The sequence below is a fragment of the Rossellomorea aquimaris genome, assembly GCF_001877785.1.
In the GTDB taxonomy this organism is placed as follows: domain Bacteria; phylum Bacillota; class Bacilli; order Bacillales; family Bacillaceae_B; genus Rossellomorea; species Rossellomorea aquimaris_A.
Genome location: NZ_MINN01000074.1, coordinates 689,974 through 747,644 on the forward strand (window position 1 = coordinate 689,974; position 57,671 = coordinate 747,644).

Annotated in this window: 55 protein-coding genes and 1 other annotated feature (2 of these 56 only partly in view); of the genes, 1 reads left to right on the forward strand and 54 read right to left on the reverse strand. The window is 44.5% G+C overall.

The window, feature by feature from the left end:
* The 21 genes from sdaAA to BHE18_RS07395 form a co-directional block, all read right to left on the reverse strand.
* Positions 1-730 carry the 5' portion of an L-serine ammonia-lyase, iron-sulfur-dependent, subunit alpha gene (gene sdaAA, locus BHE18_RS07295; protein ID WP_071617917.1) on the reverse strand. Its footprint begins 164 nt before the window's first position, so 730 of the gene's 894 nt are visible here — the first part of the coding sequence; the start codon lies at positions 728-730; the stop codon falls past the left edge of the window.
* A gap of 51 nt (positions 731-781) precedes the next feature.
* Positions 782-1,444 carry an L-serine ammonia-lyase, iron-sulfur-dependent subunit beta gene (gene sdaAB / locus BHE18_RS07300; RefSeq protein ID WP_071617918.1) on the reverse strand — a complete coding sequence of 221 codons (663 nt, stop codon included), beginning with the start codon at positions 1,442-1,444 and terminating at the stop codon, positions 782-784.
* A gap of 94 nt (positions 1,445-1,538) precedes the next feature.
* Positions 1,539-3,203 (reverse strand): DAK2 domain-containing protein, encoded by a 1,665-nt coding sequence (locus tag BHE18_RS07305; protein ID WP_071617919.1) that lies wholly within the window; start codon positions 3,201-3,203, stop codon positions 1,539-1,541.
* Positions 3,204-3,218: 15 nt separating this feature from the next.
* Positions 3,219-3,581 (reverse strand): Asp23/Gls24 family envelope stress response protein, encoded by a 363-nt coding sequence (locus BHE18_RS07310; RefSeq protein WP_032088874.1) that lies wholly within the window; start codon positions 3,579-3,581, stop codon positions 3,219-3,221.
* Between the two features lie 197 nt (positions 3,582-3,778).
* Positions 3,779-3,967 carry a 50S ribosomal protein L28 gene (gene rpmB, locus BHE18_RS07315; RefSeq protein ID WP_032088875.1) on the reverse strand — a complete coding sequence of 63 codons (189 nt, stop codon included), beginning with the start codon at positions 3,965-3,967 and terminating at the stop codon, positions 3,779-3,781.
* Between the two features lie 844 nt (positions 3,968-4,811).
* Positions 4,812-4,892: a stage V sporulation protein SpoVM gene (gene spoVM, locus BHE18_RS07320; protein WP_032088878.1), complete on the reverse strand. Its 81-nt coding sequence runs from the start codon at positions 4,890-4,892 to the stop codon at positions 4,812-4,814.
* A 101-nt stretch (positions 4,893-4,993) separates the two neighbouring features.
* On the reverse strand, positions 4,994-5,650 hold the full coding sequence (locus BHE18_RS07325; RefSeq protein WP_071617920.1) for a thiamine diphosphokinase: 657 nt from the start codon (positions 5,648-5,650) through the stop codon (positions 4,994-4,996).
* Positions 5,651-5,712: 62 nt separating this feature from the next.
* Positions 5,713-6,366, reverse strand: coding sequence for a ribulose-phosphate 3-epimerase (rpe, locus tag BHE18_RS07330; protein ID WP_071617921.1), 654 nt, complete (start codon positions 6,364-6,366; stop codon positions 5,713-5,715).
* Between the two features lie 3 nt (positions 6,367-6,369).
* Positions 6,370-7,251, reverse strand: a complete 882-nt coding sequence (gene rsgA, locus BHE18_RS07335) for a ribosome small subunit-dependent GTPase A (protein ID WP_071617922.1) — start codon at positions 7,249-7,251, stop codon at positions 6,370-6,372.
* A 134-nt stretch (positions 7,252-7,385) separates the two neighbouring features.
* Positions 7,386-9,389 (reverse strand): Stk1 family PASTA domain-containing Ser/Thr kinase, encoded by a 2,004-nt coding sequence (pknB, locus tag BHE18_RS07340; RefSeq protein WP_071617923.1) that lies wholly within the window; start codon positions 9,387-9,389, stop codon positions 7,386-7,388.
* A gap of 6 nt (positions 9,390-9,395) precedes the next feature.
* Positions 9,396-10,145, reverse strand: coding sequence for a Stp1/IreP family PP2C-type Ser/Thr phosphatase (locus BHE18_RS07345; protein WP_071617924.1), 750 nt, complete (start codon positions 10,143-10,145; stop codon positions 9,396-9,398).
* 237 nt (positions 10,146-10,382) lie between these two features.
* Complete coding sequence (rsmB, locus tag BHE18_RS07350) at positions 10,383-11,723, reverse strand: 16S rRNA (cytosine(967)-C(5))-methyltransferase RsmB (protein ID WP_071617925.1); 1,341 nt, start codon at positions 11,721-11,723, stop codon at positions 10,383-10,385.
* Position 11,724: 1 nt separating this feature from the next.
* Positions 11,725-12,666 (reverse strand): methionyl-tRNA formyltransferase, encoded by a 942-nt coding sequence (fmt, locus tag BHE18_RS07355; RefSeq protein ID WP_071617926.1) that lies wholly within the window; start codon positions 12,664-12,666, stop codon positions 11,725-11,727.
* On the reverse strand, positions 12,663-13,148 hold the full coding sequence (gene def, locus BHE18_RS07360; protein WP_071617927.1) for a peptide deformylase: 486 nt from the start codon (positions 13,146-13,148) through the stop codon (positions 12,663-12,665). The genes fmt and def overlap by 4 nt, the downstream gene beginning before the upstream one ends.
* Positions 13,149-13,174: 26 nt before the next feature.
* Positions 13,175-15,601, reverse strand: coding sequence for a primosomal protein N' (gene priA / locus BHE18_RS07365; protein ID WP_071617928.1), 2,427 nt, complete (start codon positions 15,599-15,601; stop codon positions 13,175-13,177).
* Positions 15,585-16,808 carry a bifunctional phosphopantothenoylcysteine decarboxylase/phosphopantothenate--cysteine ligase CoaBC gene (gene coaBC / locus BHE18_RS07370; RefSeq protein ID WP_071618274.1) on the reverse strand — a complete coding sequence of 408 codons (1,224 nt, stop codon included), beginning with the start codon at positions 16,806-16,808 and terminating at the stop codon, positions 15,585-15,587. The genes priA and coaBC overlap by 17 nt, the downstream gene beginning before the upstream one ends.
* Before the next feature lie 138 nt (positions 16,809-16,946).
* A complete protein-coding gene (gene rpoZ / locus BHE18_RS07375; RefSeq protein WP_071617929.1) occupies positions 16,947-17,168 on the reverse strand; it encodes a DNA-directed RNA polymerase subunit omega in 222 nt (73 codons plus the stop codon).
* Positions 17,169-17,783: a guanylate kinase gene (gene gmk / locus BHE18_RS07380; protein WP_032088889.1), complete on the reverse strand. Its 615-nt coding sequence runs from the start codon at positions 17,781-17,783 to the stop codon at positions 17,169-17,171. It abuts the gene before it with no gap.
* Positions 17,784-18,056 (reverse strand): extracellular matrix/biofilm regulator RemA, encoded by a 273-nt coding sequence (remA, locus tag BHE18_RS07385; protein WP_032088890.1) that lies wholly within the window; start codon positions 18,054-18,056, stop codon positions 17,784-17,786.
* A 56-nt stretch (positions 18,057-18,112) separates the two neighbouring features.
* Positions 18,113-18,988, reverse strand: a complete 876-nt coding sequence (locus BHE18_RS07390; protein WP_071617930.1) for a YicC/YloC family endoribonuclease — start codon at positions 18,986-18,988, stop codon at positions 18,113-18,115.
* Between the two features lie 166 nt (positions 18,989-19,154).
* Entirely contained in the window at positions 19,155-21,833 is a 2,679-nt protein-coding gene (locus BHE18_RS07395) for a cation-translocating P-type ATPase (protein ID WP_071617931.1), read from the reverse strand.
* Positions 21,834-22,487: 654 nt separating this feature from the next.
* Here BHE18_RS07395 and BHE18_RS07400 point away from each other — a divergent pair.
* Positions 22,488-24,191 carry an Rqc2 family fibronectin-binding protein gene (locus BHE18_RS07400; protein WP_071617932.1) on the forward strand — a complete coding sequence of 568 codons (1,704 nt, stop codon included), beginning with the start codon at positions 22,488-22,490 and terminating at the stop codon, positions 24,189-24,191.
* A gap of 57 nt (positions 24,192-24,248) precedes the next feature.
* Here the strand turns inward: BHE18_RS07400 and pyrE are convergent, their stop codons facing one another.
* From pyrE to mraY, 33 genes are all read right to left on the reverse strand, one after another.
* Complete coding sequence (gene pyrE, locus BHE18_RS07405) at positions 24,249-24,872, reverse strand: orotate phosphoribosyltransferase (RefSeq protein ID WP_071617933.1); 624 nt, start codon at positions 24,870-24,872, stop codon at positions 24,249-24,251.
* Between the two features lies 1 nt (position 24,873).
* Positions 24,874-25,578 (reverse strand): orotidine-5'-phosphate decarboxylase, encoded by a 705-nt coding sequence (gene pyrF, locus BHE18_RS07410; protein WP_071617934.1) that lies wholly within the window; start codon positions 25,576-25,578, stop codon positions 24,874-24,876.
* Complete coding sequence (locus tag BHE18_RS07415) at positions 25,550-26,491, reverse strand: dihydroorotate dehydrogenase (RefSeq protein ID WP_071617935.1); 942 nt, start codon at positions 26,489-26,491, stop codon at positions 25,550-25,552. Before BHE18_RS07415 ends, pyrF begins: the two co-directional genes overlap by 29 nt.
* Entirely contained in the window at positions 26,488-27,264 is a 777-nt protein-coding gene (locus BHE18_RS07420; RefSeq protein WP_071617936.1) for a dihydroorotate dehydrogenase electron transfer subunit, read from the reverse strand. The genes BHE18_RS07415 and BHE18_RS07420 overlap by 4 nt, the downstream gene beginning before the upstream one ends.
* The gene (carB, locus tag BHE18_RS07425) at positions 27,261-30,473 is read right to left on the reverse strand and encodes a carbamoyl-phosphate synthase large subunit (protein ID WP_071617937.1); all 3,213 of its coding nucleotides are present in this window, start codon (positions 30,471-30,473) and stop codon (positions 27,261-27,263) included. The genes BHE18_RS07420 and carB overlap by 4 nt, the downstream gene beginning before the upstream one ends.
* Positions 30,466-31,557: a carbamoyl phosphate synthase small subunit gene (locus tag BHE18_RS07430; RefSeq protein ID WP_141771822.1), complete on the reverse strand. Its 1,092-nt coding sequence runs from the start codon at positions 31,555-31,557 to the stop codon at positions 30,466-30,468. Before BHE18_RS07430 ends, carB begins: the two co-directional genes overlap by 8 nt.
* Entirely contained in the window at positions 31,554-32,840 is a 1,287-nt protein-coding gene (locus BHE18_RS07435; RefSeq protein ID WP_071617938.1) for a dihydroorotase, read from the reverse strand. The genes BHE18_RS07430 and BHE18_RS07435 overlap by 4 nt, the downstream gene beginning before the upstream one ends.
* A gap of 15 nt (positions 32,841-32,855) precedes the next feature.
* Positions 32,856-33,734, reverse strand: a complete 879-nt coding sequence (locus BHE18_RS07440) for an aspartate carbamoyltransferase catalytic subunit (RefSeq protein ID WP_071617939.1) — start codon at positions 33,732-33,734, stop codon at positions 32,856-32,858.
* A gap of 145 nt (positions 33,735-33,879) precedes the next feature.
* Complete coding sequence (locus BHE18_RS07445) at positions 33,880-35,211, reverse strand: uracil-xanthine permease family protein (protein ID WP_071618275.1); 1,332 nt, start codon at positions 35,209-35,211, stop codon at positions 33,880-33,882.
* A 146-nt stretch (positions 35,212-35,357) separates the two neighbouring features.
* Positions 35,358-35,903 (reverse strand): bifunctional pyr operon transcriptional regulator/uracil phosphoribosyltransferase PyrR, encoded by a 546-nt coding sequence (pyrR, locus tag BHE18_RS07450; RefSeq protein WP_071617940.1) that lies wholly within the window; start codon positions 35,901-35,903, stop codon positions 35,358-35,360.
* A gap of 193 nt (positions 35,904-36,096) precedes the next feature.
* Entirely contained in the window at positions 36,097-37,008 is a 912-nt protein-coding gene (locus BHE18_RS07455; protein ID WP_071617941.1) for an RluA family pseudouridine synthase, read from the reverse strand.
* A complete protein-coding gene (lspA, locus tag BHE18_RS07460; RefSeq protein WP_071617942.1) occupies positions 36,974-37,474 on the reverse strand; it encodes a signal peptidase II in 501 nt (166 codons plus the stop codon). Before lspA ends, BHE18_RS07455 begins: the two co-directional genes overlap by 35 nt.
* Positions 37,475-37,565: 91 nt before the next feature.
* On the reverse strand, positions 37,566-37,847 hold the full coding sequence (locus BHE18_RS07465; protein ID WP_071617943.1) for a hypothetical protein: 282 nt from the start codon (positions 37,845-37,847) through the stop codon (positions 37,566-37,568).
* 427 nt (positions 37,848-38,274) lie between these two features.
* Positions 38,275-41,046 carry an isoleucine--tRNA ligase gene (gene ileS / locus BHE18_RS07470; RefSeq protein WP_071617944.1) on the reverse strand — a complete coding sequence of 924 codons (2,772 nt, stop codon included), beginning with the start codon at positions 41,044-41,046 and terminating at the stop codon, positions 38,275-38,277.
* A 99-nt stretch (positions 41,047-41,145) separates the two neighbouring features.
* Positions 41,146-41,389, reverse strand: a binding site (T-box leader).
* Positions 41,390-41,439: 50 nt separating this feature from the next.
* Entirely contained in the window at positions 41,440-41,955 is a 516-nt protein-coding gene (locus tag BHE18_RS07475) for a DivIVA domain-containing protein (protein ID WP_032088916.1), read from the reverse strand.
* A gap of 91 nt (positions 41,956-42,046) precedes the next feature.
* Positions 42,047-42,817 (reverse strand): RNA-binding protein, encoded by a 771-nt coding sequence (locus BHE18_RS07480; protein ID WP_171910671.1) that lies wholly within the window; start codon positions 42,815-42,817, stop codon positions 42,047-42,049.
* Positions 42,818-42,915: 98 nt separating this feature from the next.
* The gene (locus BHE18_RS07485) at positions 42,916-43,179 is read right to left on the reverse strand and encodes a YggT family protein (RefSeq protein WP_071617945.1); all 264 of its coding nucleotides are present in this window, start codon (positions 43,177-43,179) and stop codon (positions 42,916-42,918) included.
* Positions 43,180-43,187: 8 nt separating this feature from the next.
* Positions 43,188-43,637, reverse strand: a complete 450-nt coding sequence (locus tag BHE18_RS07490) for a cell division protein SepF (protein ID WP_071617946.1) — start codon at positions 43,635-43,637, stop codon at positions 43,188-43,190.
* Positions 43,638-43,653: 16 nt separating this feature from the next.
* On the reverse strand, positions 43,654-44,328 hold the full coding sequence (locus BHE18_RS07495; RefSeq protein WP_071617947.1) for a YggS family pyridoxal phosphate-dependent enzyme: 675 nt from the start codon (positions 44,326-44,328) through the stop codon (positions 43,654-43,656).
* A 4-nt stretch (positions 44,329-44,332) separates the two neighbouring features.
* On the reverse strand, positions 44,333-45,151 hold the full coding sequence (gene pgeF, locus BHE18_RS07500; RefSeq protein ID WP_083573658.1) for a peptidoglycan editing factor PgeF: 819 nt from the start codon (positions 45,149-45,151) through the stop codon (positions 44,333-44,335).
* A 58-nt stretch (positions 45,152-45,209) separates the two neighbouring features.
* On the reverse strand, positions 45,210-45,491 hold the full coding sequence (locus tag BHE18_RS07505; protein WP_071617948.1) for a YlmC/YmxH family sporulation protein: 282 nt from the start codon (positions 45,489-45,491) through the stop codon (positions 45,210-45,212).
* A gap of 159 nt (positions 45,492-45,650) precedes the next feature.
* Entirely contained in the window at positions 45,651-46,427 is a 777-nt protein-coding gene (sigG, locus tag BHE18_RS07510; protein WP_071617949.1) for an RNA polymerase sporulation sigma factor SigG, read from the reverse strand.
* A 191-nt stretch (positions 46,428-46,618) separates the two neighbouring features.
* The gene (gene sigE, locus BHE18_RS07515; protein WP_071617950.1) at positions 46,619-47,338 is read right to left on the reverse strand and encodes an RNA polymerase sporulation sigma factor SigE; all 720 of its coding nucleotides are present in this window, start codon (positions 47,336-47,338) and stop codon (positions 46,619-46,621) included.
* Between the two features lie 53 nt (positions 47,339-47,391).
* The gene (spoIIGA, locus tag BHE18_RS07520) at positions 47,392-48,315 is read right to left on the reverse strand and encodes a sigma-E processing peptidase SpoIIGA (protein ID WP_071617951.1); all 924 of its coding nucleotides are present in this window, start codon (positions 48,313-48,315) and stop codon (positions 47,392-47,394) included.
* A 269-nt stretch (positions 48,316-48,584) separates the two neighbouring features.
* Positions 48,585-49,745: a cell division protein FtsZ gene (gene ftsZ / locus BHE18_RS07525; protein WP_071617952.1), complete on the reverse strand. Its 1,161-nt coding sequence runs from the start codon at positions 49,743-49,745 to the stop codon at positions 48,585-48,587.
* 39 nt (positions 49,746-49,784) lie between these two features.
* Entirely contained in the window at positions 49,785-51,086 is a 1,302-nt protein-coding gene (gene ftsA, locus BHE18_RS07530) for a cell division protein FtsA (protein WP_071617953.1), read from the reverse strand.
* Between the two features lie 108 nt (positions 51,087-51,194).
* Positions 51,195-51,566: a small basic family protein gene (locus BHE18_RS07535; RefSeq protein WP_071617954.1), complete on the reverse strand. Its 372-nt coding sequence runs from the start codon at positions 51,564-51,566 to the stop codon at positions 51,195-51,197.
* Between the two features lies 1 nt (position 51,567).
* Positions 51,568-52,296 (reverse strand): DUF881 domain-containing protein, encoded by a 729-nt coding sequence (locus BHE18_RS07540; protein WP_071617955.1) that lies wholly within the window; start codon positions 52,294-52,296, stop codon positions 51,568-51,570.
* Between the two features lie 58 nt (positions 52,297-52,354).
* A complete protein-coding gene (locus BHE18_RS07545; protein ID WP_440480385.1) occupies positions 52,355-53,065 on the reverse strand; it encodes a DUF881 domain-containing protein in 711 nt (236 codons plus the stop codon).
* Positions 53,040-53,867: a cell division protein FtsQ/DivIB gene (locus BHE18_RS07550; protein WP_071617956.1), complete on the reverse strand. Its 828-nt coding sequence runs from the start codon at positions 53,865-53,867 to the stop codon at positions 53,040-53,042. The genes BHE18_RS07545 and BHE18_RS07550 overlap by 26 nt, the downstream gene beginning before the upstream one ends.
* Before the next feature lie 534 nt (positions 53,868-54,401).
* Complete coding sequence (gene spoVE / locus BHE18_RS07555; RefSeq protein ID WP_071617957.1) at positions 54,402-55,502, reverse strand: stage V sporulation protein E; 1,101 nt, start codon at positions 55,500-55,502, stop codon at positions 54,402-54,404.
* Between the two features lie 114 nt (positions 55,503-55,616).
* A complete protein-coding gene (murD, locus tag BHE18_RS07560; RefSeq protein ID WP_071617958.1) occupies positions 55,617-56,966 on the reverse strand; it encodes a UDP-N-acetylmuramoyl-L-alanine--D-glutamate ligase in 1,350 nt (449 codons plus the stop codon).
* Positions 56,967-57,671, reverse strand: partial view of a phospho-N-acetylmuramoyl-pentapeptide-transferase gene (gene mraY, locus BHE18_RS07565; protein WP_071617959.1) — the 3' portion only. It continues 270 nt past the right edge of the window; only the last 705 of its 975 coding nucleotides appear in the window; the start codon falls outside the window, past its right edge; its stop codon occupies positions 56,967-56,969.

Consider the following 57,671-nt stretch of genomic DNA (forward strand, 5'->3'; position numbering starts at 1 on the left):
GGCTGGTTATGCCTGCAAGTGCCATATCCGCTGCAACCATTGCGTTGGCGGCCCCCATGGCGTTCCGTTTTACACAAGGGACTTCCACTAATCCTGCTACCGGATCACAAACCAGCCCAAGCATATTCTTTAATGTAATGGCCATCGCTTCTGCAGATTGACTTGGAGTACCGCCTGCCATTTCAACAATCGCCGCGGCAGCCATTCCGCTTGCCGACCCCACTTCAGCCTGACAGCCTCCAGCAGCACCTGATATTGATGCATTATTTGCAACAACGAATCCAAATGCCCCGGAAGTAAATAGAAATCTCACCATTTCATCCTTGGATGGATTTAGTTTATTTTTCACTGCAAACAACGTGCCCGGAACAACCCCGGCTGAGCCCGCAGTGGGAGTCGCGCAAATTGTCCCCATCGCTGCATTCACTTCATTTGTGGCAACTGCTTTACTGACAGCATCCAAAATCGTGTCTCCAGATAACGACTTCCCTTTTTCAATATATTTCTGAAGGAGGACAGCATCTCCGCCTGTAAGTCCTGAATGTGATTTCACACCCTCCAGTCCGCGTGCCACTGCCTGCTCCATGACCTCCAGGTTCTTTTCCATTTGCGCGTAGATCTCATCAAATGATTTACCCGTGAATTCTTTCTCTTGTTCAATCATGATATCCGATATTTTTTTATTTTGACTTTCTGCCAGTTCGATTAACTCGGCAACATTTCTAAACATATAGAAACCCCCTTACAAAGCTGTTGTAAACGTTCTCATAAAAATAGTGATTTAATCTGAGATCCTTGTTACCTGAGTGATATTGGAGAGTGATGTAATCTCTTCGATTACAGCTTCATCTATCGGTTGATCCACTTCGATGGTCATCAGTGCCATTTTCCCTTTCTCTTTTCTGGAAACATCCATATGGCCGATGTTCAATTGATGTTTAGCAAGAATATTGGACACGGACGCAATCGCCCCGAAACGATCATCATGAACGACCAGGATGGCTGGATGATGACCGGACAGCTTTAGTTCAAAACCATTCAATTCAATGATTTCCACCTTCCCGCCTCCTATGGAGATGCCGACAAGTTCCATTTCATCCTGATCATCGCCCATTTGGATACGTGCTGTATTCGGATGATCCGTTACGGCATCCTCTTCTTGAAATTTGACTCTGATCCCTTTTTTCCTTGCCTGATCGATTGAATGGATAATGCGTTCATCGAATGTATCGTAATCCAGGATTCCCCCGATGATTGCTACGTCAGTTCCATGACCTTTGTACGTTTTCGCAAAAGAACCGTAAAATGAAATCTTGACCCACTTTGGTTCCCGGCGGAAGAGGTTGCGTGCAATCCTTCCGATCCGTGCAGCCCCTGCAGTGTGGGAGCTTGATGGCCCAATCATAACAGGACCGATAATATCGAATACACTTTTGTACTTCATCGTAGATTTCCCCCCGTCTAAACAAGCAAACTACTTCTATTTTAACATAATATAAGGGGACAGGCGCATGTTTGGCACTGTCCCCTTTATCCATTTATTCAACTGAAAAAATATAGGAGTAAAGTGGCTGTTTTCCGTTATGAATTTCCACTTCCACATCTTCATAATGTTCTTCTACATATTCCTGTATTGAATTTACATCCTCTTCAGACACATCTTCACCGTAGAGAATCGTAAGAATTTCAGAATCTTCATCAAGCATCTCATCTAATAGACTTTTTGCCGTCTGTTGACGATCCTTCTCGGCGATCACGATTTTGCCTTCAGCGATCCCCATGAAGTCATCCTTGGAGATTGCCATGCCGTCAATATTCGTATCTCTTACCGCATAAGTGATCTGACCTGTCTTAACATGCTGTGAAGCTTCACTCATCGCTTTTTTATTATCTTCTACAGAAGCGGATGGGTTGAAAGCGAGCAAGGCAGCCATTCCTTGCGGGACAGTCTTCGTCGGTACGACAGCAACTTCTGATCCCAACACTTCCGCCGCCTGTTCCGCTGCCATGATAATATTCTTATTATTAGGCATGATGATGACTTTCTTGGCATTCACTTCTTCCACGGCCTTTACGATATCTTCCGTGCTCGGATTCATCGTCTGTCCGCCTTCGATTACCGCAGTGGCACCGATACTCTTGAAAAGCTCAGAAATCCCTTCACCCATTGCAACTGTCACAATGGCAAAGTCCACTTCCTTTTTAACAGGCGGGGCCTCAGGCTTTGCCGTGTGGGAGCCGCCAACGATGCTGCTGTGCTGCTGTCTCATATTTTCAATCTTTATATTGATGAGACTGCCGTATTTATGTCCATAGCTTAATACATTCCCGGGCTGTTCTGAGTGGATATGCACTTTTGCCAGCTCATCGTCGCTGATCACAAGCAGTGAATCACCGAAATCGCTTAGGTCATTACGGAAATCTTCTTCATTGAATGCCTTCTTATCTTCCTCGAATTTCACCATGAACTCTGTACAATAACCGAATTCAATATCCTCGGTACTCATGAAATCCTGGGCAGCCTTATGGTGTTCTGCACTCACAAGATCGTTCATGGACGGCAATGAGACCTGATCAGATACTTTTTCACCCTTCAATTCAGCCAGGAACCCCTCATAGACGAACAATAACCCTTGTCCTCCGCTGTCGACAACCCCTACTTCCTTCAATACAGGAAGTAGGTCGGGAGTACGATCTAGGGAAGCCTTCGCTTCATTGACAATATCCTGCATCACCTTCACAAAGTCGCTTTCTTTTTGTGCTGAATCCACACCTTTTTTGGCTGCATCTTTTGCAACAGTCAAAATGGTTCCTTCGACCGGTTTCATGACAGCCTTGTAGGCCGTTTCCACACCTGACTGCAGAGCATCCGCGAATTCCTTGCTTGTCAAAGAGCTTTTACCTTCAATGGCCTTGCCAAATCCTCTAAATAACTGGGAAAGGATAACACCTGAGTTACCCCTTGCCCCCATCAATAACCCTTTAGAAAGTGCAGAAGCAACGTTTCCAATATGTTCTTGGGTGTTTTGTTTAACTTCTTTTGCACCTGAAGTCATTGATAAATTCATGTTTGTTCCAGTATCACCATCAGGAACAGGAAATACGTTCAGCGCATCAACCAGCTGCGCATTGGCAGAAAGCTTTGCAGCCCCCTGGATGACCATTTCGGCAAAACGCTTTCCTTCCAAAGATGTAATCGACACAAATCTTCCTCCTCACTACGGGTTCGTCACTCGAACCCCCTGCACAAAAATATTTACTGAATCTACCGCCAAGCCGACGGTCTTATCAAGGGTATATTTAACCTTGGATTGTACGTTATGAGCAATCTCAGAAATTTTTGTACCATAGCTCACAATAATATACATATCAATATGTACTTCCTCTTGATCTTGACGAACAATCACTCCGCGAGTGAAATTTTCTTTACGTAGGATATCTGTAAAACCGTCTTTTATTTGATTCTTTGAAGCCATTCCAACAATTCCGTAGCAATCCACCGCTGCACCTCCAGCAATCATTGCAATGACATCATTCGTAATATCAATTTGTCCGTACTGCGTTTTCAATTCGATGGACATGGAATGTTCTCCCCCTTTAAATACATGCTTGGCTAAAAACATTTTACTATAACTATGCACTTTTTGAAAGCTAAAGTATACTCCAGGCACTATTTCTGAACTCAGTATCTCTCATTTTTTCCATTTTTCGGCGCTTTACTCTTATAAATAGAAAAAAGACGCCCTTCTAGAAAGACGTCTCCTCATTTGTTTAAGTATTATACACGCTCAACTTTACCTGATTTCAACGCTCTTGCAGAAACCCAAACCTTTTTAGGCTTACCGTCTACAAGAATACGAACTTTTTGCAGGTTAGCACCCCAAGTACGCTTGTTCGCATTCATAGCGTGAGAGCGAGCGTTACCAGCGCTAGCTTTACGGCCTGTTACTACGCATTTCTTTGCCATAATCTATTCCCTCCTCACTAACAAGAAGCTGAAGTTACATTTCAGTTCTACATTTCACTTTTATCATAAAGATACTTTAATAATTTATCACACAAGCTCCCATAATGCAACAGTTCAATTAAAAGCTTTCAAGAAAAAATACTTTACAGCTAGAAAAGCGGAAGAGCTTTGCTGAGAGGCGGGTGGCATAAGACGAACCGGACGGGAAGGCGTCCTTTGCCTTCATGGCCGGTTTGGCTTATGACATGTGCCTCTAAGCTCTGGAGCTGGACAGCTAGAAAAGCGGAGGCGGCTCGCTCAGAGACGACAAGCATAAGACGAGCTTGCTCTAAAAGCGCTTTTTGCCTTTTGGGCAAGATTGGCTTATGTCTCGAGTCTCTAGCCGCCGGAGCTGGACAGCTAGAAAAGAGGAAGGGCTTCGTACAGAGGCGGGTGGCATAACGGGGGTTCTTTCGGAAGGAATAAGCAGGGGTGTGGCGCCTACCAGCTATGAACCCCCCTCCAGCTTAAAGTTTTTTCGACAAGTGGATCGTATTTTGGTGAAAGTGGATCGTATGTTCGAAATCTGGCCTGTAAATCTGAAAAGTGGCATGTATTTTTCAAAAGTGGCTCGTAAATCTTGAAAACCGGAACATAAACACCTGCATGGGTATAACACCAACTGCCAATTAATCTTAAAAACCCCTGTATACACTTGGAATCGGCTTACTTTTTTCATTTTTTATAAAAAAACCATTGATTTCATCCAAAAAACCTCTTTTCAAAAACAAAACAATCACTCAACACAGAATTGCACTGTAAATCAAAAAAAGAAGACAGCCCCATGCTGCCTTCAATCCCATCATTATTCCTTTTTGAATGTCCCTAACATCGCTCGAACAAGCCCGCCCAAGAACTTTGGTAATTTGATTGTATAAAATCGCATCTTAGTCCCTCCCCGCAATCTAAAGAACATAATGTTTCGCTTGACATCGTTTCAGTCTATTCAAGCCGTTGCATGTAAGTACGTCTTCTTTTTGAATTGGGTCAAGAAGCGCTGTCGCTGCTTCTTACCACCATTAATATGCCATTTGTAAAAGAAAAAGTACCAGATGATTGTATAAGTTCATTACTAATACATAGTGTTGATCCGCGGAAAATATTCCGGTTTTTTAGAGGGTATTTGAAGCCGGTGAGGGTCAGATTTTCTACGGATCCAGTCATAGGGACAAACGAAATATATTGATGTGAAGGGAGTTCAGCGACTTCATGTTTTCCTGCCTTGGCGACCCATAGATGGTTTTGTACATCGATCAGTTCGCTCTTTATTCCTGACTCCAAAAGGGTCGGCTGCATCAATAATTGGACATTCCCCATGAAATGATCGAGACGCCCTCCTGTGGCGCCGAAAATTTTGATGGAGCCCGGCATTTGGCTGAGCACCCAGTTCAAGGCAAGCTCTAAATCGGTTTCATCTTTTTCCGGTTTGTAGGTGTTTACTTTTTCTACTCGATCAGTGATCAATGACCATTCATCTGCACTCACTGAATCAAAATCACCAAACGCACCCTCTGCTTCCAGGCCGTTTTCCAAAAGGGTGAATACTCCCCGGTCCACCCCTACCCATTTCACATTTTCATTATGGTATTTTTTCAAATCGGGCAAATATCTTTCCGGCCCCCCGGCTACGATACAAAAATCCATTTCCGTTCACCTCTCCTATATAAAATAGACTGATCCAAATATTACTGGATCAGTCCGTTACATTAGTTGGACAGCGATTTTCTTAATTCTTGGATCGCAGCCCTTCTGTCACTTTTATTATAAATGGCTGAACCGGCAACAAATACATCAGCTCCGGCTTCCGCACAGACTGCTGCTGTTTCCGTGTTGATACCGCCGTCCACTTCGATCTCAAGATTCGGATTGACTTCATCTGCCCAGCTGCGGATCTGCTTTATTTTTGGTACGACAGATGGGATGAATGACTGGCCGCCAAAGCCGGGGTTAACCGTCATTAAAAGGACCATATCGATATCTTGCAGGATCGGTTGCACCCATTCTGCAGGGGTGGCCGGGTTTAAGACGACTCCGGCTTTTACACCTTTGCTTTTGATCAGCTGGATGGTTCTATGAAGGTGGGCGGCCGCCTCGACGTGTACGGTGATATAGTCCGCGCCGGCATCGGCAAACGCCTCGATATATTGATCCGGATCCTCGATCATCAGATGTACATCCAGCGGCAGGTCAGTTAGCGGGCGTACCGCTTTGACAACCATTGGCCCCATTGTGATGTTGGGAACGAAATGACCGTCCATCACATCGATATGGATGTAATCGGCTCCCCCATTTTCGACGTCCTTGATTTCTTTCCCCAGTTCTGCAAAATTTGCAGAAAGTATTGATGGTGCTATCTTCATTTCTTAATACCTCGGCTTTCTGTCTTTTATTTCCTGATGGAATGTCAGGTAGTGATCATACCGGTAGCCTGGTATGTCCCCTGTTTCTACTGCTTTTTTTACTGCGCATTTCGGCTCGTTGATGTGAAGACATCCCCTAAATTTACATTGCTCGGATGCTTCCACCATTTCCGGAAAACAGAGCGGCAGGTCTTCTACTTCGAGGTCCGTGAACTCCAAGGAACTGAAGCCTGGTGTGTCAGCCACCAAGCCATCTCCAATATGGATCAGTTCCACATGGCGGGTCGTATGCTTCCCCCTCCCCAAATGGGATGAGATCATCGCTGTTTTCAATTCGAGCTCAGGTCTTATCACATTCAATAAGCTTGATTTGCCTACTCCCGACTGCCCTGCAAATACAGAGGTCTTATCTTTCATATAAGGAGCAAGTTCTTCAATTCCCTGTTCAGTCTTCGATGAGGTGACCACCACTTCATATCCGAAAGAACGGTATTGCTCTGCATACTTTTCTATATCTTGAATTTCATTTGATTTAAGCAAGTCCATTTTCGTGATGCAGATAAGCGGGTCGATTTCCTTGCTTTCAACCAAAACAAGGAAACGGTCCAGTAAACCTGTGCTGAAATCCGGTTCCCGGGCGGAAAAAACCAAAATGGCCTGATCCACGTTCGCGATCGGAGGGCGCACCAGCTCATTTTTACGTTCAAACACCTTTAAAATATAGCCCTCGGTTTCATTCTCTGCCTGGAATTCCACATAATCCCCTACAAGCGGGGTCACTTTATTTTTCCGAAACACCCCTCTGCCGCGGCATTGAGTAATTTCCCCGTCCGAAAGAACATAGTAAAACCCGCTTAATGCTTTGATAATTTTCCCTTCTGCCATTCGGGACCTCCTTTTAAATCTTTAAACTTCATGTATGTATACCTTCATTTTATATCATAATTCCATCATAAAGGAAAATAAGAGGACTGTCCCCTAAGGTCAACATTAACCCGGGGTACAGTCCCGCCTTCTTATTATTCGTCTTTAGGATACTCAACGGTTCCAGATTTATACTCTTTATCGTCTACAAGTATCTTATATTTCCCCTGCTTACCATCTTCCAGTAAGAAGTTCAGTGTGAATGTGGTTTCTTCCGTAATACCTGTTTTTTCCTCACTGTCTTCATACGTACTGTCCTTGTCTTCGATGAAAATTTCAACAAACTGCGGTTTTGTTCCGTCTCCCTCATAAGGGACAGTGATTTCAAGTGGTACTTCTTTATCTTTATTCGGCTCTGGTCCCTTGGACATCACTACAAAGACTTCGTCTCCTGGAAATGTAGGAGTACCAGGCTTTGTACTTTGAGAAATAACATGTCCTTCAGCTATCTCATCTGAGTACTGTTCTTCAGACGTTACAATAGAAATACCTCTGGAATCTGCATAATCATCCAGTACTTTTTGACTCATGTCTCTCAAATCAAGCAATTCAAATGAAGAAGGCCCTGTACTTACTGTAAGCGTAATCGTCGTTTCACTTGCAACAACTTCATCTCCAGGGGAAGGATCCTGATCTAAGATTGTACCCTCCTCTTCCTCATTTGATGGTTCTTCTTCTTTCTTTACAGTAAAGCCCTGTTCTTCAAGATCAGATACAACCTCGTCATAGCTTTTTCCTTTTAAATCCTGTACCTCAACCTTTTCTTTGCCAGTGCTTACGTAAATATCTATTGAAGAACCCTCATTTGCCATACGGCCTTCCTTAGGGTTTGTTCTGATCACTAACCCTTCTTCAACCTCTTCACTGGATACCTTTTTAGTATCCCCGACCACGAATCCTGCTGATACAATTATTGAAACAGCCTCGGTTGGTTCTTTCCCTTCAACTTTCGGAACCTCTATCTCCTTAGGTCCCAGCAGTTTTGGAACAAATGTCACCGCAGCAACACCCAGCAAAATAAGCAAAAAGAACAAGCTGATAATCAGCACCGGCCACTTTCTCTTCTTTTTCTCTTTAGGCTTTTTCTTCTTTTTCCCTTTAGCTTGTTTGTCGTCCTTGTCAGCTTTGACAGGTACTGCCGGCTTGGTATCGGGACTTGACTGTGTATGAATGATCGTATCGTCCAGATTCGAAGAACCTTGATCATCTGTTATGACCGGGATTGCCTTAGTGGCTTCATCATCCATCGGAACAGAAAATTTGGGTTCGTTCATTCTGTCAGGGTCAAGGGCCGTTAACAGATCTTCGTCCATCTCTTCCAGGCTTTCATATCTCCTGAAGGGATCCTTCGCTGTAGCTTTAAGGACTATATTTTCCACACTTTGCGGGATGTCTGGATTCCATCTTCTCAGGGAAGGGGTTTCCGACTGCAAGTGCTTCAATGCGATTGAAACGGCTGACTCCCCTGAAAATGGGAGACGGCCGGTCAATAGTTCGAACATGACGATCCCTAGCGAATAAATGTCCGACTTTTTCGTTGCCATCCCGCCTCGCGCCTGCTCAGGCGACAGATAATGCACAGAGCCGAGCACTGAATTTGTCTGGGTGATGGACGTGGCGCTCAGTGCCATCGCAATACCGAAATCAGTGATCTTTACCGTGCCTTCATCATCGATCAATATGTTATGAGGCTTGATATCCCGGTGGACGATATGGTTCTGATGGGCATGTGAAATAGCCAGGGTCAGCTGTTTCATAATATCCAGAGCCTTATCGATGCCGACAGGTGAATGCTGCTGTATGTACTGTTTCAAGGTCATGCCTTGTACATATTCCATTACTATATAATAAAGATCATCTTCTTCCCCGACATCATAGATGCTTACGATATTCGGGTGAACAAGGCTCGTTGCCGATTGTGCCTCGCGTTGAAACCGTTTGATAAATTCCTCTTCATTGGCAAAATCCATTCGAAGCATCTTGATGGCCACTTCACGATCAAGGATCATGTCATGCGCAAGATATACATTGGCCATCCCTCCGCCGCCGATCAGTTTAATGATCCTGTATCGGCCGCTGATGCGCTTTCCATTCATCATGTACTATCACCCGCTTTCCGTTTCAGCGGCATACTCGACAATCAGGACGGTGATATTATCTTCCCCGCCGTAATCGTTTGCCAAATGAACGAGCTTCTCGCCTTTTTTCTCGAGAGAGTCATCATTTGATAAGATCTCTTTCATTTCTTGTTCTGAAACTTTATTCGATAAACCATCTGAGCATAAAAGCAAAACATCATCATCTTCAAACATGATCGTCTTAATATCCATCGTGATTGAGGTTTCAGTCCCGATCGCTCTCAAGATCACATTTTTCCTTGGATGGTGCTCGGCATCTTCCTTGGAGATTTCACCGCTTCTGACCAGTTCATTCACTAAAGTATGGTCCTCTGTCAGTTGATGAAATCCGTTTTCATTTAAAATATAACCCCTGCTGTCACCTATGTTGACAATGGTTGCAAACAGGGAAGTGCAGATCGCACCAACCAGCGTCGTTCCCATCCCTTCACATTCACTATGGGATTGAGAATAACTATAAACTTCTTTATTTACTTCGTTAATAGTCGTTTTTAACCAATTTTCAGCCTGGTCTGCAGTCTCGAATTTCTCCGTATTTTTCCACATGTCCTTCAAGCTTGTAATAGCCAATTGACTTGCCACATCTCCTGCACGATGTCCGCCCATACCATCCGCTACAACTGCGAGATAGTCTCCATGTGAATTTTTGAATACATCGACACTGTCTTCGTTATGTTGACGCACTTTCCCTTTATCCGTATAAAAAACAGTTTTCACTAGGTCACCTCTTCTCTTCTTTCCGCTCCCCTATGCAGAAGCTCCATCATCTTTTCCCGCCGTCCTGTTCATTACAAGGACCAAAAGACCCTCACGATGGGAAATGAAAAAATGGAACATAACATTATTACAATTTTCCCATAAAGTTATGCCGTACTTCTAGTAAATGTACGACTAATATCTGACGTTTTCCTGCTTGTAAAATACAAAATCTTTCAAAATACGATCGTTTTCGTTTTAAGAACCCGTTTTGATGAAGCTGGAAATGTAAAAACCGTCGCCTCCAAAATCCTGCGGAAATATTTGAAGTTCATTGCCTTCTGTAAAAGCTTGTACTGCCTCAGGAAGATTTTTAAGAGGATATGCTTCGAATTCAGGATGGTCACTCAAGAAAGAGCGGATTGTCCCCTCATTTTCATTCTTGTCTACTGTGCATGTACTGTATACCAAAACCCCGCCGTCTTTCAGCAGGGGGGCAACCGCTGATAATATGTCGAGTTGAATTTTTTGAAGAGAAAGCAGATCTGCTTCTTTCTTTGCATATTTGATATCAGGTTTTCGTCGAAGCACCCCGAGACCGGAACAAGGAGCATCAACCAAGATCCGGTCGAAGCTTCCCTCCTTGAACTTCTCACCGGCTTTTCTGCTGTCCAGCGTATCCGTGAAAACATTTGCAAGTCCGAGCCGTGATGCGTTCTCATCAATCAGCTTGACTTTATGCTTGTGCAAGTCAAGGGCCTGAACTTCTCCGGTCCCTCCAAGAAGTTCAGCGATATGAGTCGTTTTACCGCCAGGTGCGGCGCATGCATCCAAGACCTTCATGTCCTTCTTTACATCAAGGGCATGTGCCACCAGCATGGAGCTCTCATCCTGGATGGTCAGCTCTCCGTTCCGGTAAGCTTCCGTCTTCACCAGATTTCCTCGCACTGTTTGAACAGCTTCTCCAGCGACTGGACTCGGCTTCACTTCTATGCCTTCTCCACTTAAGTTATGTATAAGTTCATTCCTGGACAACTTTGTTACATTGACACGTGCTGTCTGTTTTGGAGCAACCAAATTCATTTCGCACATTTCCCTTGTCTTTTCCAATCCAAATTGATCCGTCCAGCGTTTCACCAGCCAGAAGGGATGACTTGTTTCTATAGAAACCCTTTCGATCGGATCTTTAATCTCTTCCAGGGAAGGAACCCCTTTTCTTTGAATCGAACGCAGGACGCCGTTCACCAATCCAGAAATCCCTTTATGTCCCCTTTTCTTTGCAATTTCGACTGCTTCATGCAGCACCGCTCTATCAGGGATGCGGTCAAGATAGACAATCTGGTAAAGTGATAACCTTAATAAATGGCGGACCCAGTCATCAAGCTTTCCCTTTATGAAGGGGGCAAGAAAATAATCCAATGTCAGTTTTCTCTGTATCGTTCCGTATGTCAGTTCCGTCAAGAGGCCGATATCTTTTTGGGGAAGCTCATTCTTTTCAATCACAGAGTTCAATAACAGATTGCTGTATGATTGATTCTTCTCGACTGCCTCAATGACGTCCAGTGCAGCTTCCCTCACACTTTTCTTTTTTTTACTCATCTTATTCTCCTAACTTCATTCCTTCTTCTAAATGAGCACCTGCTCCACGGAGGTAGTCGACAGCACTCATCCTTTTCTTTCCTGAAGGCTGCAGGTCTGTTATTTTTATCGCTGTTTCATTCCCGGTCGAAACGATGAAGCCGTCCTTTTCAATCCCGGTGATTTCCCCAGGCCTTGAAGAATGACTGCTGACTTTTTCACCCCACCATATCTTCAGGACCGTGCCGTCCATTGTGGTATAGGCAACCGGCCAAGGATGCATCCCCCTGATATGGTTATAGATTTCTTCTCCTGATGCCGACCAGTCGATCTTTTCTTGTTCTCTCTTGATATTGCGGGCAAAGGTCGCCTTTGAATCATCCTGTTTCACCGGGGTCAGCTTTCCTGCCAATAGGTCAGGCAGGGTCTCGATCAGAAGCTTGGAACCGGCAGCACTCAGTTTATCATGCAGAGTGCCAACATGATCTTTTTCTTCAATTTCAACTTCAACCTGACTGATCATGTCACCCGCATCCAGCTTCTCAACCATATACATGATCGTGACACCTGTTTTTTCCTTGCCCTGAATAATGGAGTAGTGAATCGGCGCTCCGCCTCTCAGCTCTGGGAGCAGGGAGGCATGGACATTGATACAACCGTATTCTGGTGCTTCCAGCAGTTCCTTGGGAAGGATCTGGCCGAATGCAGCGGTTACGATCAGGTCTGGGTTCAATGCAAGTATTTCATCCAAATCCTCTTGATTCCTGATTTTCTCAGGTTGATAAACCGGGATACCGTGCTTCATTGCCTCTGCTTTAACAGGCGGGGGTGTCAATACACGCTTCCTTCCGACCGGTCTGTCCGGCTGCGTGACCACTGCTGTAACTTCATAATTTTCCTCGAGCAATGCCTGTAAGACCGGTACTGAAAAATCAGGTGTTCCCATAAAAACAATCTTTGTCATTCCGCTTCATACCTTTCCAGTTCTTCTTCACTAATATATTTTTCTATTTTCGTTGTGAAAAGGACCCCATGCAGATGATCGATTTCGTGCTGTATGGCGCGTGCCAGGAAATCTTTTGCATAAAATTCCACAAGCTTACCTTTTCGGTTATACGTACGCACTTTGATCGATGAAGGACGTGAAACCTCTCCATACAGACCTGGAAAACTGAGGCAGCCTTCGAGATCGGTCTGTGTCCCATCAGTCTCTGCGATCTCGGGATTGATTAACTCGATCGTTCCGGTGTCATCACCGATATCGACAATGGCAACCTGCAGATCGACACCTACCTGCGGGGCTGCGAGCCCGACGCCGTCTGCTTCGATCATTGTGTCATACATATTATTGAGTAGTTTTTTTAGTTTCTTATCGAATGCAGTTACCTTCTCACATTCTTTTTCCAAAATCGGATCAGGATGCATTACAATCGGTAGTATAGCCATGGATATCCTCGACTTTCTATAGTACTTTACATCATCATATAAGGGTTCACATCAATGGAGATCGTTAACCCTCCGGATGCAAATTGCTGCTGAAATTGATCCAGCACTGTTTTAAGTGTGGGAGTGAGATTCGGTTCCCGCTTGTATTTTATCAAACATTGGTAACGATATCTATTTTTTATCCGGGGGATCGGAGAAGCTGCAGGACCAAGGATGATCGTGGAATCGGACAGGCGAGCCCGGACATAAGCGGATAATCTTTCCGCGATTCCAACGACTTTCATCAAATCTTCGTGACTCAATGTAATCATGGTGATGTAATAGAAAGGCGGATATGCTCCCATTTTCCTCATTGCCATCTCTTGCAAATAAAACCGGTCAAAATCGTGCTCTGCCGCCAATTCGATTGAATAGTGCTCGGGAGTATATGTTTGAACCACCACTTCCCCCGGCAGTGTGTGCCTGCCGGCTCGTCCGCTTACCTGGGTCAGGAGCTGAAAGGTCTTTTCTGCTGCACGGAAATCAGGTAAATGAAGCATTGTATCTGCACTCAGGACACCGACCAAAGTGATATTCGGAAAATCAAGACCTTTGGCGATCATTTGAGTGCCAAGAAGGATATCTGCCTTTCCTTCCCCGAATGCGGTAAGCAGCTTCTCGTGCGATCCCTTCCTGCTGGTTGTATCGACATCCATCCGGATGATCCTTGCCCCCGGAAGAAGTTTAGTAAGCTCCTCTTCCACCTTTTGTGTCCCGGTTCCGAAATAGCGGATATGTTCACTGGTGCATTCCGGACAAGTATTCGGCACACCTTCTTCATAACCGCAATAGTGGCATTTCATCCCATTTGAAAAGCGATGGTACGTCAGTGAAATATCACAATTCGGGCATTGGACGACAAAACCGCAGTCCCTGCACATAATAAATGATGAATGGCCTCTTCTGTTTAAGAAAAGTACAGTTTGTTCCCCTTTTTCGAGGCGAGTCTGAAGCTTATCAAACAGTTCCTGCGAGAACATTGAACGATTTCCGTTCCTTAATTCCTCCCTCATATCCACGACCGATACTTTAGGGAGATCCCCGTCATTCATCCGCTTATTTAGCGTCAACAATTGATAGACCCCTTTTGATGCACGGGCAAATGACTCCAGAGAAGGAGTCGCGCTCCCCAGGATGACGGGGCATTTATGGGTCTCCGCCCTCTGCACCGCTACATCCCTTGCATGGTAGCGGGGGTTTTCTTCCTGCTTGTAGCTTGTCTCGTGTTCTTCATCGATGATGATGATTCCGATGTTTTCAAATGGGGCAAATATAGCCGACCTTGCCCCCACCACGACTTTCACTTCTTTCCTCTGGATCTTTCTCCATTCATCATATTTCTCCCCTACCGATAAGCCGCTGTGAAGGACGGCAACATCATCACCGAACCTCCCTTTGAAGCGATGGACCATTTGCGGGGTAAGGGAAATCTCGGGCACCAGCACAATCGCTTCTTTTCCTTCTTCCAATACCCGCTGGATGGATTGAAGATAAATTTCTGTTTTACCGCTTCCTGTCACCCCATAAAGAAGAAACGTCCGATGAAGGTTTTGATCGATCACGTCCAGGACCGGTTTGATTGCCTGGGACTGCTGCTCCGTCAGAGGCAGGGGAGAAGTCTGTTCAAATAACCGGTCTTCAAATGGATCACGGTATACTTCTTCCTCTTTTTCGACCAGCAGATCTTTTTTCACAAGCGTTTTGATTGTGGACGCTGTCGTCCCGGCACTTTCAATGATTTGATTAACGAGCAAAGGTGTACCGTCACTTGACGCATTGGAAATATAGCGCAGGACTTCTTTTTGTTTGCTGGCTTGGGGTGGCAGGCTTTCAAGAATCCCTTCAAGCTGATCCCTTTCAAAAGAAGGAAGTATTTTCCTTACGGTTTTTTTCTTTCCTCTGGCTTTGACTTTATAAACGACATCAACTTTCCCTTGTTTTACCTGTTTTTGGATGAGTGGAAGAAACCCCGCCTCATGGGCGGTCTTCCAGGAGGCTTCCCTGCTTTTCCTAAATAAACCGGATAAGGGGGCAGGCAGTTCTTCCAAGCTTGTCATGTCTTCCAACCTGAAAAACTTCTCATATTTTGCTTTCATGGCCGCAGGGAGCATCGCTTGAAACGCAGATATTTTAAAGCATAAGGTTCTTTCAGTGAGCCAGTTCCCCAATAATAGAAGCTCTTCGTTCAGCACAGGTACTAGATCCATTGGTTCAGAGATTGCTTTCAGCTTTGAAACCTCACTTTTTTCTTTAAGTTCCATCACGAATCCCTGAATTTTCCTAGGACCAAATGGGACCACGACTCTCATTCCCGGTAAAATGCTTCCCATCCATTCTTCAGGTACAAGGTAATCGTAAGTGCGGTCTGTCTGCATGGCTGGAACATCTACTATGACACTAGCTACGTTCTTCATGCTGACCCCTCATTTGCTGAACGGCTGCCTTGAAGATTTCCTTTGAAGCTTCCTGTTTTGAAAGCAGCGGCAAGTGACGGACTGAATCCGCCGTGATAATGGATACCTTATTCGTATCTGTTCCAAAGCCCGAACCGGCTTCTTTCACATTATTCGCAATGATCATATCCGCATTTTTCTTATGCAGCTTCGCTTGCGCATATTCTTCTACATTCGTTGTTTCCGCTGCAAACCCGATTAAAAATTGTCCATCTTTACGTTCGCCAAGACTTTTAAGAATATCCCTGGTCCGTTCAAATTCCAGCACCAGACTGCCTTCCTTCTTCTTTAATTTTTGATCGAGGATTTCTTTAGGCCTATAATCTGCTACCGCCGCACTCTTGACCACGATATCTGCTTGATTGAATACGGAATGGACGGCCTCATACATTTCCTCCGCAGAATTCACTTGTATAAAATGGGCTCCTCTTGGCGGGGATAAATCAGTGGGACCGGAAATCAATGTCACTTCCCCTCCGAGCTGCAAAGCGGCCTCTGCCAATGCATAGCCCATCTTTCCCGTTGACCGGTTGGAGAAGAAGCGGACAGGATCCACCATTTCCCTTGTCGGGCCGGCAGTAATCACAATGCGTTTCCCTTCAAGCAGCCTTTGTTCCGTCATCTTTTCCGTGAAGTGGTCATGGATGAGTTCAACGATCCTTTCGGGTTCCTCAAGTCTTCCTTTCCCGACATACCCGCAGGCTAAATAACCTTCGCCGGGTTCTATAAAGCGGCACCCGTCATCATACAGCCTCTGGATATTCCGCTGTACTGCAGGATGGTCATACATATGTACGTTCATTGCCGGGGCAACCCACACAGGTGCAGTCGTGGCCAGGAGGGTGGTCGAAATCATATCATCCGCAATGCCATTCGACAGCTTTCCAATAATATTCGCAGTCGCCGGGGCAACCAGGACGAGGTCCGGCCAATCGGCCAAATCGATATGTGCTATTTTAGAAGAATCCTTTTCATCAAACGTATCCCAGTAAACATCCTGTCTTGAAAGGGCCTGAAACGTAAGAGGTGTTACAAATTTCTGCGCGGACTCCGTCATGATGATTTTAACCTCCGCACCGCTTTGCACGAGCTTACTTGTCAGAGCCGCGGCTTTATAAACGGCGATCCCACCGGTTACACATAATAGAATCTTTTTCCCCTGATTCATCGAACGTCCCCCCAGTTCTTTATTCTTTCTTATATTATGAAGGATTTTGAGTAAAAAAGAAAATAGGGCTGTCCCGGAAAGATTCATAAAATCTTCCGGGTCAACCCTCGGATTGTTCATAAAGTCGAATTGTCTTTTTTACTCATCAGAGTAAACAGCTTTTTCGTCTCTTTCTTTCATGGATAGTTGACCTGCATGTATCTCTTCAAGCGCTTTTCCTACAAATTTTTGTGAAGAATACTTATCGAGGCGGAAATCACCGGTATCCTGCAGATTTCTGGCACGCTTAGCCGCGACACTTACTAAAGAATATTTGGAATCGATTTTTTTCATTAATGAGTCAATGGATGGATATAACATCTATTCAACCTCCAGCATTTTAATATATCGTTGTTGAACTCTTTCCCGCTTGCAGTGCTCCGCCTGCACGATCGAGTTTATTTTTTCAACGGCGTTTTCAATCTTGTCATTTTCCACAATATAATCATATAAATTCATCATTTCAATTTCTTTCCTGGCAGTGTTCAATCTTCCCTGGATGACTTCATTAGTTTCGGTCCCTCTTGTCACAAGGCGGTTCTGAAGTTCGGAAAGGCTTGGCGGGGCAAGGAAAATGAACAGTCCTTCCGGAAATTTATCCCGTACCTGCTGTGCTCCCTGCACTTCGATTTCAAGGAATACATCCCTGCCGTTATTGATCGTTTCACGTACATAGTCAACAGGCGTGCCGTAATAATTCCCTACAAATTCTGCGTATTCAAGAAGCTTTCCCTGTTCGATCAGCGCCTCAAACTCTTCCCTGGATTTGAAGAAATAATCAATCCCGTCAACTTCACCTTCCCGCGGCTTGCGGGTCGTCATTGAAATGGAATATTCAAATTTCGTATCTTCCTGGGAAAAAATCGCTTTACGCACTGTCCCTTTGCCGACTCCGGATGGTCCGGAAAGTACGATCAGCAATCCTTTTTCATTCATTTATTTACCCTGCCCTTCTTCTTGCAAATCATCTTTATCTGTTAAGCGGTGAGCAACGGTTTCCGGTTGGACAGCCGACAGAATCACGTGATCGCTGTCTGTGATGATGACTGCCCTCGTTCTCCTTCCATATGTAGCATCCACTAAAGTACCCCGGTCCCTTGCATCTTGAATCAGACGCTTGATCGGCGCAGATTCAGGACTTACAATCGAAATGATCCGGTTAGCTGATACAATATTGCCAAATCCTATATTGATGAGCTTAATAGACATGACGCTCCTCCTAATCAATAGCTTAGTTTCTCCGTATGGTGGATAAACTAAACTTGTTATTCAACATTTTGTACTTGTTCCCGAAGCTTTTCTAGCGTTGACTTCAACTCTACCACCAATGCCGTGATGCTGGAATCATTCGACTTGGAACCAATGGTGTTCACTTCCCTGTTCATCTCCTGTATCAAGAAATCCAGTTTTCGGCCAATGGGTTCACCGAGAACCAAAGTAGAACGGAAATAAAGGATGTGGCTTTTCAAGCGGGTCAATTCTTCCGTGATATCCGACTTGTCCGCCATGATGGCCACTTCATTCATCAAACGGGCTTCATCAATCGCACCTTCACTGTATTCCGTCATTTTCTTTTTGAGTCGGTCCCTGTATTCAATGATGACACGCGGAGAAATACCGCTGAGTTCGGAAACTTTTTGTTCGAATTGATTCAAGTGAAGGTGGAAGTCCTCTTCAAGGGCCTCCCCTTCTTTCAGCCTCATTTCCTTTAATTCCTTTGCTGCCATGAGCACAGCATTCAATACCATTTGTTCAAGTTCTTCGTTTTCTTCTTCCATCTCTTCAATCGTAATGAACTCTTCCCGTGATAATAACTGATCTAGTTCCACTTCACCCTTCAAGGAGAAGCGGTGTTTGACTTCATGTACTAACTGATAATAATCTTGAATGAGTTTCCAGTCAATATGCAGATTCCTATGTACAAGACCCTCACCGGAAATGGTGATGAAAATATCCACCTTCCCTCTCTTGATAAATCCTGAAATCTGTTTCTTGATTTTTTCTTCAAGCTTCATCAGCTGCCTCGGCAGCCTTATCGTACATTCATGAAATCGGTGATTCACCGATTTCATTTCGACTGTTACAGTATGTAGTCCAGAATCCAGATTGCTTCTTCCAAAGCCTGTCATGCTGACAACCATTACGCTCACTTCCAATCCCTGTGTATTAGTGTATGTAATGTTGTTCGATATGTATAAAAACTCCCGGCTTACTTTCTTGGCGGGAATCAAAATGAACAGTCGGAAAATATGAAAAAAGGTAATAGAGGACAAAACTCTATTACCTTTTGGATTATACCACATTCCACTATTTTTTTCTTGCAAAAAATGACCCCGCCAGCAAAAACGTAGGTACCGAGCTTAAACCGATGATAAGCATCCAGTCCTTCAGTTCGATCGGGACGGTATGGAAAATCGGCTGCAGGGACGGGATGTAAATGACCAGCAGCATCAATACAAGCGATGAAAGGACGGCCCAGACAAGATACATATTGCCGAAAGGATTCCTGGAAAATACCGATACTTCACTGCGGCAGTCGAATACATGAATCAATTGAGCCATTACCAACGTTGCAAAAGCCACTGTTTGGGCATATGCAAGATGATCTGGATGAGCCTTGTAAGCGAGTATGAATGCGAAGAGGGTGACAAGACCGATCAGGAACCCCCTTGAAACCACCTTCCATCCTAGGCCTCTAGCAAATACTCCTTCATTCATGTTCCGCGGTCTTCTCTTCATTACATCATCTTCCGGTTTATCAAGCCCAAGGGCCATTGCCGGGAGTCCGTCAGTGACAAGATTGACCCATAATATCTGAATAGGTACAAGCGGAAGCGGAAGTGCCAGCAGCATGGCAAAGAGCATGACCAGGATTTCCCCTACATTGGATGCGAGGAGGTACCTGATGAACTTCCTGATATTTTCATATATGTTGCGCCCTTCCTGAATGGCAGATTTTATCGTTGCAAAATTATCATCGAGAAGTACAAGTGAAGATGATTCCTTTGCCACGTCCGTTCCGGTAATCCCCATAGCCACTCCGATATCAGCTGATTTTATCGCCGGGGCATCATTCACGCCATCCCCTGTCATGGCAACCACATGCCCCCGGTTCTGTAATGCCTTGACAATTTTTAATTTATGCTCGGGGGAGACACGGGCAAATACAGAGACATCTTCTACTACTTCCTGCAGTTCTTCCACGTCCATTTCATTCAGGGCTTTACCATCGAGCACTTTATCATTCTTTTTCAAAATACCTAACTGGGCGGCGATGGCTTTTGCGGTCAAGACATGGTCTCCCGTTATCATTACCGTTTTAATCCCTGCAGCCTTACATTCCCCGACTGCCTGCTTCACTTCCGGCCTTGGCGGATCGATCATGCCTTGCAGCCCGATGAAAGTAAATCCTTCTTCCACGTCTTTTTCATTTAAAGTTTCAGCTTTTATACCGTTTAACGGTTTATAAGCAATCGCGATATTTCTAAGGGCATTTGATGACATTTCACCGATTGCCGACTCTACCTCTTTAAACAAATCAACCGTTTTCATTTGAAGCCTGTCATCCCAGAGGATGGACTCACTTTTGGCAGCAAGCACATCAGGGGCTCCTTTTGTTACCGAAAATTGTTTTCCATTTTGATCGATTACGATGACGCTCATCATCTTCCTAGTAGAATCAAAGGGAAACTCTTTTATGACTTTAAATTTTTGAAGCAGGGTTTCCCTGTTTAATCCAGCTTTTAATCCGGCGACCAGCAGGGCCCCTTCAGTAGGGTCGCCATCCACTGCAAAGCTATTATCCCTGGTGACTATTTCAGCGTGATTACAGAGCATCCCGAATGTCAGCAACTGATTGAGAGCTTTCTGGTTATTCGGCGAAACCTTTTCCTCACCGCTGTAAAACTGCCCATCCGGTTCGTAACCTGTACCGGTTACAGACCAGGTCCTTCCTCCGCTCCACAGATGTGTGACGGTCATCTTATTCTGAGTAAGGGTCCCTGTCTTATCTGAACAGATAACTGAAGCACAGCCCAGGGTTTCCACAGCAGGAAGCTTTCTGACGATCGCTTTCTTTTTAATCATTCTCTGTACACCCAGTGACAGGGCTACCGTCACGATCGCAGGAAGGCCTTCCGGTATGGCTGCCACAGCCAGCGACACACCCGCCAGGAACATTGTATAAATATCATGGCCCTGGATCACTCCGACTCCTACAACGAGGGCAGTAAGGATCAAAGCGACGGTAATGAGGATCTTTCCTAATTCTTCAAGTCTCCGCTGCAAAGGCGTGACCATAGATTCCGCTTTTTGAAGCATATCCGCAATCTGGCCCATCGCCGTTTTCATTCCGATTGCCGTTACGACACCTGCACCGTTCCCCCTGGTAACCATGGTTCCCATGAAAGCCATATTCTCCAGATCCCCAAGACTGGCATGATCCCCTGTGACTGGGTTAGTGGACTTCGCAACAGGAACTGATTCACCCGTTAAAGCAGATTCTTCAATTTCAAGGTTATTGGCATTGATGAGGCGGACATCCGCCCCTATACGGTCTCCGCTCCCAAAGCGGATAATGTCCCCTACGGTCACTTCCCTGGAAAGGATTTTAACCCAGCTTCCATCACGCAGGACGTTCACCTGGGGGGCCGACAGCTCTTTAAGTGCCTGCAGCGATTTTTCAGCTTTGCGTTCCTGAAAGAACCCGAGGAATCCGTTGATAAGCACTATTGCAATGATGGCTACCGCATCAATATATTCTCCCAACAGACCTGAAATAAGGGTGGCCGCCAATAAAACAAGTACCATGAAATCTTTAAATTGGCTGAAGAACAATAATAAATTTGATTGTCTTTCCGCTTCTTCAAGTTGGTTATAGCCGAATTGTTTCCGTCTTTGGGATACATCTTCTTCTGATAATCCATTGGTATAATTAGTGTTCAATGACTTTTCTATATCTTCCTGTCTCATCTCATGATATTTCATTCAACCAATTCACTCTCCTCCTACGATAACGAAAAGTTGTTCTTCTCTTAGCATTCTTATTCAGACTCGTCCTAAAAAATGATATGATTTAATTATGAATTTTAGGCTTGGCAGAATTAATCGCCATTGTTTCTTAGGAAGTCATCGGTGCTGATCACCGCTGTTGGTTTCCGTGCGAGACTTCGCTTTCCGCGGGTGACCCGTGAGCCTCCTCGGCTTCGCCTGCGGGGTCTCACTTTGGCCACTTCTCCCGCAGGAGTCTTCGTCTCGCACTCCAACCAACAGCTGGAGACGGTAGGATATTTAGCACGAGATTAACTTAGCGCAAGCTGGTAAGTATTAAAGATTTAGAAGCAATAATTAGACAAACAGCAACGAAAATTATTTTTTTTTGATATTCTAACTAAGAAAAATGATAAGGTTGATTCTATATTGATTAATAGAGAGTGGATTGGAGCGGAAGGCACTTGACTCCGACGGGAATTAGAGGAAAGATCGAGACCCCGCAGGCGGAACGCCGAGGAGGCTCGACTTCCTCCCCGCGGAAAGCAAGTGCCTGGAGCGCAAAGAAACGGTCAATGATAAAAAATCAGTAAATATAAAGATTTTCAAGAGATTATATAAAAATACGTTATTTTGAAGAGGATGTTGGTTATGTCATTTGATGGATTGTTTACGAGAGCTATGACGAAGGAATTGAAGGATGGGGTGATGAACGGGAGGATCAATAAGATTCATCAGCCTTATAAGAATGAGATCATCATGATCGTGCGGGCGAACGGTAAGAACCATAAGCTTCTCTTATCCGCCCACCCGAGTTATTCAAGGGTTCAGATTACTCAAGAAGATTATGAGAACCCGTCAGTCCCTCCTATGTTCTGCATGCTTCTCCGCAAGCATCTGGAAGGGTATTTCATTGAAGATATCAAACAATCGGGACTCGACCGGATGATTGTTTTTGAAGTAAAAGGACGAAATGAAATCGGGGATGTATCCTATAAACAGCTGATTATTGAAATAATGGGAAGGCACAGCAATATCATATTAGTCGATAAAGGAAGAAATATGATCCTGGACAGCATCAAGCATATTTCTCCGAGCATGAATACGCACCGGACCGTATTACCTGGACATGAGTATGTCATGCCGCCGAAGCAGGACAAACGAAACCCGCTGGAAGCAACAAGTGAAGACGTGCTGAGGGCCCTCGACTTCAACGCCGGGAAGCTGGATAAACAAATCGTTCATTCATTCGCGGGTATCTCTCCGTTGTTTGCAAAAGAAGTGACTTACCATGCCGGGCTTGGCAAACAGTCTGAAATTGCCCAGTCCTTCCTTGATTTAGTTAGGAAATCCAAAGAAAATCAAGTTTCCCCCACTCTTATCATGGGGGAGAAAGAAATATTCTATTGGACGTCCCTTGAACATGTGGAAGGTGAAAAGCTTGCCTTTTCTTCATTAAGTGAATTGCTGGATCGTTTCTTCTATCAAAAAGCGGCAAGGGATCGCGTAAAACAGCAAGGAAACGACCTGGAGCGGTTTATCCGGAATGAACGGGATAAAAACGTAAATAAAATCGAAAAGCTGAAGCAAACGTTGAAAGATGCCGAACAGGCTGACCGCTTTCAGTTATTAGGCGAACTTCTCACTTCAAATCTATATGCAGTGGAAAGAGGAATGACTGAAGTCAGTGTCGCGAATTACTATGACGAGGACGGGGGGAGCATCACCATCCCTCTTAATCCCCAGAAATCTCCTTCTGAAAATGCTCAGCTTTATTTCTCCCGTTATCAAAAAGCGAAAAATGCGATTGATATTGTGAATGAGCAAATTGAAAAGGCAGAAGAAGAAATCATTTATTTAGAGAGGCTGCTTCAGCAGCTTGAATCAGCCTCCACAAAGGACGTAGAGGAAATACGGGAAGAGTTAGAGGAAGAAGGTTACCTGAGGGCGCGTAAGCAGACGAAAAAGAAGAAATCTAATGGTAAGCCTGTACTTGAAAGCTACACTTCAAGTGACGGAATTCAAATCTTAGTAGGAAAAAACAACAAGCAGAATGATTATTTAACAAATAAATCCGCTGGCCGGGATGAGATTTGGCTGCACACCAAGGATATACCGGGGTCTCATGTGGTGATTAAAAGTAACGACCCTTCCGAACAAACAATCAAAGAAGCAGCCAATATCGCTGCATATTTCAGCAAAGCAAGGGAATCAAGTTCGGTTCCAGTGGATTTCACCACTGTCAGACAGGTCAAGAAGCCAAAGGGAGCAAAGCCCGGGTTTGTCATTTATGAAGGGCAGCAGACAGTTTATGTTACTCCTGATATGGACCTTGTACGTTCATTAAAAGATTGATAAAGGTTGTAAAGAAAAAGCACTATTACCAATTCCCCGGTAATAGTGCTTTTTGGATTAATTTCCCCATGCTTCGGGATTTTCTTTCCAATCATTCAATTTTTCCAACTCTTCTTCCCTGATGATTGAACGCTTGAGTGCCACTTTAAGTAAACTGGAATAATCTGATAATGCATGAGCGTTGATGTTATGTTCTTCGAGCATTGCTTTGCCTTTTTCAAGTTCGTAAGTGAAGATGGCGGCAACCCCCAACACCTCACACCCTGCATCCCTTAATGCTTCAACTGCAGTAATGCAGCTGCCGCCTGTTGATATCAAATCCTCTACTACCACTACTTTTTGGCCTGCAGTGACTTTACCTTCGATTTGATTTCCTTTTCCATGTGCCTTCGCTTTGGATCGGACATAACACATCGGAAGGTTCAGGTTTTCACTTACCCAGGCTGCATGCGGAATCCCTGCTGTTGCAGTACCGGCTATCACTTCAGCTTCGGGAAAGTTTTCTTTTATCATCTCTGAAAGGCCGCTTGAAATCTCTTTTCTCACCGAGGGATGGGACATTGTCAATCTATTATCACAATAGATCGGCGACTTTATCCCGGATGACCATGTAAAAGGCTCTGCAGGATTTAAAAAGACTGCTTCGATGTCTAATAGTTTATTAGCAATTTCTTTTTTCATTTCAAGCCCCCCATTCTTTTACAACTTGTTCATAAGCGAGTTGTGGATTTTCTGCTTTGGTGATGCTTCTTCCGACTACGATTAACGAAGCTCCCATTTCCCTGGCTTTTTCAGGGGTTGTAATTCTTTGCTGATCTCCCTTTTCATCGTCAGATAGTCTGATGCCCGGGGTAACCCTCAAAAAATCCTCCCCGCAATGTTCCTTGATCAGCATGGCTTCGTGAGGTGAACATACCACTCCATCGAGCCCTGACTGTTTTGCGAGACTCGCATAATGCAAGACTGAATCATTGATTGATCGAGCAATCAGCTGTTCATCCCTCATCTGCTTTTCCGAGGTGGATGTTAATTGTGTCACCGCTATCAGTTTTGTACAATTATGATTTGCTGGTCTCCCAGCATCAAGACCTTCCAAAGCCTTTTCCATCATTGCCTTGCCCCCCGCCGCATGGACATTGAGCAGTTCCAGATCATATTGGGCAAGACCCTTCATCGCCCCATACACTGTGTTGGGGATATCGTGGAGTTTCAAATCAAGGAATATACGGTGGTTTTTATTCAATATGTTTTCGATAATGACAGGACCGTTCTGAAGATATAGTTCCATGCCAACTTTTACATTCAAACTCTCATCGAATAATTCCAGAAATGAAGAAGTATCTTTCCACGTCGGAAAATCAAGAGCTATAAATGGTTTTTGATTCATTCTTTCCCCAGCTCCTTCCGGTAAGATCGGAAATATGATTCACTCCAAGTTCATCAAGTAATGCAGGAAGTTCGTTAATGATCCGCTGACATACAAAAGGATCGACGAAATTAGCTGTCCCGACGGCAATCGCACTCGCACCTGCATAAAAATATTCAATGACATCTTCGGCTGTCTGAATGCCGCCCATCCCTATAATCGGAAGGTCTACTGCCTGGCTTACTTCATAGATCATCCTGATTGCAACCGGCTTGATCGCAGGTCCGGATAAACCGCCTGTTTTATTGGCCAATACGGGCTTTGCCGTTTTGATATCCAGTCTCATTCCCAGGAGAGTATTGATCATCGTCAAACCGTCCGCTCCGCCTGCCTCAACTGCCTTGGCCATTTCAACAATGTTGGAGACATTCGGTGAAAGCTTTACATAAAGCGGGACCTCCGACACCTCTTTAACTCTTTCCGTAAGTTCCTTTGCCACTCCCGGAATGGTCCCGAATGCGATTCCGCCCGTTTTAACATTCGGGCATGAAATATTCAGTTCCAGTGCTTTTACATTGGAAGCTGTTGAAATTTCTTTTGCCACTTCAACATAATCTTCCATTTTTGAACCTGCCACATTGGCAATGATTGGGACATCAAATTGGGATAGCCATGGAAGTTCATTGTCCATAACCCCTTTGAGCCCCGGATTTTGAAGCCCGATGGCATTTAACATCCCCCCATTTGTTTCCGCTACACGAGGAGTGGGGTTCCCGAAGCGCGGTTCTTCCGTGGCTGCCTTTATCATGATTGCGCCAAGTTCACTTAAGTCATAGAATTGACTGTACTCGCGTCCAAACCCGAAACACCCTGAAGCCGGCATGACGGGGTTTTTCAGCGATAATCCTGGTAATTCAATTTCCAACCTGCTCATAATTGCACCACCCCTGCCGGAAATACCGGTCCATCACTGCATACTTTCACATAACTGTACCCGGCGGGATCGTCCTGTTTGTGACATACGCATGCAAAACATGCCCCGATTCCGCACCCCATTCTCTCCTCAAGGGAAATGAAGCCGCTTTTCATCTCTAAATTGGATTGCAATGCTTTTAGCATCGGTGTCGGCCCGCATGAAAAATACTCATCAAAATCGGGTGCTTCCTTTTGAATGACATCGGTGACAAACCCTTTTATCCCGAGCGATCCATCCACTGTGGCAATATACGTTTCACCCAGTTCCGCAAATCGCTCTTTATAAAAGCTGACAGACCGGTCTTGAAAACCCAGGATGTGTTTTACTTCCCAACCTTTAGAGGTCAAACTTTTGGAAAGACCGTAGAGGGGAGGAACACCGATTCCCCCGCCTACCAATAATGCGGTCTTATTTTCTCCATCTTCCACCGGGAACCCATTCCCAAGCGGTCCCAGAATGTCGACTGTTCCCCCGATCTCAGCGAGGGATAGAAGCTTTGTCCCCCTGCCTTCCGCACGGTAAATCAATGTCATGCTTTGATCTTCTTGGTTGTGTGCTGCAATGGAGATAGGCCTCCTTAACAGAGGGTCGATCCCCGTCCCGACTTTCACATGGACAAATTGTCCTGGGGCCTTTATTTGATTCACCATTTTCCCTTGAAGGACCAATTCAAAAATATTCTTTGCAATCTGTTCATGGGAAGCCACCTTCATCTGGTCGTTTACGATCATTGATGAACCGCCTTTCTTTTCTCCGGCGACGCCGGCAGTGCCTCTGCCGAGAAGGTCATGGACTCGATGACCCGCAAGATCGCTTCTGCCGTATCTAAAGAAGTTAGACATGGCACTCCATTTTCCACTGATTCTCTCCGGATCCTGAAGCCGTCCCTGGCCGGCTGCTTCCCTTTAGTAAGGGTGTTGATGACAAGCTGTGTCTCTCCGCTTTGAATGATGTCAAGCAGTGTGGGACCCTCAGAACCGATCTTATCTACTTCCTTAACACCAATCCCTGCATTCATCAAGTGTTGAGCGGTTCCCTTCGTTGCTAGGATCTGATAACCGATATTCACGAAGCGTTTCGCTAATAATACCGCTTCTTCCTTGTCTTTATCCGCCACTGTCATCAAGACGGATCCGTGCTCCTTCATTTCCATCCCTGCAGCGACCATGCCTTTGTACAGTGCTTTCTCCAAAGTGGAGTCTTTCCCCATGACTTCCCCTGTGGATTTCATTTCAGGACCCAATGTGATATCCACTCTTCTCAGTTTTGCAAATGAGAATACCGGGACTTTCACATATACTCCCTGCTTTTCAGGGATTAAACCGGACTCATACCCCTGCTCTTTAAGGGAGATGCCAAGGATTGCTTTTGTTGCCATATTCGCCATCGGCACATTTGTGATCTTACTGATGAACGGCACGGTCCTGCTCGAACGCGGGTTCACTTCCAGAACAAAAACCTCACCTTTTGAGATGACGTATTGGATGTTGAGCAGACCGACGATATTCAATCCTTTTGCCAGACGCGCCGTGTAGTCCACCAATGTTTCTTTCTGTTCCTGCGTCAGCTGCTGAGGAGGATACACTGCTATTGAATCCCCGGAGTGTACGCCCGCGCGTTCGATATGCTCCATGATCCCTGGCACCACTACATCGACCCCGTCCGAAATCGCATCCACTTCGATTTCTTTACCGATCAGGTACCTGTCGATCAGTACCGGATGCTGAGGATTGACCTTAACTGCGTTTTCCATGTAGTGAAGAAGTTCTTCTTTTCTGTATACAATCTCCATTGCTCTTCCGCCAAGGACATATGAAGGCCTTACCAGTACTGGATACCCGATTGATTCAGCAATTTCAAGCGCTCCCTCTACAGATACCGCCGTTTTCCCATCCGGCTGCGGTATCCCCAGCTCATTTAGCGTGTGCTCGAATTTGTCGCGGTTTTCGGCACGATCCAGATCTTCGAGGGAAGTACCGAGAATCGTGACTCCCCTTTTCACCAATTCCTCCGCCAGGTTGATCGCAGTTTGTCCTCCGAATTGGACCACTACCCCTTTTGGCTTCTCCAAATCTATGATGTGCATGACATCCTCCACTATCAGAGGTTCGAAATATAACTTATCCGAGATACTGAAGTCCGTGGATACAGTTTCCGGATTGTTGTTTACGATGATCGCCTCATACCCCGCTTCTTTAATTGCCCATACGGAATGGACTGTCGCATAGTCGAATTCCACTCCCTGCCCGATGCGGATGGGACCTGACCCCAGTACAATGACACTTTCTCTTTCAGTGACCCTGGATTCATTCTCTTCCTCGAATGTCCCGTAGAAATATGGTGTCTCTGATTCAAATTCCGCTGCACAAGTATCGACCATTTTGTATACCGGGAGAAGACTGTTTTCCCTTCTCCACTGATAGATTTCATTTTCTGTGCTGTTCCACAGTTTCGCGATCGTAATATCAGCGAAGCCCATACGCTTCGCTTTTTGAGCGATTTCAGGATGAAATGGAGACTCCATCAATTCTTTTTCAAATTCTATAATTCTATTCATTTTATAGAGGAAGAACAGATCGATTTTACTCCACTCATGGATGGTCTCGATCCCGACTCCTCTTCTTATTGCTTCCCCTACATAAAAGAGCCGTTCATCTCCCGCCTTGCGGATCCTCTTTTCAATCCATTGATCCGTCATCTTATCAGCGTCGCTTAACTCAAGATGATAAGTATTGCTCTCAAGCGAGCGGACCGCTTTCAGCAGTGATTCCTCGAATGTCCTGCCGATCGCCATCACTTCACCGGTTGCTTTCATCTGCGTGCCCAGGTTACGTTTGGCTGCTTCAAATTTATCGAAAGGCCAGCGCGGTATTTTTGTCACAACATAATCAAGGGCAGGTTCAAAGGCGGCATACGTTTTACCGGTAACCGGGTTCATCATTTCATCCAGTGTGAGACCGACTGCGATTTTTGCGGCAAGCTTGGCAATCGGATATCCGGTCGCTTTTGATGCAAGTGCGGATGAACGGCTCACCCTCGGATTCACCTCGATGATGTAATACTGAAAACTGTCTGGATCAAGTGCCAGCTGAACATTACAGCCTCCTTCGATCCCAAGCGCACGGATGATTTTCAGGGAGGTGTTCCGCAGCATCTGATATTCCCTGTCGCTCAATGTCTGACTCGGTGCCACAACGATGGAGTCGCCGGTATGAATACCGACAGGATCGATGTTTTCCATGTTACATACGACGATTGCGTTATCGGCACCATCTCTCATCACTTCGTACTCTATTTCTTTAAATCCGGCTATGCTCTTTTCAAGAAGACATTGAGTCACAGGGCTGTATTTTAACCCGGAGCTGACGATTTCGATCAATTCTTCTTCATTGTGGCAGATTCCGCCCCCCGTACCGCCAAGAGTGTAAGCAGGTCTGACGATGACCGGGAATCCCACTCCATCGACAAAATGAAAGGCTTCCTCCACACTGCGTATGATCTCGCTTTCCGGTACCGGCTCATGTAGTTCGTTCATCAGACTCCTGAACAAATCACGGTCTTCGGCTTTCTCGATGGCAGATAGTTTCGTCCCGAGTATTTCAACTCCGCATTCTTCCAGGACTCCTGATTTTGAAAGCTCAACAGCCAGATTCAAGCCAGTCTGTCCACCGAGCGTCGGCAGGACGGCATCCGGGCGTTCTTTACGGATGATCCTGCTGACGAATTCGAGTGTCAAAGGCTCAATATAGACTTTGTCAGCCATTTCAGCGTCGGTCATGATCGTTGCCGGATTGGAGTTGACCAAAATGACCCGGTATCCTTCTTCTTTAAGGGCGATACAGGCCTGGGTCCCCGCATAGTCGAATTCCGCCGCCTGTCCTATGATGATCGGTCCGCTTCCAATTACTAAAATGCTCTTAATGTCTGTACGTTTAGGCATGTTGAAGCTCCTTTCTTTTTTCCTCTTCCATTAATTTCATGAAGTCATCGAATAGATAGTTAGAATCCTCCGGCCCCGGGGAGGCTTCCGGATGATATTGTACAGTGAATGCTGGATAGTCAAGGTGTTTCAATCCTTCAACCGTGTCGTCATTAATTGCGATATGAGTAACTTCGAGCCTTGTTCCTGCAAGGGACTTTTCTTCCACTGCATATCCGTGGTTTTGTGAAGTCAGTGCCACTTTCCCTGTTTTCAAGTCTTTCACCGGATGATTGCCTCCGCGGTGCCCGAACTTCATCTTGAAAGAATCCCCTCCGCAAGCAAGCGCGAATAACTGATGCCCGAGGCAGATTCCAAAGAGAGGAATCTCCCCAATCAGCGATTTGATTGTCTCTATCGCCTGAGGGACGTCTTTCGGATCCCCCGGTCCATTTGACAGCATGATTCCGTCAGGCTGCAGCCTGCGAATTTCTTCTGCTGACGTATTGTAAGGAACGACAATGACGTCGCAATCCCGTTTGTTCAGTTCCCTGAGGATTCCGTGTTTCATTCCAAAGTCCATGAGGACGACCCTGAATCCTCTTCCCGGGCTGGCATAAGCCGTTTTCGTAGAAACCTGCTCTACTTGATCCCTTCTTAGAGAAGACCGCTGAAGTTTCTCAAGCATCTCGTCTGTGTCCATTTCCGCAGAACACAGAATCCCTTTCATGGCACCGTGCTTTCTGATGATGCGCGTCAGCTTCCTTGTATCGATTCCCACAAGCCCCGGGATCCCTTTCACTTTCAGCAGCTCATCGAGCGTCGATTCGTTTCTCCAGTTCGAAGCAAAATCAGCCACTTCCCTCACGATGAATGCTTTGATGGCGGGAGTGATCGATTCAAAGTCGTCCCTGTTGATTCCGTAGTTCCCCACCAGTGGATACGTCAATGTAACAAGCTGTCCGCAATAGGATGGATCCGAAAGAATCTCCTGATAGCCAGTCATACTTGTGTTGAATACAACCTCACCGATCGTTTCTTCATTCGCCCCGAAACCTTCCCCGATGAATACTGTCCCGTCGTCCAATATGAGTTGTCTTTTCATTCTTCATTTCCTCCTTTTCCCCATACAAGGGATCCTTGATAAAATGTGGCTGCAGGCCAGCCTTTGCACTCCCAGCCTTTAAATGGTGTATTTTTCCCCTTGGATACGAATTGACCGGGATCCACCGTTTTCTTCTCTGATAAGTTAACGAGGGTGAAATCAGCTTCCCCTCCGACTTCCAGGCGTCCGAATGGGAGGTTGAAAGCCTTGCTTGGTTTGATCGTCATCCAATCGACTAATTGCTTCAGTGTAAAAATCCCTTTATCAACGAAGTTTGTATAAAGAAGCGGAAATGCTGTTTCAAGTCCTGTAATCCCAAATGGCGCCAGCTGCATTCCCTCTGATTTTTCAGCTTCAGTGTGGGGGGCGTGATCAGTAGCAATGAAATCAATCGTGCCATCCAATAATCCTTCAATCAAAGCTTCCCGATCTTCTTTGCTTCGAAGCGGGGGATTCATCTTGAAATTTGGATCAAGTCCCGGTATATCATCTTCACAAAGAAGGAGGTGATGAGGTGTTACTTCAGCCGTGACATTGATACCGGCCCGTTTTGCGTCCCTTACCACCCTTACCGATTCCTTCGTTGAGATATGACACACATGGTAGTGAACGCCGGCTGCTTCTGCCAGCAGCACATCCCGCGCGATATGTACGGCTTCACACACAGATGGGATCCCGGGGATTTCATGTTTTCTTGAAAATTCACCTTCGTGAACCGCTCCTTTGTTGATGAGTGTGTTCTCTTCACAATGTGCGACAATTGATGCCCCGATGCTTGCTGCCTGTTTCATCGCTTCAAGCATCATCCCTGCAGACTGGACTCCCACACCGTCATCTGTAAAGGCAAATCCTCCATTTTCCTTCAATGCTTTAAAGTCATTCAGCTTCCTGCCCGTCTGTCTTTCAGTGATCGCAGTGTATGGAAGGACGCGTATGCTGGCTTTTTCTGAAATCTTTTCATTCAATGCTTTAAGCGTTTCTTCCGAGTCAGGTACAGGTCTCGTATTAGGCATGGCCGCGATGGTTGTGAAACCACCTTTTGCAGCAGCTTCCGTTCCTGTCTTGATTGTTTCTTTATGTTCTCCTCCCGGCTCCCTCAAATGAACATGGAGGTCGACAAATCCAGGGGATATCAGTAACCCTTCTGCTTCGAATTCCTGATGATCGCCGCTTGTGAGTTCAGCACCCATCGCGGTGATTTTATTTCCTTGGACCTTGATATCAATTTTCTCTGTATCTCCGTTTTCATTTAATATACTTGCGTTCCGAATGATCCAGCTCATCTGATATTCCCCCTATTAGTTGTTTTCCAGCGCTCTTTTTAAGACTGCCATCCTTATAAAAACTCCATTTTCCATTTGCTTGAAGATTCTTGATTGATCACATTCCACCAGAGAATCTGCTATCTCGACCCCTCGGTTGACAGGTGCGGGATGCAGGATGATCCCTTTTTCTTTCATTCTTTCTTTTCTGCTGACAGTCAGACCGAAGCTTTCATGATATTCTTCCCTGGTAAGAAGGGAAGTGCTGCTGTGACGCTCATGCTGAATCCGCAGAAGCATCACTGCATCTGACGCAGCGATACTTTCATCGACTGTCATATAACTGTCTTGATATTCAGGCGGGAACCATTCCCGCGGTCCCGAAAAAACGACTTTCGCTCCCAATTTTGTCAGTGCCTCTGCATTGGAGCGCGCTACCCGGCTGTGTGCAATATCACCAATGATTGCCACTTGCAGATTTTCAAATCCACCGAATTCCTGACGTATCGTCAGGAGATCCAAAAGGCACTGAGTAGGATGGTTCCCACATCCGTCGCCACCGTTAATCACCTTGGTTTTCAAGCCTCCAAGTTCGTCAAAGTAGCGCTCCAGGTCGTGCCTGATGACGACTGCTTCCACCCCGATTGCTTCAAGGGTCCGAACTGTGTCATATAAGGATTCACCTTTTTGGACACTTGATGTTTGAGCTTCGAAAGGAATGACTTCAAGCCCCAGCTTTCTTTCTGCCATTTCAAAACTGCATTTGGTCCTTGTACTTGCTTCAAAGAAAAGGTTCGCCACATATTTAGACGTTCCTTGATTCCAGGACTCTCCATCTTTAAATCTTTCCGCCTGGTCAAGGATGTTCATGATTTCTTCTGGTGCCAATTCATTCATTGTCAATAAATCCTTCACAATGGACCCTCCTAAAAAAACCACCCTGTCAAGGTTAGACAGGGTGGTTTTGAACATACGTACATGGTGACCTGGGGGTACACTGCTCCCCTGTCCCGTTCAATTTCACCCTTGTAGACTCTCTGGACTAATTTAAAAGGTGGTTCTATGCAACTTCACTTTTTGAAGATTGTTCTTCTTTGAATAAATCTTGATTTCCTTCACTTTCTTCTCTTCCCGGTAAGACCAGGTTCAATACTACTCCGACAATCGCAGCCAGTGCCATTCCCGATAGTGAAACTTCATCGTTCACTTTTACGAATGCTCCTCCTACACCGATGACAAGGATGACAGAAGAGATCACCAGGTTGCGCTTGTTCCCAAGGTCCACTTTATTGTCGATCAGCATGCGAAGACCGCTGGATGCGATGATTCCGAACAGCAGGATCGAGACACCACCCATTACCGCTGAAGGAATCGAACCGATCAGTGCCGTGATTTTTCCGATGAACCCGAATGCGATTGCAAGCACCGCGGCACCGGCTATGACGAATACGCTGAATACCCGTGTGATGGCGAGGACTCCGATATTTTCACCGTAAGTCGTATTTGGCGGTCCTCCGAGCATGGATGCAATCACAGTTGCAACCCCGTCTCCGAGAATCGAGCGGTGAAGTCCCGGCTTTTCAATGAAGTTCCTGCCTACCACTTTGCTCAATACCATCTGGTCACCCGTATGCTCTGCGAGTGTGACGAGCGCTACCGGCACCATGATCGAGACGATTTCCCAAGAGAAGCTTGGCGTATAGTCTGCAAACGGGATGAAGAAGTCCGGCATCTGAAAGAATGGTGCGTCGATGACTTTCTGGAAGTCAACCAGTCCTGCGAATACCGCAATGATGTATCCTCCCACGATCCCTGCAAGTATCGGGACCATTCCCAGGAAGCCTTTGAAGTAAATCGAGCAGATTACCGTGATCGCGAGTGTTGCCAGTGCTACCATGAAATGCGTGTTGCTGTAAACCAGATTCTCTGCACCCGGGTTCTCATACATCGCCATGTTGACTGCAGTACCTGCAAGACCAAGACCGATGACCATGATGACAGGGCCGACCACAATCGGCGGCAGAATTCGGGTTAGCCATTTTAACCCCAGTTTTGAAATAAGCAGTGCCACTATTCCGTAGACAATCCCTGCCAGGAAGCTTCCCATCATGGCAGCCTGTGGCCCGCCCAGACTTTTCGCTGCAAGGATCGGTGCGATGAAGGCAAAGGATGACCCGAGGTAGGCCGGAATCCTGCCTTTTGTGATGAGCAGGTATGCCAACGTTCCCAATCCGCTTGATATCAGGGCAACGCCCGGGCTTAACCCTACCAGGAAAGGAACCAATACCGTTGCTCCGAACATGGCAAAAAGATGCTGTATGCTAAGCGTAAGCCATTTCCCCGGATTCGGTCTTTCTTCTACATCAAGAACTATTTTTTGATTTTCATTCATTGCTTGTTCCTCCCTTGAATCTCTTTTTCCCATAAAAAAACCCTCTTTGTCCTGTAAGAGGGCACAAAGAGGGTATAAGAAGGCCTTCAGCACTTCATTCCCATCCTTTGTCTGCCTCTCTGGACCGATTTTAAAAGGATTATCCTTTATTCTTTTTCATGTATGGTGACCTGTTCTTCCCCGTCTACTTCCGAAAGTGAAACCATGATTTTTTCAGAGCCTGAAGTCGGGATGTTCTTTCCGACAAAGTCCGCCCTGATCGGAAGCTCACGGTGACCCCTGTCTACCAGGACAGCGAGCTGGATCTGGCTTGGCCTTCCGAGGTCCATCAGAGCATCAAGGCCTGCACGAACCGTTCTCCCTGTGAAAAGTACGTCATCAATCAGGATGACTTTTTTATTAGTGATATCCACCGGGAGATCCGATCCCTTCACTTCCGGCTCATTATCTTCCGTCTTTTTGCTGAGATCATCCCTGTAAAGTGTAATGTCGATTTCACCGACAGGAATCTCCTCTCCTTCTATATCATGAATGCGTTCTGCCAGGCGTTTTGCAATGTAGATCCCCCTGGTCTTGATGCCGACGAGGACACAGTTCTCGATTCCTTTATTCCGTTCGATGATTTCATGGGCGATACGCGTCAATGCCCTCCTGATTGCGGGCTGATCCAATACCGTAGCTTTTTTAGTCATGACTGCACCTCTTTTCACCTGATTTTTATATCCATAAAAAATCCCTCTCACCGTTTGGATGAGAGGGCACACTTATCGTTTCATAATCACTGCACGCCAGTAATTTGTCGTACATTGCTCCTTCTCAGCCTCACGGGACCGTATTAAAGGTGTTATTCAATTAACTAAATGGTACAGGCTGCCGCCGCGTTTGTCAATGGTTATTTTTCAACTGCGTCAACAACAGCATGAATTCCTTTGGCAGCTCTGCCTGGAATTCCATATATTCATCCGTCCTTGGATGGTTGAAGCCGAGAACGCCGGCATGAAGTGCCTGTCCGTCTATATTCAGCGTTTTCCGGGGTCCGTATTTAGGGTCTCCTGCCAGTGGATAACCGATATACTTCATATGGACGCGTATTTGATGGGTCCTGCCTGTTTCGAGTTCACACTGTACCAACGTGAAGTCCTTGAATCGTTCCAGTACTTTAAAGTGAGTGACGGCATTCTTACCGTTATCCACGACTGTCATACTCTGGCGGTCTTTTGGATCCCGGCCGATCGGAGCATCAATCGTCCCGTATTCATGAGGGATCGTTCCATGGACGATGGCTGTGTATTTTCTCGTTACCGTCTTTGCCACGAGCTGATTGACAAGATGTTCATGTGCAAGGTCATTCTTTGCAACCATCAATAAACCGGATGTATCTTTATCGATTCGATGTACGATGCCCGGTCTTAATACACCATTGATGCCTGAAAGATCTTTACAATGATACATCAGTCCATTCACCATCGTACCGGAATAATGGCCGGGTGCTGGATGGACAACCATCCCCTTTGGCTTATTGACTACAATGACATCCGAATCTTCATATGTGATGTCCAGATGAAGATTCTCCGGTTCGACATCTAGTCCTTCGGGTTCGGGGATCGTAACTGTAATTGTTGATTCAGCCGGACATTTGAAGTTTGGCTTGACCTTTTCTTCATCCACTTTAATATGGCCGTCTTTGATCCACTGCTGGACCTGTGACCGGGACCATTCTTTATTCAATCCGCTGACAATCTTATCGATACGTTCACCCTGCTCATTCTGTTGTATGATATGTTGAATTACTTCCATTCTGTTTCTCCTTCTTTGCTTTTCGTTCGTCCAGATACATGTATATGATTAATAGTGCCACTCCAATTGTCAATGCTGCATCGGCAATATTGAATATCGGGAAATCATAGGAAAAAATATATGTATTCAAAAAATCGACTACTTCTTTTCGGAAGATACGGTCAATAAAGTTTCCAATCGCCCCTCCAAGCATAAATGCGAGGCTTATACTGAATAAAGCCCTGCCTTTTGCATGGACCTGCATATAATACACAATACCTACAATAACTATTAACGTAATAATGTAAAAAAACCACATTTGCCCCTGGAGTATTCCCCATGCAGCACCTTGATTCCGATGAGAGGTCAAGTAGAAAACGTTTTGGATGATTTCTATACTTTCCCCTTCTGTCATCTTTTTCACAACCAACCACTTCGTCAGCTGATCCAATCCAATTACAACCAAAGCCACTAAATAATAAAACACAAAGGCAACCTCCACATCGTAAGAAATGATTACCTTTGCATTTTAGCATAAACAATAAAATAAAGACACTTAATACTAGAGAAAAGATTGTTTACCTTCCCAAATGTATTTTCCCGTATTGCCTCCAGTCATGAACCTCTCTCAATGAAGTAACAGTCGGGTTCATTTTGATCAGATCAAAGGGAATTTCTTCGCCGCTCATCTCACAGAGTCCGAAACGATCCTGAGATGCAAGATGAAGCGCATGCTTGACATCTGAAATTTCCTCATTGATAAAATGTTGGATTAGCGGGTGTTGAGATCGACTTGCCTCCAGCTCTTTTAAAGACGCTGTCAATTCCTGTATGATGGATGTGTATCGGTCATATGTCATCTTGATCCCTCCATTAATAGTATGGAGGAAAGCAAAATAAAGTTGTCTTGCAAGATATAGTAATTATGGAAGTGGGCCGTTCAATGACATAACCGCGCCATTTTGAGAAATTTGTCAATGATTTCATTATTAAAAAAGCCAAAACATAATTGGTTCTGTTACAATTCCGCTAATGATTTCCGTGCAAGACTTCGCTTTCCGCGGGTAGCCCGTGAGCCTCCTCAGAGCTTGCGCTCCTGCGGGGTCTCACATTAGCTACTCTTCCCGCAGGAGTCTTCGTCTTGCACTCCAATCAATCGCTGGAAAGGGCTAACATTTAACTGTACATTTAAACAAAAAAACCCTAACTATTTTGCTTACCTGAGGCAAATTAGTTAGGGTTTTGCTAAGACCAAGACAATTTATGTCCCAATCACTAACATATATTTTATGCTAAATGAGAATAGTTTTCTTTAACTACGGAAGCACATCGCGTGCATAGTTCCGGGTGATCTTTGTCTTCTCCGACTGTGGTAGTGACAACCCAGCAGCGATCACATGTTTCGCCTTTGGCTTTTTCAACGACAATGTTGTTTTGACCGACTGTTAAAGCGTGTTCCGGCGCATCACTTGCTCCACCGCCGATTTCAATAGCTGAAACGATGAACAATTGCTTCAGGTCTTCTGAAATTGAATTCAGTAAGGATTTTGTTTCATCATCAACGTAAAGAGTCACTTTTGCCGTTAATGATTTACCAATCACTTTTTGGTTTCGTGCTTCTTCGAGAGCTTTCAATACATCGTCACGCAGTTCCAGGAATGCATTCCATTTTTTCTTAAGCTCTTCGGCATTAGACAATTCCTTCAATTCCGGCATATCCGTTAATTGTACACTATCTCCCTCTGCTCCTGGGACATGGGCCCAAACTTCGTCTGCGGTATGAGAAAGGATAGGTGACATCAATTTCGCAAGAACAACCAAAGCCTCATGCAATACAGTCTGCATCGCCCGACGCTCATAATTGTCCTTGGCTTCGATATATAATACATCTTTTGCAAAATCAAGATAGAATGAGCTCAAGTCTAATGTACAGAAGTTATTGACCGCATGGTAAATGCTTGCAAATTCGTAGTTGTCATATGATTTTTTAACATTTTTAACCAGATCATTCAGTTTGACCATCATAAACTGATCTACTTCACGAAGATTATCATAAGATACTGAATCGGCTTTTGGATCAAAATCAGCCAGGTTCCCAAGAAGGAATCGATACGTGTTACGGATTTTTCTGTATACTTCAGCCACTTGTTTCAAAATCGGATCAGATACGCGGACATCTGATTGATAATCGACTGAAGCCACCCATAGGCGCAGGATATCTGCTCCGAGTTGTTTCATGACTTTTTCCGGCACAACCACGTTTCCAAGTGATTTACTCATCTTTCTGCCTTCTCCATCCAGTGCAAATCCATGACTCAGAACACCTTTATAAGGTGCTTTTCCTGTTACTGCCACACCTGTCGTAAGGGATGAATTGAACCAGCCGCGATACTGATCGGAACCTTCAAGGTAGAGGTCTGCAGGGCGCTGCAGGTCATCACGTGCTTCCAGCACTGCCTGATGGGAAGACCCGGAGTCAAACCAGACATCCATGATATCCTGTTCTTTAGTGAAAACTCCATTCGGGCTTCCTTCATGGGTAAATCCTTCTGGAAGAAGGTCTTTCGCTTCTTTTTCAAACCAGATATTTGAACCATGTTCTCTGAATAATGCAGATACGTGATCAATCGTTTCATCCGTGATGATTTCTTCGCCATTTTCAGCGTAGAAGACCGGGATCGGAACACCCCAGGCACGCTGTCTTGAAATACACCAGTCTCCGCGGTCCCTTACCATATTGAAGAGGCGTGTCTCCCCCCAATTTGGCACCCATTTTGTATCCTTAACAGCCTGCAGGAGCTCATCACGGAACTTATCGATGGAAGCGAACCATTGAGCTGTAGCTCTGAAAATAACCGGCTTCTTCGTACGCCAATCATGGGGATATGAGTGCGTGATGAAGTTCAACTTCAATAATGCCCCGGCTTCCTCAAGCTTTTCAGTAATAGGTTTATTTGCTTTGTCATAGAATAGACCTTCGAATCCGGGTGCTTCAGAAGTCATTACACCCTTATCATCAACAGGGCACAATACGTCCAATCCGTACTTTTTACCGACAAGGAAGTCATCTTCCCCGTGACCGGGAGCCGTGTGTACACACCCTGTACCTGAGTCAGTTGTAACGTGATCACCAAGGATTACAAGTGATTCACGGTCATAAATCGGATGTTTCGCTTTCATGCGCTCAAGCTCTGCGCCTTTGACATTTTTCGTTACGTTGTAATCTGCCCATTCAAGGTTTTCTGCAACATCTTCGAGCAGATCTTCCGCAACGACATAGGTGTGGTCATTGACGGATACAACAGCGTATGTGAGATCCTGGTGGACCGCGATCCCAAGATTCGCCGGAATCGTCCATGGAGTTGTCGTCCAGATGATGAATTGAGTGCCGGTTTCCAGGATGCCTTTTCCATCGGTCACGCTGAACCCAACATAAATGGATGGTGAACGCTTATCCTGATATTCGATTTCTGCTTCAGCAAGAGCAGATTCACTTGAAGGGGACCAATAGACAGGTTTTTTCCCTTTATAGATATACCCTTTCTTCGCCATATCACCGAACACTTTGATTTGTTGTGCTTCGTATTCTGGTTTTAATGTGATATAAGGATTTTCCCAGTCTCCGCGCACGCCCAGCTGTTTAAATTGAGTGCGCTGGATATCAACTTGCTCATATGCGTATTCCTCACATAACTTACGGAATTCTGCAACGGTCATTTCTTTTCTTTTTACACCTTTATTTGTAAGTGCCTGCTCGATCGGAAGACCGTGAGTATCCCAGCCCGGCACATATGGTGCGTGGAACCCGTTCATCGATTTGTATCGTACGATGAAGTCCTTCAAGATCTTATTCAGGGCATGCCCCATGTGGAGGTTCCCATTTGCATAGGGAGGTCCGTCATGAAGGACAAACAGTGGACGGCCCTGTGTCCGTTCCTGTACCTTCTTGTAAATATCCATCTCTTCCCACTTCTGTTGTGTTTCAGGTTCTCTTTTAGGCAGGTTCCCTCTCATCGGGAACTCTGTTTTCGGCATCAATAAAGTATCTTTGTACTCCATAGCTAAATCCTCCTTCAGCATGATCGTTATTGCCATCTTTTCTACTTTCTTAGGTGTTTAATCATATCAGTACAACAAAAAAAAGCTTTCTCATCCCTGAAAAGGGACGAGAAAGCTTTCCCGCGGTACCACCCTCATAAAAATATCCAGCAGGATATTTTCACTCGTTTCATTCGTAACGTGAATAAACGCCAAACACTAGTCATCCCAATTGCATTGGGGATTTCATGCATGGAGCTCAAGGGTGATTTTCCGCAACTATCTCCTTACCGGGCTTCCACCATCCCCGGCTCGCTATATAGGAATGAAAGTAGAAACGTACTGTCCCTATCACAGCTTTTGTAATGGCAAATAAGATTGTTTTTTAATTATATGAAAAGAACGCAGCTTTCGTCAAGACAGTGTCTCTTCTTCTTTCAATGTTTTTAATTCAGTGGCATCCAAATCGAATTCCATCAGCTTATCCCAATCATCTGTACCCAGAAGATCCAGCTGAGCTTCGATCAGCATCTTGAAGCGTGTACGGAATACTTTTGACTGTTTTTTAAGTTCTTCAATTTCAATTGCAATCTTTCTGGCTTTTGACAATGATTCATTAACAATCCTGTCAGCATTTTTTTCTGCTTCTTTTATGATCAATTTTGCTTCCTTAGTAGCATTCCGTTTTACTTCTTCCCCTGCTTCCTGAGCGATGACGATGGATTTGTTGAGGGTTTCCTCAATGGTTGTAAAGTGACCTAAACGTTCATTCAACGCATTCAGCCGTTCCTCAGTTTCTTTCTTTTCACGGATAAGGATCTCATAATCTTTGATGATCTGGTCTAAAAATTCATTGACCTCATCCTCATCGTAGCCGCGAAAACCACGGCTGAATTCTTTGTTATGTATGTCTAACGGCGTTAAAGGCATGGGAGCCACCTCCAGTACTTGTTGAATTACATTTTTTATTATAACTAAAATTTCGACAACTTGTGGGTAAATTCCTTTATTTTTCTTTAAATTATTTCAAAATCCCCAAAGAAATGCGCCATTTTTCGCGTTTTGTCCTTCCTTCTATCGAAATCAGCTTACTTCTGCCGAAACCTCTTACTGATAGAACATCGCCTGCTTCGACTTCGAGGGAGGCATTTTCGGTAATCTTCCAATTCAATTTCACAAGATTGCTTTTGATATAGGTCTGAGCTTTTTGCCGTGAGATATTATAAATTGCAGACATAACTGCATCAAGCCTCAGGGAACTCACGGTGGTCACCTTCTCATGCCATTCTTCCTTTGTTTCAATCACTTCATTCATAGAGACTTCCTGTAATGCCACCTTTGTTTTTCCAATATGAGTTAATTCCATCCTGACATACTCTGATATTTCTTCAGCCAGTAACAGCTGGATCTTATCGTCGCCTGTAAGGATATCCCCGAATTTCTCACGCTTCAACCCCAGTGACATTATGCTTCCCAACACATGCTTGTGTTCTATTGTAACAAACTTGCCCGGGTACTCAATCTCAAATAACCGTATACCATAATCTTCTTCCACAGGGTGGAAATAGGAGGGATACAAAAGCGCCCTTTTTCTTTCTGTACTTTCAGGATAAAAAGAGAGCTTCACCTCGTCGTTCTGGCCGATGATCGATTGCAGGACATGCTGCTGCCTGGGGTCAAGAAAGTCCGTCCGCTTTGGTGCGTATTGGTTTTCCACCTGTTCTCTCCATGCAAGGACCCCATCGACAAATTCTTTTTCTTCCTGCCTGAAATGTTGATGAATGGACATCATTTCACCTCTTTGTACCTTTTTGAGTGCACTAACTGAAAAATGAAAGAGCTGAAACTGGTTTTTATGTTTCAGCTCTTTCATTTTTACAACTCACAGATCTAGATGAACCATAAGAATAGTTGGCGAAGGCCCATCTGAGCCAAATTCAACACAATGAATGCAACGATTGGCGAAATATCGATCATTCCAAGCGGAGGCACGAACCTTCTGAATGGTTCGAGATAAGGTTCACAGATCCTCGCAAGAAATTGACCAATGGATGATTCCTTGGCGTTCGGGAACCATGACATTAATATATAAATAATTAATGCCCATGAATAAAGCTGAATGAGTGTAGATAAAACGTCAAAAACAAATGCCATAATTTACATTACCACCTTGAATCAGATATGTCTTCTTCTTTCAGGAACTCAGAAATGTTCCCGCTCACTTCCACATTATCCGGTGTACAGAGGAAAATATCCATGCCTACACGCTGGATGTCCCCTCCTATTGCATAAACGGTACCGCTCAGGAAATCAACGATACGCTTTGCTTGATCATGCTGGATTCTTTGGAGGTTCACAAGGACGGACCTTCTATTTTTCAGATGATCGGCAATCTCTTGGGCCTCTGCATAAACCCTTGGTTCCAAAAGTATCACTTTGGAGGATTTTTGGACGCTCTGAAGACTGACTACATTCTGTTTTGTTTGTGCGGAAGGTTGGGTTTTCATTTTCTTTTTCTCCTCGAATTCTTCTTCGTATCTCTCATCTTCTTCATAATCATATTCTTCCTCATCCAGTAAAAAGAACGTTTTCAATTTAGATTTTATGCCCATTTGCGTACATCCCCTCTCAGTCATTTCCAACTAACGCTGATCCAATACGGATAAAAGTGGCTCCTTCTTCTATTGCAATCTTATAATCATTACTCATCCCCATTGATAGCTCTGTACATGGTGCATATGGTAAATCCAAGGAATGAATGTTCTCCTGAAGCTCCCTTAACGAGCGAAAGCATTTTCGCAGGAAATGCTCATCATCGGTATGAGGCGCCATTGTCATCAAGCCGACCACCTTAACAGCAGGATAATCCTTGAGGCTCCTGATGAATCCTTCTACTTCCTGCGGTTCCATGCCGTGTTTCGAATCCTCGCCGGATACATTCACCTGAACGAAACAAGATATGGGCTTGTCTGCCCTTTTGTCGATTTCCTTGGCAAGGGAAAGCCTGTCCAAAGAATGTATGTATGAAACTTTATCAATAATATTCTTGACCTTCCTCGATTGCAGTGTTCCGATGAAATGCCACCGCGGCCGGCCTTTTAATACTTCCCATTTTTCTAAAAGTCCCGAGTCCCTGTTTTCACCCAAATGAATCAAGCCTGCCTGAATGGCCTCTTCGGCTCTTTCTGTTGAAACATATTTCGTTACAGCAACAATATTGATTTCATCAGGGTTCCTTCCAATTTCCGAACAAGTTTCTTTTATTTGATTTTCTATCAATTCCAGTTTTTCTGCTACTTTCATTTCATTACTCCTTCCAGCCGATAAAACTCATCATTCTTCCTGTATTCCCTTCATCTCTCCGAAAAGAATAAAAATCATCGCTGCAGGAAGAACAATAACCAGAAGTATGGATTTGTTCCTCATCCAGACCGTATTGAAGAAGCAAAAGCCTGTTCACTTCCTTCAAATCCAGATGATACTGTCCCTCTTCCTTTAAATTATAGGGTAAGTCGCCCCCATCTTCTAGTACTTTTTTTACTCCATCCATCACTCTGTCATCGACAACATAGCAATTTCGGCATATGGAGGGGCCGATGACGGCTTCAATATCACTCACCCTTGACCCTGTCTCCAGGAATCTCGTGATTACGGCCGGCCCGATTTTCCCTACTGTACCCTTCCAGCCGGCATGCGCAGCCCCGATCTTACCGGTATGCTTATCAAGGAAATAGAGAGGCACACAATCTGCATAACACATCGTCAATAGAATACCTTTGTGACTTGTAACAAAACCATCCGTATCCTTAATACTAGTGGAATAATTCGTACTTCCCCTTCCACGCTCTAAAGGATCCACTGTATGGACATTGTTTCCATGGGTCTGTTCGGCAGCTGTCCATTTGTCCAAAGGAAAGTGAAGGGATTGAGCAATCTTTCCCTTGTTCTTTACAACATCATAGCTTTCGTCACCGACATGAAGTCCCATATTCAATGACGCATAGCAGCCTTTGCTTTCCCCTCCATTTCTGGTGGTTATGCCCGCTTTCAGCCCCGGGAAATCATCAGTCCAGGCCTTAATGGTATATATGGATTCCGTCTCTTTATAAAAAGGATCTTTAGACACGAGTTGATCTCCTTCTTTTTTTATAAGTGTACCACAGATACTGAATATTCGTCATTTTTCAAGGAGATTCTTTAGGTTCCTCAAGCTGTCCTTGTATATAGTGACTCTCTTTATGTCGAACAAGGATGACATCTTCACCAATCTTCACGATACTTTTCCAAGGGATGACAACATCTTCTTCCTTTCCAAAGAACCCCAATAATTTGCCGCCGGTTCCGATTACGATGGCTTCAATCCTACCTGTATCCAGGTTGATTTCAATATCCCCTATATTCCCCAGTTTCTTTCCATCCGATATATTCACAACATCTTTGATTTGGAATTCAGAAATTCGTACCAAGCGATTCCCCTCCTGCATGCTTTTGAATGTCACCCGGCGCAAACATCATTCACCGTATTATATTGTATGCAGGAAAAAGAAAGGCAGACCCCGGAATTAAGGATCTGCCTTTTCTCGATTTGTCCAGGAGAGGTTCCGTTTATCTCATGGATTTCTCTCTTATTGGATATTCTTATTCATTTGTTTGATTGCTGCTTTCTCCAAACGGGATACTTGAGCTTGTGAAATCCCGATTTCGTCAGCAACTTCCATTTGGGTTTTTCCTTGGAAAAAGCGTTTACTGATGATCAGCTTTTCCCTGTCATTCAATCTCCGCATACCTTCCTGTAATGCGATTTCCTCAATCCAATGAAAGTCACGGTTCCGTTCATCGCTAAGCTGGTCCATTACAAAGATAGGATCTCCCCCATCATTATATATGGGCTCGAATAAGGAAACCGGATCCTGGATGGCGTCCAGGGCAAAGACAATTTCTTCATGCGGGACATCAAGAACCTTGGCAATTTCTTCGGCTGTCGGTTCTTTGGACGTTTCACTCATAAGCCTTTCCCTTACTTGCAGGGCCTTGTAAGCTATGTCACGCAGAGAGCGCGAGACGCGTATGGGATTATTGTCGCGCAGGTAGCGGCGAATCTCCCCAATGATCATTGGTACTGCATAGGTGGAGAACCGTACATTTTGACCTAAATCAAAGTTATCGATTGATTTCATCAAACCAATACATCCGACTTGAAACAAGTCATCCACATACTCACCACGGTTGTTAAAGCGTTGAATTACACTTAAGACGAGACGTAAATTACCATTAACAAGCTTCTCTCTTGCTGATATGTCACCAGCTTGCATTTGTTTGAACAGCACTCTCATTTCTTCATTCTTCAATACTGGTAATTTTGAAGTATCTACACCGCAAATCTCAACTTTATTTCGTGTCATTCTTTCCCCTCCTTGCAGGAGCTGTTGTACAAAATTCAGTATTTCCTTGAAGAGGAAAAATATGCATTTCATTTTGCCGGTGTAATGCTCAATTCCTCCAAACCCCTTACAAATACTAGAAAAAAATACGCGAAATATTTTTATTGAACGAACAAAAAGGCTGATCTTTTTAAAAGATCAGCCTTGAATTATCAAACCATTTTATTAAATTCTTTTTTCAGCCTCTTGATGATCCTTTTTTCCAGTCTGGATATATACGATTGGGATATCCCCAGCATATCAGCTACATCTTTCTGGGTCTTCTCTTCTTCCCCCATGAGGCCGAATCTAAGTTCCATTATTTGTTTTTCACGATCTGACAGCTGATGCAGAGCGTTAAACAACAGCTTTTTATCCACCGTCGCTTCCAGGTCTTTCGTAATAATGTCTTCGTCTGTCCCAAGAACATCTGACAGCAGTAATTCATTGCCGTCCCAATCTATATTCAGGGGCTCATCAAAGGAAACTTCCGATCTGATCTTATTGTTTCGTCTAAGATACATAAGAATTTCATTTTCTATGCACCTTGAGGCATAAGTAGCAAGTTTGATCTTTTTTTCGGGGTTGAAGGTATTGACTGCTTTAATCAGGCCTATTGTCCCAATGCTGATCAAGTCTTCAATGTTGATCCCTGTATTTTCAAATTTCCTGGCAATGTACACGACTAATCTAAGGTTACGTTCAATAAGGAGCGATCGTGCCGCTTTATCGCCATTGGGCAATTTATTAAGAAGAACTTCTTCTTCCTCTTTGCTAAGAGGGGGAGGCAGGGCCTCACTGCCTCCTATGTAGTAAATTTCGTCCGTCTTTATTCCAAGCTTGATTAATAATTTGTACCAAACATATAAAAATTTGATTTTTAATTTTTTCATCGTTGCTCCCCCTTCTATTTCTTTAGAATGTGAGTATAGTAATAGTATTCGAACTACGAAACATTCTGTACCGGCTTACCGGCAGCCATTTTTGGATGGACGATCGCCCCAAAGCTTTCATCTGCAGAAAGCGGTTCTTTCCTGAAAACGATCAATCCGTTTGCTGGCCAGGACGACTCATGATCTTTAAGGGTTATGGAATCGGGCTTTATCGCTGCCAGCAGCTGGCTTTTTCTTCCGACTGACTGAGCAGGGACGATTCTTAATCGGTCTGACCAATTTACATCCAGGCTGCTTTGTCCTGAGAAGATTTCTTCAGCTTCTTCACATAACACATTGATTTCTTCCGGAATGGTTCCCTTCAAGGAAGATACCGACACAATCATGACCGGTGTTTTTGAAATGGGGTCCAGCAACTGGTTGCCGCTGTCCACTAAACCTTTCACGGTAACTTCGAATGCTCCGATTTTCAAAAAGACATCCACCAGCTGATCATATTGAATTTTTACGTACTCCACGCTGTCCATCCTGCTCTTAGAAAAATACCACGCTGCAGGAAGAGCCAGCATGACGAATATCCAGCTGATCGGATCGCCGAACCCCTTGATGCTGGCCATTAAAACAGTCGTTTTAGCACCCGGGTCAAAGGTAAGGAAATAATGTGCCCCTATAAGAATCCCTCCTGTTAAAAACGTGACGAAATAAAACATGAGAAGATTTGTCAAGAAGAAACGCAGTCTCTTAAACCCGAATGAAGAATAGACCATGACTAAAGAAAATAACAGTTTTACCAGAGGATTTCCTACCAGAAACGCGTAGGGAGAAAATGAAAGAATGATGATGGCGGAACCAATTAGACTCCCTATTGCAATCCTCCACAGAACATAGTGTCTCCGGAGGATCAAGCCTGTCAGCCAGAGCAAAATAAAATCCACACATACATTCAGCAGCCAGATGACATCTAAATATAAGGTCAATCGCTACCCTCCTTAAACTTCATCTAGTTCTATGCCTCAGTTAAAACTGATTGACTTATAGGAAGTATATCGTACATCCCCTCTAAAAGTTTGTCATTTTATGTAAGGCAGGCAGGAAAACTTTTAAGAGAAAGAAGCGAAATATGTCACCTCATATTAGAACGGATCATTGTGGAGTCGTGAGTGTAGAAAATACAAAAAAGACCCCTGGAAACGGGGTCTTTTTTGTGAAAGTTATTTAACTGTACGAACATTACAGTCAGCAGTAATTATCGTCTGCGGTTTCTGTTGCGAAGGAAAGTTGGGATATCGAGTGTTTCCTCGGCACCTTGATTATTAGATGAAGAACGTACAGGTTCTTGTTGTTGAGTTTCCTCACGTTTTGGCTGTTCACGCTTCATCTGCTGTCCTGACGGAGCAGGGTTAGGCTTCACGCCGCCAAATGTAGGTCGGGTCTGTTTCGGTGCCTGTAATACTTCTTCATTGAATCCGGTTGCGATGACAGTTACTATGATATCATCTTTTAAGTCTTCGTTTATGACTGAACCGAAAATCATGTTAACATCCTGGTCGGATGCAGAAGCAACGATATCTGCAGCTTCCTGTACTTCATACAGGCTCAGGCTTGTACCGCCTGTGATGTTCATCAATACACCCTGGGCACCATCGATTGATGTTTCAAGCAATGGACTCGAAACTGCTTTTTTAGCCGCTTCTGCTGCACGATTCTCTCCTGATGCAGCTCCGATCCCCATTAAAGCGGAACCTTTATTGGACATAATTGTTTTAACATCCGCAAAATCAAGATTGATCAATCCAGGTGTTGCGATAAGGTCGGAAATACCCTGTACACCTTGTCGGAGAACGTTATCCGCTTCCCTGAATGCTTCAAGCATCGGAGTGCTCTTGTCAACGATTTCAAGAAGTCTGTCATTAGGGATGACGATTAACGTATCCACGCCTTCCTTCATGGCAGCGATCCCGCCGCTTGCCTGATTTGAACGCTTGCGGCCCTCGAAAGTGAATGGACGGGTCACAACACCGACCGTCAACGCACCGATTTCACGTGCGATCTGAGCAATGACAGGTGCCGCACCAGTACCGGTACCGCCTCCCATACCTGCGGTTACGAACACCATGTCCGCCCCTCTTAATGCTTCTTCGATCTGCTCTTTACTTTCTTCTGCAGCTTTTTTACCAACTTCAGGATTGGCTCCTGCGCCAAGTCCCCTCGTCAGTTTCCCGCCGATTTGCATCTTAATCTCGGCTTTTGATAGATTAAGAGCCTGTGCGTCTGTATTGACGGCAATAAATTCAACACCCTGGACGCCATGCTCAATCATACGGTTGACTGCGTTGTTTCCGCCGCCACCGACACCGATAACTTTTATGGTTGCTAATGAATCTAAATTTGTATCAAACTCCAACATGACAAATCCTCCTAACTCGTCGAATCAATGGATTCCTTATTATTCAAAGAAGTATCCAAAGAACTTTTTCACTTTTGACATCGCCTTATCATCTTCATGTGTTTCTTCTGTTACTTTAGCTGGCTTCGGCTTCTTATTTGTTTGTTTCGGCTGCTGCCTTTTTTCGGATGCTTCAACAGGCACAGGTTCTGCACTTACGGTCTTTCCTTGTAATCTCGCATTCTTCTGTGCATATTTTATCAATCCGACAGCTGTCGTATACTGCGGCTCCCTCACCCCGATATAATCCGGGATCGCTACTCGTACTCTGTTCTGGAATACAATTTGTGCTAATTCTAACACACCTGGGAGATTTACTACACCGCCAGTCAATACATATCCGCCAGGCAGGTCCCTGATACCCATTCTCTTCAGTTCATGGCTGATAAGGTCAAGGATCTCTTCAAGCCTTGCTTCTATGATATCAGAAATTTCTAATTGATTAAATTGTTGATGTTGGTCACTTCCGATAATCGGGACACTGAATACTTCATCTTCTGATGCATGATCATAAAAAGCATGTCCATATTTAGTCTTTATCTTCTCAGCATCTTCGGTTGACGTCCTTAGACCGATGGATAAATCCTTTGTAATATGTTCACCGCCAACCGGTAATACCGTAGTGGCCTTCAGATGACCCTGCTCGAAAACGGCTATCGTTGTTGAACCGCCGCCAATATCAATCAATGCCGCCCCCAGATTCTTTTCATCTTTAGAAAGAGCGACTGATCCGGCTGCCAATGGCTGCAGCACAATATCCACAATTTCAAGTCCTGCTTTTTCCACACAACGCAGCGTATTATGTAATATTGTCTTGGATCCCGTGATGATGGTGCCTTCCATTTCAAGGCGAACACCAATCATGCCTCTCGGATCTGTAATCTCATCCAATCCGTCAACGATGAACTGTCTTGGAATGACATTGATGATTTCCCTTTCAGGAGGGATCGACACAACTTGCGCAGCATCCATTACCCTAAGGACATCCTCATCCCCTATTTCACGGTTCTCACTGGAAACGGCAACCACTCCGTGACAATTTTGGAGTGATACGTGATTTCCGGTGATGCCGACGATGACGTGGCTTATGGATAATCCGACCATTCTCTCCGCTTGTTCTACTGCCTTCTTAATTGTATGAACAGTTTCGTCTATATCTACGATGGAACCCTTTCTGATTCCTTCCGATTCTACATTTCCTACACCGATAATGTTCAAGGAATCATTTGACATTTCTCCAATGATCACTTTCACTGTGGATGTACCGATGTCTAGGCTAACGTAAATTTCATTGCTGTTCACTCTATGGCACCTCCTTAAAGAATGTTTATGGGAACAACAACCCCTAGATAGTCTCAATTCTAAGTATATCTTAAATAAGATATTCGTCGTAACAAAAACGATTCCCTTTTAAAATTCTGAATTTTTTTCTCTTTTTTCATGATTATTCGTCCAATTGCTAATTAGTATCCGTCTGATGACTGCTATGTTCTGGAACAATCTGACTCCAAAAGCAAAAACAGCTGCCAGATATAAGTCTACACCAAGATGGACCCCTAGAAAAGCTAAACTTGCTGCCAGTAAAATATTAAAAAAGAATCCCGAAACAAAGACTTTTTCATCGTAAATATTTTGGAGGTGTGCACGTATTCCGCCGAATAGCGTATCCAGTGCAGCCAGGACTGCTATCGATAAATAGTTCGAGTACTCATCTGGAATTCTAATATCCGTAAGAAGGCCGAGTATGACCCCTACCAGCAGCCCCAATACGGGAAGCCACATATCATCCGCTACCTCCTCTTTCACTGACAGGTTCCATATAACGGACCCTTATTGTATCCTCATATGCCGGTAATTCCACTTCTTTCAAAGGTTTGGATATGGATACCCGAAGATTATCGATGAAGAAATCCTCTACAGACTGCGACACCTGCATACGGTTGTACAATTTTTGAGCGGTCTCAAGATCCTTTGTCAAAACTCTGACTTCAAACGGTATTTTGGTGATCGAGAAACCATCGATATTTGTTTCTCCGTTAATATCACGGATTACCGAAGTGTTGATAAGCCGGTGTCCATCGATCGAAATATCCATCGCGTCATATTGATTCAACTCATTTACCAGCCTCTCGAGGAGCTGAGGGGAGACAGTCTGCACTTTTTCACCCAGCAATATTTCTTCCATGGCCGGTTCAATGGTAAGAATCAGACCTGTACCTTTTTTCCCGGTCAAACCCGCTTCTGTTTTCAATTCCTCTAAAGTTTGTTTCAATGCCTGCTCGGGACTTGCTTCTCTCTCTGTTTGGTAAGTTACAAGCTTCTCTTCGACAGCCCGCATCTCCTCTAGAAGGCTGGAATTCAGTTCTTTCTCTTTTAAGAGAGCATCCCTTAATTCCCATATATCTCTTGTATCACGGACAACAGGTTCCTTGACTGTCTGAAATTGAATGGCAATCATGAAACCGATGATAATGGTGATAACCGTAAAACTCGCTTTTAGCTTGTTGTCCAATCCCCTTCACCTTGCTTCCAGATCACTTTCTATAAAATAAAAAATCACAGTCCAGACTTTATGATTCGCCAATCAATGGTTCGAGAACAATTTCCGTTTTCTTTTCTAAAGAGAATTCAATGTTCTCGTTGACCAGTTGATCTTTCACCCCGCCTGTAATATTCATTGCGGAAGAGAGAACCTCCGAATCTCCGATTGCCGTTATTTCAAATGGAGCCGGATATTCTATTCCATCGATTTGGATCACCGGTCCATGGCACAGTACATAGGAATCATGCTTCAGCCTTTGACCGTTTATGGCGACTGCTGATGCACCAGCTATATACAATTCGTTTATCACCTTGAAAATATGGTGTTCATGGACAATATAATTATTTGCGTTATCTTCATTCGGTTTATAGTCAGCGTCAGAAAGCGTCACTTTCACTCCCTGACCTTTAACTTTGGTCTTCCCTAAGAACATGCGGTACTTTTCCGCCTCTTCTGCAAGGTTGAAATAGATTTGCTTTTCTTTAGAGAATTCCTTTTCCATATTGACTACTTTTTCCTGTTTTTCATAAAGCTGTTCCTGAAGATTATTATTCTTCTGCTGCTGGGAAAGAATTTGATCCCGCAGTTCTTCTTCCTGCTTCCATTGGCCGTTGCTGCGTTTCCCTGGACCGTTTTCTTCCGAGTTGGCAATACTGTAGGAAAAAGCAAGTATGAAACCCAGAACCAGGCTTACGAGGGAGAGGATAACATGTTTACCCTTCACTTTCATCCCCGACATCTCCTTCACCTTCTTCTGCAGCATCACTTTCCGGCTCGGCATCACTTTCCGCTTCCTCAGATTCATATGACCGGAAATAAGAACCCACCTCTAAATCAATGACCCCTTTTTGCGAAGGGTCCAATTGACTGACGATCGAAGGGTAATGCTCCATCTTCTCAGAAAAAGTCCTTATGGTGGCACTCACTTCATAACCATCGTTCATAAATAAAGTTAAATGGTATTGATCAGTCTTCTTCGGCGTCAGATTTATTTCAGAAATCAGGTGCTGTACCTCTTTGGGAAGCTCCCCTAATTCAGAAATCATTTTTTTCAATGCCTTATCCTCTTTGAATCCTCTCAGAAGAGGGGCATCGACAGGAATGGAATCAGTACCCTTATTCAGCACCTTGCCATTTTCCAAAATGATCTGGAACTTATTATCTTTAAGAAGATATGCTTTTTTCCCAAGTTCATCCACTTCGATTACAAATGAATTGGGAAAGGACATCTTCACTTGAGCATTCTTTATCTCAGGAAGTTTATTCAGCCGTTCAGCGGTTTCTTTCTTATTGACACTCCAGACATTCATTCCTTGCTTTATTTTGCTCTCGGAAATAATCGTTTCGACCGGGACAAGCTCATTCCCTTTCACTTCAATGTTCTTCACATGACTGAGAGGGGATTGAAAGTAAATCACAGACAGGATCATGAGCAGGAAAAGTGCGAGCAGGAATATCAGCCTTCTGTTTGCTTTCTTTTTTCTGTGCTGTTTCAGTTTGGGAATTCTTTCTTCAATGGAAACAACATTTTCTTTTCTCATTACGTTTTCCTCAATTTCATTTCGTATTTATGGGGCATGCTTCACCATGCCTGAAAAAATGAAAGTACTCTTTCCAATACGGGTTACCTTCTCTTGGTGAAGATAGAGCAATGGATGTGAAAGAGATTAGGACGGTTATCATTTTGAAGTCAATTTACATTCCCTTACCTGCATCAAACATAATGAAAATTTCAAATAATCGTTATGTATATTCCATGGAATCATAAAGAGAATAACCTTAAATTAATTACACTCTTTCCCTCTATTCTAAACACCAATTCCATGTTATGAAAGGATGTCATTGAATTGTAAAAGTTTTGGTTAATAAAAGTAATATAACCTCCTATAATATTGAAGACCTCAGGTACTTTCACACGTTTCGTTTATGTAATTAATTGTAACATCTAACCTCCGAATATCCTATTACTATTTCAATAAAATTTGCTGAATAGTTCTTTTTTTACCAAAAAAAGATCGGCTCCCGAATCATTCTGTCAGTTGTTCCTGACGATGAATGATTGTAAGCCAATCTTTTTAGTTTCTTGAATAGCGGCTGATGTTCAGGAGGACGCCCACTGCCATGAGCATGAGGGTCAGGGAGGATCCCCCGTAGCTTAAGAATGGGAGGGTGATGCCTGTTACAGGCATCAGGCCTGTTACTACCCCGACGTTGATCATAACCTGGATGGCGATCATGGATACAATCCCTACAGCAAGGAAACTTCCAAATAGATCAGGGGCGCCAAGCGCGATCCGTATGCCCCGCCAGAGGATCAGAGCGAAAAGAAGAAGGACAAACGTACCTCCAATGAACCCCAATTCCTCTGCCAATATCGCAAATATGAAATCATTCTGCGGTTCAGGCAGATAGAAAAACTTCTGTCTGCTTTCACCCAGCCCTAAACCAAAAAGTCCTCCGGGACCGATTGCATACAGCGATTGAATGATCTGAAAGCCGCTGTTAAGCGGGTCTTCCCAGGGATCAAGGAAGGAAGTGATCCGTTTGATCCTGTATGGAGCCGAAACGACCAGGGCAGCGAATCCTGCCAAACCTGCCAGTCCCATCCAGGCAAAATGCATCACTCTTGCACCTGAAATGAAAATCATCACTACACATGTTCCGACCATGACGGTACCTGTCCCTAAATCCGGCTGAAGCATGATCATGCCGAACGCTGTAAACACCAATAACAACGAAGGCAGGACCCCTTTTCTGAAGGAAGTAATATATTTTTGGTTTTCAGACAAATATTTTGCCAGGAAAGCAATCATTGCCAGCTTCATGAATTCTGATGGCTGAATGGAAAAGGCTCCTACTCCGATCCAGCTCCGGGATCCATTTCTCAATACTCCGATTCCCGGTATCAATACTAGTACAAGCAGTACAAAACAGATGATGATAAGTACTTTTGCCCAATTTCTCCATGTCCAATACTCCACATTCATGATAAAAAACATGGCAAATACCCCTACGGCCGCAAATAGCAGCTGTCTTTTGGCAAAAAAGAATGAATCATCGAATTTATAATCTGCCCATACCGCGCTGGCACTGTACACCATGATCAATCCGACAGCTAAAAGTGTAAGTGTCACGATTATAAGGATAAAATCCGGAGTAGATTTTTTTAAAGGCATCTTAACACCTCGAATAGACGTATTTGAGCCGCTTCAAGCAATACATACCGTTCAGTTTCTAAGAATGCCTTTCTGGTTGTTTAAGTAATCTTGCTTTTTAATGACAAGCCCTTATTAAAGGTTATGCACCGCTTTAATAAAAATGTCACCACGTTCTTCAAAAGTTCGATATTGATCCCAGCTTGCGCATGCGGGGGACAACAGGATCACATCCCCTTCTTCCGAGTTTTCATAAGCGGCCGGCACTGCCTTCTCCACATTATCGACACTGAGGATCGTTTGTATCCCTGCCTTTTGTCCCGTTTGCTGCAATTTCTCAGCTGTCTCTCCGAATGTAATGAGTGTCTTTACATTTTTCAAATGAGGGATGAGGTCATCGAAACCGTTCCCTCTGTCCAATCCACCGGCAAGTAATATGGTTGGGGTGTTAAAGGCATTGAGTGCACTTTTCGTTGCCAGTGTGTTTGTTGCTTTGGAATCATTGTAAAACTTCCGTCCATTCACTTCTTTTACAAATTGAGTACGATGCTTTACTCCCGCGAATGTTCCCAGCACACTCATTATGCTTTCGTTCGATACTCCATATAATTTAGCAGCAGCCACAGCACAAAGTATATTTTCAAGATTATGTGCACCCGGCAGTACAACAGAGGACAATTCCCCGACACGTTCTTTTTTGAAATAGATTCCGCCTGCCTTTATATAGGCTCCCCTTTCCACTTCCTGAGTAGTGGAGAATGGGATAATGGACGCTTTAGTAAAATCAACAGTCTTCACGAGATGGTCCTGGTCATAATTGATGATCAAGTAATCATCTTCAGTCTGATTCTTTGTAATATTTGCTTTTGCATGCCAATATTCCCCGATATCTCCGTGATAATCAAGATGTGCTTCATAGAGATTTGTTATGATGGCGATATGAGGGGAGAATTCCTGGATCCCCATTAGTTGGAACGAGGAGAGCTCGACAACCATTTTTTCATCTTCATCCGCTGTCTGCGCCACTTCTGAAGCAACCGTTCCGATATTCCCTGCAATCAGAGGGTGCTGCCCGCCTTCATTCAGGATTTCATAGAGCAGTGTCGTTGTAGTCGTTTTTCCATTTGTACCGGTAATGCCGATCATTTCAGCCTCAGATACCAAATAGGCAAGTTCCACTTCGGTAAGAACCGGAATCCCCTTTTCAACAGCCCTTTTTATAAGCGGATTATGATAAGGGATGCCGGGATTTTTAACGACGTATTCAAAGCCTTCATCCAATAATTCGATGGGATGGCTCCCGCATATCACTTTGATCCCTTCTTGAAGGAGACCCTGAGCCTCGGGATTTTCCGCCAAAGGCTTCTGATCATTGACTGTTACAAAAGCTTCCAGCTTATGTAGTAATGAAGCGGCGCTCACTCCGCTCTTTGCCAGACCTAGTACAAGAACTTTTTTATGTTTGAACTTCGTAATTTTTTTCAATTATAACCACACCTCGATATAGATTCCTAATACAGCAAAAAGCAAACCAACCGTCCAAAATGTCACGACCACTCTCCATTCAGACCAGCCGACAAGCTCGTAATGATGGTGCAGAGGACTCATTTTGAAGATTCGTTTTCCAGTTGTTTTAAAAGAGGCAACCTGCAAAATGACTGACAATGTTTCAATAACGAAGACTCCTCCGATCAAAATCAGGATGATCTCCAGTTTCGTCAGAATGGCAATTGTAGCAATTGCCCCCCCGAGTGCAAGTGAGCCGGTATCGCCCATGAATACCTTGGCCGGGTGTGCATTGAACACAAGGAAACCAAGGACGGCTCCTACCACTGCTACACCGAATATCGCTACATCATATTGACCCTGATTCCAGGCAAGCACTGCCAAAGCACCAAAAGCAATAGCCGATGTACCTGATACCAATCCATCCAGGCCGTCTGTAATATTCACAGCATTTGAAAAACCGACCAGCCAGAATATAATGAACACTACATAGAACCACCCAAGATCAAAGGACATATCTGTCAATGGAATGGAAACAGTGGTCGGAAAGTCATTCTGCTTAAAGATGAAATAAAATATTGCAGAGATTACTATCTGGCCCAGGAGCTTTTGCTTGGAGGTTAAGCCCAGGTTACGCTTCATGACTACTTTGATAAAATCATCCAGAAAACCCAGAAGGCCAAA

Bases quoted from the DNA above. Each gene is read 5' to 3' on its own strand.
- sdaAB (WP_071617918.1), bottom strand. From the start codon at position 1,444: ATGAAGTACAAAAGTGTATTCGATATTATCGGTCCTGTTATGATTGGG.
- BHE18_RS07310 (WP_032088874.1), bottom strand. From the start codon at position 3,581: ATGTCCATCGAATTGAAAACGCAGTACGGACAAATTGATATTACGAAT.
- rpmB (WP_032088875.1), bottom strand. From the start codon at position 3,967: ATGGCAAAGAAATGCGTAGTAACAGGCCGTAAAGCTAGCGCTGGTAAC.
- spoVM (WP_032088878.1), bottom strand. From the start codon at position 4,892: ATGCGATTTTATACAATCAAATTACCAAAGTTCTTGGGCGGGCTTGTT.
- BHE18_RS07325 (WP_071617920.1), bottom strand. From the start codon at position 5,650: ATGGATTTTTGTATCGTAGCCGGGGGGCCGGAAAGATATTTGCCCGAT.
- rpe (WP_071617921.1), bottom strand. From the start codon at position 6,366: ATGAAGATAGCACCATCAATACTTTCTGCAAATTTTGCAGAACTGGGG.
- rsgA (WP_071617922.1), bottom strand. From the start codon at position 7,251: ATGGCAGAAGGGAAAATTATCAAAGCATTAAGCGGGTTTTACTATGTT.
- pknB (WP_071617923.1), bottom strand. From the start codon at position 9,389: ATGATGAATGGAAAGCGCATCAGCGGCCGATACAGGATCATTAAACTG.
- rsmB (WP_071617925.1), bottom strand. From the start codon at position 11,723: ATGAGTAAAAAAAAGAAAAGTGTGAGGGAAGCTGCACTGGACGTCATT.
- fmt (WP_071617926.1), bottom strand. From the start codon at position 12,666: ATGACAAAGATTGTTTTTATGGGAACACCTGATTTTTCAGTACCGGTC.
- def (WP_071617927.1), bottom strand. From the start codon at position 13,148: ATGGCTATACTACCGATTGTAATGCATCCTGATCCGATTTTGGAAAAA.
- priA (WP_071617928.1), bottom strand. From the start codon at position 15,601: ATGAAGAACGTAGCTAGTGTCATAGTAGATGTTCCAGCCATGCAGACA.
- coaBC (WP_071618274.1), bottom strand. From the start codon at position 16,808: ATGAATCAGGGGAAAAAGATTCTATTATGTGTAACCGGTGGGATCGCC.
- rpoZ (WP_071617929.1), bottom strand. From the start codon at position 17,168: ATGTTATATCCATCCATTGACTCATTAATGAAAAAAATCGATTCCAAA.
- gmk (WP_032088889.1), bottom strand. From the start codon at position 17,783: ATGAATGAAAAAGGATTGCTGATCGTACTTTCCGGACCATCCGGAGTC.
- remA (WP_032088890.1), bottom strand. From the start codon at position 18,056: ATGTCTATTAAGCTCATCAATATAGGATTTGGCAATATTGTATCAGCT.
- BHE18_RS07390 (WP_071617930.1), bottom strand. From the start codon at position 18,988: ATGGTTGTCAGCATGACAGGCTTTGGAAGAAGCAATCTGGATTCTGGA.
- BHE18_RS07395 (WP_071617931.1), bottom strand. From the start codon at position 21,833: ATGAAATATCATGAGATGAGACAGGAAGATATAGAAAAGTCATTGAAC.
- BHE18_RS07400 (WP_071617932.1), top strand. From the start codon at position 22,488: ATGTCATTTGATGGATTGTTTACGAGAGCTATGACGAAGGAATTGAAG.
- pyrE (WP_071617933.1), bottom strand. From the start codon at position 24,872: ATGAAAAAAGAAATTGCTAATAAACTATTAGACATCGAAGCAGTCTTT.
- pyrF (WP_071617934.1), bottom strand. From the start codon at position 25,578: ATGAATCAAAAACCATTTATAGCTCTTGATTTTCCGACGTGGAAAGAT.
- BHE18_RS07415 (WP_071617935.1), bottom strand. From the start codon at position 26,491: ATGAGCAGGTTGGAAATTGAATTACCAGGATTATCGCTGAAAAACCCC.
- BHE18_RS07420 (WP_071617936.1), bottom strand. From the start codon at position 27,264: ATGATCGTAAACGACCAGATGAAGGTGGCTTCCCATGAACAGATTGCA.
- carB (WP_071617937.1), bottom strand. From the start codon at position 30,473: ATGCCTAAACGTACAGACATTAAGAGCATTTTAGTAATTGGAAGCGGA.
- BHE18_RS07430 (WP_141771822.1), bottom strand. From the start codon at position 31,557: ATGAAAAGACAACTCATATTGGACGACGGGACAGTATTCATCGGGGAA.
- BHE18_RS07435 (WP_071617938.1), bottom strand. From the start codon at position 32,840: ATGAGCTGGATCATTCGGAACGCAAGTATATTAAATGAAAACGGAGAT.
- BHE18_RS07445 (WP_071618275.1), bottom strand. From the start codon at position 35,211: ATGAATGAAAATCAAAAAATAGTTCTTGATGTAGAAGAAAGACCGAAT.
- pyrR (WP_071617940.1), bottom strand. From the start codon at position 35,903: ATGACTAAAAAAGCTACGGTATTGGATCAGCCCGCAATCAGGAGGGCA.
- BHE18_RS07455 (WP_071617941.1), bottom strand. From the start codon at position 37,008: ATGGAAGTAATTCAACATATCATACAACAGAATGAGCAGGGTGAACGT.
- BHE18_RS07465 (WP_071617943.1), bottom strand. From the start codon at position 37,847: ATGACATATGACCGATACACATCCATCATACAGGAATTGACAGCGTCT.
- ileS (WP_071617944.1), bottom strand. From the start codon at position 41,046: ATGGAGTACAAAGATACTTTATTGATGCCGAAAACAGAGTTCCCGATG.
- BHE18_RS07475 (WP_032088916.1), bottom strand. From the start codon at position 41,955: ATGCCTTTAACGCCGTTAGACATACATAACAAAGAATTCAGCCGTGGT.
- BHE18_RS07480 (WP_171910671.1), bottom strand. From the start codon at position 42,817: ATGATGTCCATTCATCAACATTTCAGGCAGGAAGAAAAAGAATTTGTC.
- BHE18_RS07485 (WP_071617945.1), bottom strand. From the start codon at position 43,179: ATGGCATTTGTTTTTGACGTTTTATCTACACTCATTCAGCTTTATTCA.
- BHE18_RS07490 (WP_071617946.1), bottom strand. From the start codon at position 43,637: ATGGGCATAAAATCTAAATTGAAAACGTTCTTTTTACTGGATGAGGAA.
- BHE18_RS07495 (WP_071617947.1), bottom strand. From the start codon at position 44,328: ATGAAAGTAGCAGAAAAACTGGAATTGATAGAAAATCAAATAAAAGAA.
- sigG (WP_071617949.1), bottom strand. From the start codon at position 46,427: ATGACACGAAATAAAGTTGAGATTTGCGGTGTAGATACTTCAAAATTA.
- sigE (WP_071617950.1), bottom strand. From the start codon at position 47,338: ATGAAAAAATTAAAAATCAAATTTTTATATGTTTGGTACAAATTATTA.
- ftsZ (WP_071617952.1), bottom strand. From the start codon at position 49,745: ATGTTGGAGTTTGATACAAATTTAGATTCATTAGCAACCATAAAAGTT.
- BHE18_RS07535 (WP_071617954.1), bottom strand. From the start codon at position 51,566: ATGTGGCTTCCCGTATTGGGGCTGCTGGTAGGGGTCATACTCGGCCTT.
- BHE18_RS07545 (WP_440480385.1), bottom strand. From the start codon at position 53,065: ATGTCGGGGATGAAAGTGAAGGGTAAACATGTTATCCTCTCCCTCGTA.
- BHE18_RS07550 (WP_071617956.1), bottom strand. From the start codon at position 53,867: ATGAGAAAAGAAAATGTTGTTTCCATTGAAGAAAGAATTCCCAAACTG.
- spoVE (WP_071617957.1), bottom strand. From the start codon at position 55,502: ATGCCTTTAAAAAAATCTACTCCGGATTTTATCCTTATAATCGTGACA.